Here is a 56,971-nt window from a genome sequence, read left to right as displayed (position 1 = left end):
TCCAACAACGCGCGGACGGCGGTGAGCCCGCGCGGTGTGGCCACAGGATCGGCCCAGCCCTGCAGGTACAGATTGGTGATCGGGAGGCTGACGATCCCCACATCGCTGTCCTTCACCGCGCGGATCACCCGATCGAGCACGTCGGCTTGCACCATCCCAAGACTGACGCAGTGCCCGGCCGTCACCGGCATCGACTTCGGCCAGTCCCGCACCGAATGGGCGAGTTCCTCCAGCGTCAGCATCATCGGGTTGAGCTGTTCGTCGGTATGCATGTCGACACCGACGTTGCGGGATCGCGCAATCGCCAACAACCGCTGCAGGTTTCCGCTCGGATCCGGGGTCTGGTGCGGATGACCGCCGACCAGATCGGCGCCAAGGTCCAGGGCCGCGTGCACGGCCGCGTCCTCGGCGAAGTACGGCGCCATGGCGACGATCTGGATGTCCATGACCGAGGCGAGGTCCGCTCGGACGTCGACCAGCGCACGGATGCCGCGCAGCGGATCGTCTCCGCGCAGCAGGTTGACGTGCGAGCGCACCGCGGTGGTGCCGTTGCCGAGCAACAGCAGCGCAGCCCTGCGGGCACGCTCGGCAATCCCCTCGACGGTCAGGGTCGGGGTGTGGTTTTCCCACGCGGCGATCGCCGCACCCAGATCTCCCATGGGAGGCCGGATCTCGTCGAAGGACAGGGCCTTGTCCAGATGGGCGTGCGGCTCCGCCGGAGCGGTCAGCAGCAGATGTCCGGTGAGGTCGAGTTCATCTCCGACCGCCGGCCGTCCCGCTGCGGGGACCACCTCGCGCACTCTTCCCCGTTCGAGGTGCACGTCGACGACGCGGCCGTCCGGCAACGTGGCGTTGTGCAGTAGCGGGACGGCGCGCCCGTGGGCTACCGGGGATGCTTGTTCCATGACACTCCTAGCAGAAGTCACTCTTGCGAATCGCGCAGTGCACACCCTTGACGATGTCGACTACCTGGGTGACCGAAAAGTCGCCGGCCGCACTGAGATAGAGGTAGGCCTCACTGGGCATCATCCCGGTGTGCGACGAGAGGAAGTCGACCGAAAGCTGAGCACACTGACGCATCGCCTCGTCGAGGCTTTCGTCCATTCCGAGAATGATCCAGTGATCGTCGGTGTCGACGAACGGCATCGGTGCGCGGGCCGGGGTCAGCGTGGTCACAACCGTAAGGCGTGCCGTGATCCGCAACGACCCTTCGAGTGCGGTCAGGGCGATCTCACCGTTGCCCTGCGCGAAGTGCGGATCCCCGAGGTAGAAACCCGCGCCGGGCACCTGGACCGGTAGGTACAGGGAGCTGCCGACCACGATGTCCCGCACATCCATGTTGCCCCCGAACGGACCCGGCGGGATGGTGCTACGTGCCTCCGGGCCCGCAGGGGTCACCCCGCACAGCCCCATGAACGGTCGGACCCCGATTGTGGCTCGGCCACTGCCGAATTCGAACACGGCACGAGTTCCGTTTCCGTCGAGCCGGCAGAACTTGCTGAACACCGCGGGGATGCTGCCGTCGGCTTCTCGCGGCAGCCGATCCGGCAGTGCACCGCGTTGATGCCGGCTGGAGACGACGCCGTAGGGGACGCGCGGTCGCAGATCCAGGAAATCGACACGTAGCCAGTCGCCCGGTCGGGCACCGCGAACGTGAACCGGCCCGAGCACGATATGCGGCGCCTTCGGCGGTACCGGCTTGCGCAGGTCGGACGCGGCCAGATCGATGGCGTCGGCGAGCACGTCGGTGCGCTCGACACCGTGGCGGCCGAAGTAGGCGACCGGGTCACGGCCCTGGTCCTCCATCAGCCCTTCCTGCGACACCGTGTCGAAGGTGACGGTCCGGCCGCTGTCCACGGTCAGCACCGGTGCCGTCTCGGAAGTGGGAAGCGTTCCCCAACTGATGGTTTCGCTGTTGCACCACAGATAGTGCTGGGCGGTTCCTGGGTCGATGCCGGCCTGCAGGATCGGCATCACCGCGATCCGGCGGGCTCGCCGAGGTGCTGTCGCCACCCACCGGGCGCGGTGATCTCACGCGCCAGGTCATCGTCGGCCGGCAACGATCGGCACACCATGCTCAGTGCACCGCGGCCGTCTTCGAGTTGAATCACCGAGAGCTCAAGCTCGGCGGGCTCGCGCGGCAACAGATTCTCGCGCAGTTCGGCATACGTCATCTCGTAGATTTCCCCGGGCACCGACCAGCCGCCGTCGCGCACCGGCGCCAGCCCGGGAAACACGTCGCCGAAGGAGAAGAACCGGTATGCCGGCGCGGTGCGCACCGGACCGACGAACCGGGCCGAGGCCAGGGCATCGTTGAGCGGCCCACCGGTCATGGCCTGGCCGTTGACGAACATCAGGACAGTCTCGTGTGACATGAAAACTCCATCAGGGAAGGTAGGTTCAGCTCAACGTGGTGTTGCCGTGGCCGCGTAGCGCGTGCACGCGCATGGCGGTGGCGGCCCGATCAAGGTCGCCACTGGCGAGGTCGTCGAGCAGGGTGCGGTGCTGGGAGATCGGCTCGTGGCCTGACTGCTGGACGTAATCGTCGGTCGGATACAGGAATGCCTGACGCTCCAGAAACGACGATGTGATCGGGCAGAAGGCGGCCCGGTTGATGGCCATGTGGAACTCCAGATGCGCCATCGCATACTGCGGGCTGACAACGCCGTACTCACGCAGCGCGGCCGCAAGCGGTTCCAGCCTGGCGTACAGCGAATCCCAGTCCACTTCAGCGCATTTGGCGGTGATCAGCTTGGCGGCGACCTGATCGAACGCCACCCGCAGTTCATGCAGTTCGGCGCGGGCGGCGGCGTCGACCTCAACCACGACGAGCTGACCGCGCCTGATCCGCTCGACGAGCCCCTCACTCGTCAAGCGCTGCAGCGCCTCACGTATCGGCGTGCGGCTGACCCCGAGATCCTCGGCGATCTCCTCCTCGGTCAGCCGGATCCCACCCGCGTATTCACCGGTGGTGATCTGCTGACGGAGGTAGCGGTACACCCGCTCACGCACGCTCAGCGGTTCGCCGGTCGTGGAATCGGCGAGGGCACTGTCCAAGGGGCTCATCTCATCCTCGCTCTCGACAATGCGGCGCGGCAGGCGTTCGTCGCGCGCTGCATGAAGGTGCCCGACATCACGTTCATACCCGCTTGCAGCGCCGATGTCTGCAAAGCGCTCACCCGGTTGTTCAGGTCGAAGAACTGGTTGCCGGGCGAGGTCAGCCGGCCGAGGTCGAAGGCGAACGGCGCGTCCTCCGAGGCGTCGGTCTCCCCCCAGGTCGTGGTGTTGACGAGCAGCGATGGCGACTCGTCTCCCAGCAGTTCGGCGAGCGCAGCCGGGCTGCTGTACTCGGCGCCGAATCGCCGCGCCCAGGTGGAGAGTGCCCCGGCGTTGCGTGCCGAACCGATCAACCGGGTCTGCGGCCATGCCCGCCTGCAGGCCAGCGCCACCGAGTTCGACGAGCCGCCCGAGCCCAGCACCAGAACCGACTCCGGAGTCCTGCCGCCCATCAGGGTTTCCATGGCTGCCTGGGACGCCCAGCTGTTGGTGTTGACTCCGACCGCGCCTCCGGCCCCGCGGACGATGGTGTCGACCACGCCGGTCTGGGCGGCCGACGGGGTCAAAGTCGGTATCGCAGGCGCGACCGCTTGTTTCCACGGGCTGAGCACCAGCGCCAGGGACCAGCGCGAATCGCCCAACAGTTCGACGGGACTGTCGAAATGAACGATGCCGGCCAGGTCGACCTTCTCGGCGAGCAGTGCGTCGTGCAGCAGCCTGCCCTTCAGCGCATGCGCGGCCGTGGTGCCGATTCCCGCGATCACGGCCGGATCCGGCCCCGCCGATCCGGATGACAATCCGGATGAAACGCTTCGCACCTCGTCGATGCACCGCACCACGGCGGCACGGATCGTCGCCGCGCCGTCGGCCTCCAGGAGCGTCGTCCGGGTCATCGCATGCCCTCCCGTACCGGCTTCACCTGTCGGCCGGCGGGCGCACCGACCACCTCGCCCTTCTCGTAGACCAATTGGCCGCGCAGATAAGTGGCGACCACACTGCCGGTCAGTTCCCACCCGTGATAGGGCGTGACGTTGTGTTTGGAGTGCAGGCTGGCCTGATCCAGGACCACCTCGGCGCCGGGATCGACGAGCACGAGGTCGGCGTCGAAACCCGGTGCGATCCGGCCCTTGTCGGCCATCGACCAGCGCCGTGCCGGGGTGTAGGAACACAATCGCACGATGTCCTCGACCGTCAGCCTGCCCTGGGCGGCGGCCGTCAGCATCAGTGGGAGCATCGTCTCGACGCCGATGAATCCGCCGTAGGCCTTCCACACGTCGGTCTCGGCCTGTTCGGTGACGGTGTGCGGAGCGTGGTCGGTCGCGACCACGTCGACGTCGCCCCGGTCGATGCCCGCCCACAGCGCGGCGACGTCGGCCGCCGGGCGGATCGGCGGGTTGAGCTTGATCAGGTTTCCGTAGGTGTCGTAGGCACTTTCGTCGAGGAACAGGTGTGAGACCAGGGCTTCGATGCTGACCCGGTGCCCCTGCGCCCGCATGTCCATCACGCGTTGCAGGCCCGCGGCGGTGGACAGGTGGTGGATGTGCAGCTTGGTCTTGGCCTCGGTGGCCATGGTGATGATCCGGGTGATCGCCTCGACCTCCACGAACGCCGGCCTGCCCTCCAGATGGGCACGGGGATCCCGCCGGCCCTCGGCTTGCAGCCGGTCCCCGAACATCCGCAGCAGGTGGTCGTTCTCGGCGTGGACACCGACAACCAGATCCGCAGCGGCGGCTGCTTCCAGACCACGGAATATCGCGGCGTCGTTGGGGCAGCGGTTGTCGCCCGTCGTCTGTCCCATGAAGAGCTTGAATCCCATGGCGCCCAACTCGGCCATACCCGCGATCTCGTCTGCGTTGTCGTGATCGAGCATTCCGTAGAGCCCGAAGTCCACGTATGCCTTGTTCCGCACCAGATCGAGCTTCTGCTGATAACGCTCCGCTGTGGCGACCGGCGGTTTCGTGTTGGGCATGTCCACGACGGTGGTCACCCCGCCAGCGGCCGCGGCCGACGTGCCGCTCGCGAAGTCTTCCTTCTCGGTCATGCCCGGTTCGCGGAGGTGCACGTGCACGTCGACCAGGCCGGGAAGCACCAGCAGCCCCGCCGCGTCGACGGTCGGAACCCCTTCCATCGCAAGGTCATCGCCGACGGCGATGACGCGTCCGTCGGCCACGGCGACGTCCTGGCGGCGGCGCCCATCGTGGGACACCACGGTGCCCCCGGTTACGACGAGGTCCGGGGTCAGTGGAGCGGTCATGTCACGACCTTTCTGTTCGGGCGGTCGATGCGTCGAGTGCGAGCTAGGTCAGAGCCAGGTCCGGGTTCTGTTCGTAGACTTCGCGAATGGGGCCGAGCTCGAACAGGTCGTCGACGGACAGGTTCAGCCCTCCCGCGGCGATGGCCTCGACGTTCGCGGCGGCGGTCTCGTCGGAGATCGCCACAATCTGCTGCGAAGGCTTGCCATTGCGGATCAGTTCGTTGCCCGCCAGGCAGCAGTCGTAGGTGGCCTCGGGGTTCAGATGCAGGTCCTTGCCGTACTCGTTGACCGTGAGGTCCGTTGCCATCTTTGGGTTGTCGAGGACATCGCGCCACCCGCGAATCTCGGCGTGCAGGAACGCCTTGAGTTTGTCCCGGTTCTTGTCGATGTTCTCCTGCGTGGTGATGTAGGTCTGCCCTACGAGCGGGAAACCGACGTCGGCCAGCAGCATGGTGTTGATGTCGAACCCCTTGTGCCGGAGGTCGACAACCTGGCTGTTGATGAAACCGAGGTAGCCGTCGATCTGGCCGGCGGTCATACCGATGGGATCTCCCTGGACGGGAACCGTGTTGATCCGGGAGGAGTCCAGCTTCAGAGCCGCCATGAAGTTGCGCCAGACAGGCTCGCTCGACGACGCACATCCGATTGTCTTGCCGTACAAATCCTCCGGACTCTTGATCGGCTTGTCCGCCATGGACATGATGCAGCCCGCATAGCGGCTGTAGACCGCACCGACGATCTTCAGCGGCGCTCCCTTGGCGACCGCCGATCCGACGATCGGCACCTGCGACACCCCGGCGAAGGTGCGCGACAGCACGTCCGATTCGATCGGTGGGGCCGTCGGTCCGCCGGAGACCAGGTCGGCGCCGCTGAAGCCGGCGTCGGTGTAGTAGCCCTTCTTGTCGGCGATGAAGCTGCCGGCGAACTGGGTGTTCTTGATCCAGGACAGCCGTTGGGAGGCCACACCGAATCCGTCTGCAGCTCCGCTTGATTCGCCCGAGACACAGGCGGCCAGCGCCGCCGGTGCGGCCAGCGCCAGGCCGCCGAATGCGAGGCCTCTGGTGAGGAACTGGCGTCGACCGAGATGATTGTTCATCAGATACGTCCGTTCAGGGTGAGTGGTGGCGTGCTCAGCGAGGAGCACTCATGCGGGCGGTGACAGCGGCCTCGACGACGCTGACGATCTGGTAGACGACGACACAGGCGACCGTGAGTACGACGACCGATGCCCACAGCCGCGCGAACTCGAATTCGTTGGCATCGCGGAGCATCTGACCGCCCAGCCCCTCGCCGGTGGCCAGCCATTCGGCCAGCAGCGCACCGACTACGGAGGTGGTCACCGCGACGCGCGCGGCTGCGAACCAGGTGGGAATCGCGTGGGGCAGGGCAACCTTGCGGAACGCCGACCAGTTGGAGCCGCCGTAGGCGACGATCATCTCGACGTCGGTCCGCGGTGTGCTGCGTATCCCGTGCAGCATGGTGAGCAACGCGGGTACCACGACGATGGCCGCTCCGATGACAGCGGTTCCGAGCGCACCGCGGTCGAAGATCAGCACGAGAATCGGAGCGATGGTCACCATCGGGATCGCATGCAGCGCCGTGACGGCCGGCAGGAACATGCTCTCGACGGTCCTGGAGAAGTAGAACAGCAGCGAAACACCCGCCGCCAGAACGAGCCCGAGGACGAATCCGTACGAGGCGTCGACAGCGGTCCTGGCAAGATTCGTCGCGATACCTGCCCGGTGGGCCGCAGCGTCAGCGTCAGCGAACAGGTAGTTCCAGACGTCGACCGGCGACTTGGCCACATAGGAGCTCACGTCGGCCAGACCGATGAACACCGTCCACACCGCGAGGATCGCGAGCACCGCGCCGCCCGAGGTCACCAGCGTACGTGCGGCGCTGCGGGCCATCGGCCTCTGCAGAGTCGTCATGCTCTTCCTCCTGCCATCCCGGCGGCCCACGGCGTGAGGACCTTCTCGACGGTGTTGACGAAAACGAACGCGAGGCCCGCGATGAGACTCGACACCAGGGTGATGCCCCAGGTCCGGACCACATCACTGGAGGATTGCGCGACCACGAGCGCAGCCCCGAGGCCACGCTCCTGCCCCATGAACTCACCGATGATCGCCCCCAGGATCGCCGCCGGGACAGCGACTTTCAACGCGGTCAGGATGCTCGGCAACGCGGAGAGCAACTCGACCTTGCGCAGCACCAGATACCTGCCGCCGCCGTAGGCGCGCACCAGATCCTTGCTGAGCGGATCCGCATGGCGCAGCCCGTTGATCGTTCCCACCAGCGTGGTGAAGAACACGGAGACGGCCGCCATGATGGCCGAGGTGACCATGCCGTCGAAACAGGCCGCCAGGATGGGAGCGATCGCGATCAGCGGGATGCACGCCGACGCGATCCCGGCCTGCAGCACCAACTTCTCCAGCGCGGGCACGGTGGTCACGAGGGCAGCGCAGCCGATCGCGGCGAGGTTGCCCCAGAAGTACCCCACGGACGCCGACGCCAGCGTGACAGGTATGTGGATGCCGTAGAAGGCAGCGCCGTCGGACATCACCCCTGCCAGGATCTTGGTCGGTGCCACGATGGCGGGTCCGAGAATGCCGGTCATGCCGACGAGTTGCCATACGGACAGCACGATGAGCGAGCCGGCCAGACCGGCAAAACGGTTGTGGTTCATCGGCCCACCGGCACACGTACCTCGGCTTCGTCAGAACGCGAGCCGAACAGGATCGAGGACAGCAGGTCGACGTACTCGTGAAACTCGCTGGTGCGCATCATCTCCGGCAGCCGGGGCCTGGGCAGGTCGATCTGAACCGACTTCACCACCCGGCCGGGCCGGGCGCTCATCACCACGACGGTGTCGGACAGGAACACCGCTTCGGCAATGCCGTGGGTGACCATCAGGGTGGTCGCGGGTCGTTCGGTCCAGATCCGAAGCAGTTCGACGTTGAGCGTCTGGCGGGTCATGTCGTCGAGGGCGCCGAACGGCTCGTCGAGCAGCAGCACCCGAGGTTTGACGACGAGGGCCCGCGCGATGGAGACCCGCTGACGCATACCGCCGGACAGTTGGGCGGGCCGGGCCGCCTCGAAGCCGGTCAGTCCGACCAGATCGATGAGTTCCTGGACGAACTCGTCGGACACGGACTGCTTGGACACCTCGAGCGGCAACCGGATGTTGGACCGGACGGATCGCCACGGCAACAGGGCCGAGTCCTGGAACGCGATGCCCAGATGGTGATGCCTGCGCATGTCCTGCGGGGTTTCGCCGTGGACCAGGGCGGTGCCCGCGTTCTGCACCTCAAGGCCGGCCAGGATCCGCAACACGGTGCTCTTACCGCATCCGGACGGCCCCAGGAGCGTGACGAACTCACCCTGGTCGGACTGGATGTCGACGCCGTCGAGTGCGGTGACGACAGATCGGCCCACCTTGAACTGCTTCGTCAGTCCCCCTATGTGAATCCCGGGTGCCGTCGGCGCGATCATGTGTTCTCCTCTGATGGGAAGCCGTTCATGTTCGGATCCAAGCTTGGATCCATAACCTAGGGACGTTTTGTTTCCGCTCGATGAACTCCGGACACGGCCGGGTTACAAGTGCGCTCGCCCCCGATTTTCGGTAGGCAAGGGGCCATGGACATCGAACAGACGGTTGCGGTCATCACCGGCGCCGGATCAGGTATCGGCCGGGCGCTGGCTGAATCCTTCGCGGCAGAAGGCGCCCGCGTGGTGGCTGCCGACATCGACGCGGAGTCGGCCGAACAGACCGCCGCTCAGATCCGGTCCGGCGGCGGGCAGGCGCTGGGAGTCCGGGCCGACGCCGGTGTCACCGCCGACATCGAGGCGCTGACCGCCACCGAGTTCGGCCCCGTCGACATCTACGTCGCCAACGCCGGAATCATCGGCGCACCGGGCCTCGGCACCGACGAGGACTGGGATTCGATCCTGGACGTCAACCTGCGCTCCCACGTCCGGGCGGCGCAAGTGCTTGTCCCGCAGTGGTTGTCGCGTGGCGGCGGCTACTTCGTTTCGGTCGCCTCGGCGGCCGGCCTGTTGTCCCAGATCGGCGCGGCCGGATATGCCGTCACCAAACACGCGGCGGTCGGATTCGCCGAATGGCTGGCCATCACGTACGGCGACGACGGCGTCGGGGTCAGCTGCGTGTGCCCGTTGGGGGTGAACACCCCGCTGCTCGACGCGGTGCGTTCTTCGGCGGATCCGGATTCGGCGGCCGGTGCGGCGTCGATCGTGCAGTCCGGCGAGGTGATCAGTGCGCAGGACGTCGCGGCGGCCACCGTCGCGGCCGTGCGGTCCGGCAGCTTTCTCGTGCTACCGCACCCCCAGGTGCTCGACATGTACCGCCACAAGGGCTCCGATTACGACCGCTGGATCGCCGGGATGCGCCGCTACCAACGGTCACTGCGCGCCGGCCGCTGAACGCCCGGCCGAGGGCAGCGTTTGCGGCGGGACGTACACGCCGAGCGAGATGCGGTTCCACCAGACGTGATCGCGGCGCAGTTCGGTCCAGGTGCTGAACTCGTAGCGGTATAGCCGGGCCCGGACGTAACGTGGCGGTTCGTCGGGGAATGGGTTGCACCGCAGCAGCTTCAGCGTGTCCCGGTCATTCTCCAGAAGCCGGGTCATCAGCATGCGCAGCCAGCCGTGGGCATAGGCCGGCGAGATGGCCGCGAACCACATGAGCCAGTCCAGCCGCAGATGGTAGGGCGCGAACTGGCGCGGCCACCGATGGACATCGCCTGGCTTGCCCTTGAATTCGTACTCTTTCCAGACGGTGTGATCACTCAACAGCGGGTCCGAGGTGCCCTCCAACACCACCTCATCGCGGGTACGGCCGACGGTGCCGAACGCCCCGTAGGAATTCACCAGGTGATAGTGGTTGTAGGAGGCGTTCATCCGCTGCCGTTTGGAGACGAGGTTGCGCGCGGGCCAGTAGCTCAGGCAGGCCACCGCCGCGGTGAACCCGAGCACGACGACGACGAACCACACCGGGGCCTGGCTGTATTCGTGCTCGGGTAACGGAAGCAGCACCGCGGCAGTGGAGTCCGAGAGCGCGCTGAACGCCAGGACGATGGTGATCCAGTTGAGCCAGGCGAAGTTCCCCGAAGCGACCAACCACAGTTGGGTGACGATCACGATGATTGCCGCCCCGCTTGCGACCGGCTGCGGGGCGAACAGGGCGAACGGCACGATGAGTTGGGCGAAGTGGTTGCCGGCCACCTCGATTCGGTGCAGTGGCTTGGGCAGGTGGTGGAAGAACCAGCTCAGCGGCCCGGGCATGGGCTGCGTCTCGTGGTGGTAGTACAGGCAGGTCAGGTTGCGCCAGCACGGGTCACCGCGCAGCTTGATCAGTCCCGCACCGAACTCGACGCGGAACAACAGCCAGCGGGCCAGCCACAGCACCAGCAGCGGGGGCCCGACGTCGTCGTTGCCCAGGAACATCACCAGGAACCCGGCTTCGAGCAGAAGGGATTCCCAGCCGAACGAGTACCACGTCTGGCCGACGTTGACGATCGACAGGTACAGCATCCACACCAACAACCAGGTCAGCATCGCGGCCCACAGCGGCACCAGGTCCCCGAAGCCCGCCAACAGGGCCGCGGAGATCACCGCCCCGGCGATACACACCGCGGCGAAAAAGCGGTCCGAGTAGTGGAACTGGAACAGGCTCGGGGCGCGCCGGAACGAGTTGACATCCAGGAACCGGGGTATCGGGAGCAGCCCCCGTTCACCGAGGAGCCCGCGGAACTGCCGGGCCGCCACGATGAACGCGATCAGGTAGATTGCGGCGGTCCCCCGCTGCAACACCTGTCTGGCCAACCAATATTCGTCTGCGATGAACCATTCCATGCGCGGACCTGCCGACGTTGCGGGTCTGTCCACGATGACGGTACCCCGATTCGGGGTGTTTCACGCCTCGTACGGCGAGCTAGCGCCGTCGCAGGCCCAGTCGGAAGTTGGACGGCATCATGGTGAGGCGCTCCTGTATCTGCAGCGTGTAGTCCGGATCGGCGGTCAGGTCATAGCGCCGGATCAGCACCGCCAGCATCAGGATTGCCTCGTGTAGGGCGAATTGCCTTCCGATACACGATCTTTCGCCGGTACCGAACGGCTTGTACAGGCCGGCGGGGCGGGCCCGCATCTGTTCTGGGGCGAACCGGTCCGGATCGAATGCCTCCGGGTCGGAGCCCCAGCGAGGGTCGCGGTGCGACGTCGACGTCAGCGCCAAGGCCCAGTCACCCTTACGCATCGGGTGGATTCCGGCGAGCACCGTGTCCTGGCGGGCAGCGCGGTAGTACGCAGGCACCGTCGGCTGCAACCGCAACGATTCGTCGAGAACCCGCCGGACATACCGCAGTTTTGCGATCTTCTCGAACTCGGGCCGCTGATCCTCGCCCCACACCTCGTCCACCTCGGCACGGGCGCGCGCGAACACCTCTGGATGTTGCGACAGGAAGTACAGCGCGAATGACAAGGCACCAGATGTGGTTTCGTGGCCGGCGATCAGAAAATTGATCAGCTGGTAGCGGATGTTCGCGGCATCGAGATCGGACTCCAGCATGATCTGCAGCAGGTCGTCGTGACCGCCCGATGGTTGCGCGCGGCGGCGGGCGACGATGTCGTCGGCCAGCTCGTGCAGATACCTCGCGTCGCCACGGGCCCGGCGCTCGTATCGCCGGTAGACGAAGGCGGGGAGGAAGGTCTCGCGGAGCACCCCGAGACGGTCGGATGCCAGGAGCGCGGACACCATGTGGGCGACGAAGGGGTGCAACGCGTCGTCCCGGAAGCACCCGAACGAATACCCGGCCGCGCACCGCCCGATCGTCTCCAGCGTCACCCTGGTGGTGTCACCCGAGACATCGACGGTGTCGCCCGCATCGGCGCGCCGATCCCAACGGTCGGTGAGCTCACCGGCGACGTCGAACATCACCCCGTGATAGCGGCGCATCGCGGCCTGGCTGAAGGCCGGCATCAACAGCTGGTGGGCCTTGAGCCAGTTGGGTTCGTCGTTGTACGCGGTGAACAACCCGTCGCCGCCGACGATCCGCAGTGCTTCGATGTCGGGTCCGACATGCTTGCAGAACCGGGTCTCGTCGTTGAGGTCGGCCACCGCGTCGGCACCGGTGGCGACGACGTAGCGGGCACCCAGGAACCGGAATTCGCAGATCGGCCCGAGTTCGGCCATGCCCATCGCGTTCTGCATCGACGAGTCGGGCTTCAATCCGAGCACGTCACCGAGCAACGGGACCCGTCGCGGCGGGTGGGGCAGTTTCGGATACTTCACATTCTCGGGTTGTGAGGTCCGTGCGTCCGCGACGGTCATGACACCAGGATTCCGGCCTTGTTGTACATGTGTCAAGTAAGGGGTGACGGTCCGTCACCCGCCGAGCCTCGCCGCGATGAACAGCCGTGAAGTTAAGCTGCTCACGTGGGTGCCGAGTCGAGACGCCGGCTTTCCCCCGCCGACAGACGCAACGAGCTGCTGGCGCTGGGAGCCGAGGTGTTCGGCCAACGACCGTACGACGAGGTCCGCATCGACGAGATCGCCGAACGCGCCGGGGTGTCGCGAGCCCTGATGTACCACTACTTCCCCGACAAGCGGGCCTTCTTCGCCGCCGTGGTCCAGGCCGAGGGCGAGCGCTTGTTCGAGGCCACCAGCACACCTCCCGAGCCTGGCCAGAGCCTGTTCGGCCAGCTGCGCGCCGGCGTGCTGGCCTACCTGCGCTACGACGAGGAGCATCCGCACGGGGCGTGGGCGGCGTACATGGGCCTGGGCCGCACCGACCCGGTGCTGCGCGGCGTCGACGACGTCGACAACGATCGGCAGGCGGACCGGATCATGGGCCGGATCGCCGACGCGGTATCCGAACCGCTGGACGCCAAGGTCGAACGTGATCTCCGGGCCACCGTCTACGGCTGGCTGGCCCTGACCTTCGAGATGTGCCGGCAAAGGCTCAAGGATCCGTCGATCGATGCGGGCTTTGTGGCCGACAGCTGTGCGCACGCCCTGCTAGACGCCGTCGGCCGGGTGCCCGGGCTACCGGCCGAACTGGTCTGCGCCGCCGCTCGCGAACACCGCTGACGCCTACTTGTCGGTGCTGCGCGGCAGTATGGGCTAGGTGGCCACCAAGCCGGTCGATCCGCTGGCCCGGTTCAGTGCACTGACCCGGGAGTGGTTCACGGCTGCCTTCCCAGCGCCGACGGCCGCGCAGGCGCAGGCCTGGGCCGCCATCGCCGAGGGGCACAACACCCTGGTCATCGCGCCGACCGGCTCGGGCAAGACCCTCGCGGCGTTCCTGTGGGCCATCGACGAGCTGGCCGGGGCGGGTGCGGAACCGCGTTCGGGCACGACGGTGCTCTACGTGTCGCCGCTCAAGGCATTGGCCGTCGACGTCGAGCGCAACCTGCGCACCCCGCTGACCGGGATCACCCGGGTCGCCGAGCGGCACGGGGTGGCCGCCCCGTCGATCAGCGTCGGGGTCCGGTCCGGGGACACCACGCCCAGTCAGCGCCGCGCGATGCTGAGCAAGCCGCCCGACATCCTGATCACCACCCCGGAGTCACTGTTCCTGATGCTGACCTCGGCGGCCCGCGAGACGCTCGCGTCGGTGCGGACCGTGATCGTCGACGAGGTTCACGCCGTGGCCGCCACCAAACGCGGTGCACACCTGGCACTCTCGCTCGAACGGCTGGATCAGCTTCTCGACAGGCCCGCCCAGCGGATCGGGCTGTCCGCGACGGTGCGTCCGCCCGAGGAGGTGGCCCGGTTCCTGTCCGGGCAGGCCCCCACCACCATCGTGGCCCCGCCTGCCGCCAAGACCTTCGACCTGTCGGTGCAGGTTCCGGTTCCGGACATGGCCAACCTCGACAACAACAGCATCTGGCCCGACGTCGAAGAACGCATCGTGGATCTGATCGAGGCGCACCAGTCCTCGATCGTGTTCGCCAACTCGCGCCGGCTGGCGGAGCGGCTGACCTCACGTCTCAACGAGATTCACGCCGAGCGGTCCGGCATCGAGTTGCCGTCCACGCACAATCCCCAGGTCGGCGGCGGTGCCCCCGCCCAGCTCATGGCGAGTGGTCAGGCCAACGGCGCGCTGCCGCTACTGGCGCGGGCCCACCACGGTTCGGTCAGCAAGGAACAGCGGGCCCAGGTTGAGGACGACCTCAAGAGCGGGCGGCTCCGCGCCGTGGTCGCCACCTCCAGCTTGGAGCTGGGCATCGACATGGGTGCCGTCGATCTGGTGATCCAGGTCGAGTCGCCGCCGTCGGTGGCCAGCGGACTGCAGCGCATCGGGCGTGCCGGGCATCAGGTCGGCGAGATCTCCCAGGGTGTGCTGTTCCCCAAGCACCGCACCGATCTGATCGGCTGCGCGGTGACGGTGCAACGCATGCGCTCCGGTGACATCGAGACCATGCACGTCCCGGCCAATCCGCTCGACGTGCTGGCCCAGCACACGGTGGCGGTGGCCGCCCTCGAACCGGTGGACGCCGATGCCTGGTTCGACGCGGTACGGCGCAGCGCGCCGTTCGCCACCTTGCCGCGCAGCGCCTTCGAGGCGACCCTCGACCTGCTGTCCGGGAAGTATCCGTCCACCGAGTTCGCCGAGCTGCGTCCCCGGCTGGTGTACGACCGCGACCACGGGACCCTGACCGCCCGCCCGGGCGCCCAGCGCCTTGCCGTCACCTCCGGCGGGGCCATCCCCGACCGCGGCCTGTTCACCGTCTACCTGGCCACCGATTCCGAAAAACCGTCCCGGGTAGGCGAACTCGACGAGGAGATGGTGTACGAGTCGCGCCCGGGCGACGTCATCTCCCTGGGTGCCACCAGTTGGCGGATCACCGAGATCACCCATGACCGGGTGCTGGTCATCCCGGCGCCGGGCCAGCCCGCCCGGTTGCCGTTCTGGCGCGGCGACAGTGTGGGCCGGCCCGCCGAGCTGGGTGAGGCGGTCGGGGCGTTCACCGGAGAACTGGCCGCACTCGGCCGCGCCGAGTTCGATGACCGCTGCCAGACAATGGGTTTCGCCGGCTTCGCCACCGACAACCTGTATCAGCTGTTGCACGATCAGCGGGAAGCCACGGGTGTGGTCCCCAGCGACAGCACCTTTGTGGTCGAGCGCTTCCGCGACGAGCTCGGTGACTGGCGGGTGATCCTGCATTCCCCGTACGGGCTGCGGGTCCACGGGCCGCTGGCCCTCGCGGTGGGCCGACGGCTGCGGGAGCGCTACGGCATCGACGAGAAGCCGACCGCCTCCGATGACGGCATCATCGTGCGGCTACCCGACAGCGGCGAAAACCCTCCGGGCGCAGACCTGTTCGTGTTCGACGCCGACGAGGTCGAGCCCATCGTCACCGCGGAGGTGGGCGGCTCCGCGTTGTTCGCCTCCCGGTTCCGTGAATGCGCCGCGCGTGCCCTGCTGCTGCCACGCAGGCACCCGGGCAAGCGGTCCCCGTTGTGGCATCAACGGCAGCGCGCCGCGCAACTGCTCGACATCGCCCGCAAGTACCCGGACTTCCCGATCGTGCTGGAAACGGTCCGGGAATGCCTGCAGGACGTCTACGACGTGCCCGCCCTGACCGACCTGATGCGGCGGGTGGCTCAGCGCCGGCTGCGGGTGGTCGAGGTCGAAACCGCCACCCCGTCACCGTTCGCGGCCTCGCTTCTGTTCGGCTATGTGGGCGCGTTCATGTACGAGGGCGACAGCCCGCTCGCCGAGCGACGGGCCGCGGCACTGGCGCTGGACACCGTGCTGCTGTCCGAATTGCTGGGCCGCATCGAACTGCGCGAGCTCTTGGATCCGGCGGTGGTGGCGTCAACCGCGGCACAGCTGCAACACCTCACCGAGGAGCGGGCCGCCCGGGACGCCGAGGCGGTGGCCGATCTGCTGCGGATGCTGGGCCCACTCACCGAGTCCGAAATCGCCGCACGCGCCACCACCGACACGATCGGCGGCTGGCTCGACGGGCTGCACGCCGCCAAGCGTGCGCTGCCGGTGACCTATGCCGGCCAGACCTGGTGGGCGGCGGTGGAAGACATCGGCTTGCTGCGCGACGGGGTCGGCGCACCGGTACCCGTCGGGGTGCCCGCGGCATTCACCGAATCCGTCGACGACCCGCTCGGAGATTTGATCGGCCGCTATGCCCGCACCCATGGGCCCTTCACCACCGCGGAGGTGGCCGCCCGGTTCGGGCTGGGTCTGCGGGTGACCGCAGATGTGTTGGGCCGCATGGCTGTCGACGGCCGGCTGGTTCGCGGTGAGTTCGTCGACGATCTCCCCGGCGATCAGTGGTGCGACGCCGAGGTTCTCAGGATCCTGCGCCGCCGTTCCCTGGCCGCGCTGCGCGCCCAGGTCGAACCGGTCAGCACTGCGGCCTACGGTCGCTTCCTGCCGGCCTGGCAACACGTCGGATCCACCCACAGCGCGGGAATCGACGGCCTGGCCGCGGTGATCGAGCAGTTGGCCGGTGTCCCCATTCCCGCGTCGGCGGTGGAGTCGCTCGTCTTCGGTCAACGGGTGCGCGATTACCAACCGGCCATGCTCGACGAGCTGCTGGCCTCGGGTGAGGTCATGTGGTCGGGCGCCGGGCAGATCGGCAGCAGCGACGGCTGGGTGACGTTCCATCTGGCCGAGACCGCGCCGCTGACGCTGCCCGTTCCCGCCGAGATCGAATTCACCGATACCCACCGGGCGATCATGGAGACACTGGGGCACGGCGGGGCGTACTTCTTCCGCCAGCTCACCGACGACACCGCCGAGTCCGAACTGAAAACCGCTCTGTGGGAGCTGATCTGGGCGGGATGGGTCACCGGGGACACGTTCGCCCCTGTGCGGGCGATGCTGTCCGGTCCGCGGCGATCGGGGAGCCCGGCGCACCGGCAGCGCCAACGGCCGCCCCGGCTCAGCCGCTACAGTGTGGCGCGTCCGCATGCCCGGGCGGCCGATCCAATGGTGTCCGGCCGATGGTCGGCATTGCCTGGCGCAGAACCGGATTCGACGGTGCGAGCCCACTTCCAGGCGGAGCTGCTGCTCAATCGGCACGGGGTGCTGACGAAGGGGGCGGCAGCAGCCGAGGGGGTGCCCGGCGGGTTCGCCACCCTGTACAAGGTGCTGAGCGCATTCGAGGACGCCGGCCGCTGCCAGCGGGGCTACTTCGTGGAATCGCTGGGCGGGGCACAGTTCGCGGCAGCCTCGACGGTCGACCGGTTGCGGTCCTACCTCGACGGGGTTGACCCTCAGCGCCCCGAGTACCACGCCGTCGTTCTCGCCGCGACCGATCCGGCCAACCCCTACGGGGCGGCCCTGGCCTGGCCCGATCGCGGCGGCGACGACACCCACCGACCCGGCCGGAAGGCCGGAGCCCTGGTCGCGCTGGTCGACGGGCAGTTGGTGTGGTTCCTGGAGCGCGGCGGCCGGACCCTGCTCAGCTTCACCTCGGACGCCGACACCCAGCGGGCCGCCGCGGGCGCTCTGGCCGAACTCGTGAGCACCGGGCGCATGCCGTCGCTCTTGGTCGAGCGGATCAACGGGGTCGCGGTGCTCGATCCCGGCGTCGACGCCGACCGTGCCGCCGTGCAGGATGCGCTGACCGGGGCGGGATTCTCCCGTACCCCGCGCGGCCTGCGGCTTCGGTAGCCGTAGGGAACAGTGCCCGGGCATGCGTTGTTGTTGACACGCATGACCGCTCCCATCACCACGCCCTTCGGCTTCGAATCGACCGCCTCGGAGGTGATCGCCGGAGTCGACCTGTCCGGACGCTCGGCCATCGTCACCGGCGCGGCCTCGGGCATCGGCACCGAAACGGCCCGAGCGCTTGCCGCCGCCGGCGCCGCCGTGACGTTGGCCGTCCGGGACGCCGCTGCGGGTGATCGCGTCGCCGCGGATCTGCGCGCGTCGACCGGAAACAACGAAATCACGGTCGCCACCCTCGACCTCACCGATCTCGGCAGCGTGCGGTCGTTCGCACGTGCCTGGTCCGGGCCGTTGCACATTCTGGTCAACAACGCCGGGGTGATGGCGGTACAGGAGCGCACGTTGTCGTCCACCGGTCACGAACTGCAGTTCGCGACCAATCATCTCGGCCATTTCACGCTCGCCACCGGGTTGCACCGGGCCCTTGCCGCGGCCGGGGGCGCCCGTGTGGTCTCGGTCAGCTCGTCCGGGCACCTGCGCTCCCCCGTCGTGTTCGACGACATCGACTATGCGTTCCGCGACTACGACCCGTTCGGGGCATACGGCCAGTCCAAGACCGCCAACGTGTTGTTCGCCGTGGAGGCGACCCGCCGCTGGGCCGGCGACGGCATCACCGCGAACTCCTTGATGCCCGGTGGCATTCTCACGGCATTGCAGCGCCACCTTGATCCGGCCTACGGCGCCCAGGCAGCTCAACGATTCGAGGAAGCGGGCAGCCGGCTCAAGACGGTGGAGCAGGGTGCCGCCACCTCGGTGCTGCTGGCGGCCTCACCACTGCTGGAAGGCATCAGCGGCCGGTACTTCGACGATTGCAACGAAGCGCGAGTCGTTGAGCGCCGCGATGAGTTCGGCATATCCGGTGTCGCCCGATATGCGCTGGACCCGTCCAACGCAGAACGACTCTGGGAGCATTCTCTGAAGCTGGTTGAATAGGGCATGCCCGAAGGCGACACCGTCTTCCACACCGCCACGGCGCTGCGTGACGTGCTGGCGGGCAAAACGTTGACCCGCTGCGACATCAGGGTGCCCCGGTATGCCACGGTCGATCTCACCGGGCAGGTGGTCGACGAGGTACTCAGCCGAGGCAAGCACCTCTTCATCCGGGTGGGCCCGGCCAGCATCCACTCGCATCTCAAGATGGAGGGCAGCTGGCGCATCGGGTGGGCGAAAGTCGCGCCGCACCGCATCCGCGCCGTGTTGGAGACCGCCGACAGCCGGGCCACCGGGATCGACCTCGGCGTTCTCGAAGTCCTGGACCGTGACACGGACATGGCGGCGGTCGAGCACCTCGGGCCGGACCTGCTCGGCCCCGACTGGGAGCCCCGCACCGCCGCGACCAACCTGACTGCCGATCCCGACCGTCCGCTGGCTCAGGCCCTGCTGGATCAGCGTGTGATGGCCGGCGTCGGCAATGTCTACTGCAATGAACTGTGTTTCGTCTTCGGCCGGCTGCCGACCTCACCCGTCAATGCCCTGACCGACCCGCTACGCGTCGTGCAACGCGCCCGGGACATGCTGTGGCTCAACAGGTCCCGATGGAATCGCACCACCACCGGGGACACGCGGAACGGCCGCCAGCTGTGGGTCTACGGCCGCTCCGGTGAACCCTGCCGCCGCTGCGGGACGCTCATCGAAACCGACGCCGGGAGCGAGCGGGTGACGTACTGGTGCCCGAGCTGCCAGACCTGATCCGATTACCGGTCGCGCCGGAGCGCCCCCTACGGCCTACGTGGGACGCCGGCAACCGCCGCAATGATGCGATCACTCAGTGCCGCGGGGATGTTTGTCATGATCGACGTCTGGAGCTTGCTCCCGAGACCGACCACGTAACGAGCTCGAGGGCGGCGCGCGGTCAGCGCCGTCTCGACCACCGCGACCACCTTGGAAGTCGGCACCGCCAACTTCTTCGACAGCGGGATGAACTTCTTCATCCCGGCAATGTGCTTGTCGTACAGGGCGTGATGCTCTGCGGACATCGAGGTTTCCAGCTCCACCACCATGTCGTCGGCGGTGCGCCACATGTCGGTATCGGTTTGCGCCGGCTCCACCACCGCCACCCGCACCCCCCACGGGCGTACCTCGATCCTGAGCGCGTCGGCTGCCGCTTCCAAGGCAAACTTGGACGCCGCATATGCCCCGAGCAGCGGCGCTGACAGTTGCCCGTTCACGCTGGAGATGAAGATGACACGGCCGCGGGAGTCCCGCAGCTTCGGCAGCACTGCCCGGGTCACCGCGAATTGGCCGATCACGTTGACGTCCAACTGTTTGCGCCAGTCCTCAGGGCTCAGGGTCTCGATCGGACCGGCCACCACGATGCCCGCGTTGTTCACCACCGCGTCGAGCCGTTCCGGGAGCGCAGCAGGCAACGAGGCGAGATGGTCCGCATTGGTGACGTCCAGAATCACCGCCGAGATGCGTTGCGGGTTGAGTTCCGTCACCGCGGCACCGTCGGAGTGCGATCTGACTCCGGCGATGACGTCCCACCCGGTGGCGGCCAGATGCTCGACGATGGCCTTACCGATACCGCGGGCGGCTCCGGTGACAAGAACTGAGGGCATGACGCGAGGGTACTTCCACCCACCGGGAGAAGACGACGCTAGTCGCGAATGGCCGACAGCGCCCGGATAACCTCCTGCGCCACGCGGACACCGGATTCGATCGCGCCTTCGATGTAGCCCGGGTGATCGGCCGCGGTTTCGGTTCCCGCCCAGTGGATGTCACCGACGGGATCGGAGGGCAACGGGAGGAGGCCCTCCAGGCAGCCCGCGACGGGCAGCGCCATATAGCCACCGCCGACGTATTCGTCGGTATGCCACGACTTCTCGTGCCAGCTGACCGGCCGGAGAACATCGGGCCCGATCTGGCTGACCAAGGGCTCCAGCACAGCCCGTCGCCGTTCGTCGGGAGTCAGACCATCGAGTTCACGGGCCGCAGGTCCACCGATGAGCACGCACAGGTGGCCCGGACCGTCCGGCGGGCTGGTGTCGAAGACACCGCTGCCCGGACCGTCGAGGACGATCAGCTCGCCGCCTCTACCCTGCCTCCAGAACGGCCGCTCGTACACCGCGATGGCCTTGTAGACCGAACCCATATAGGTGTCGTCCGCGAGCCGAGCCCGTTCCAACGGCAGCGGTGGTTGGTGAGCGATGGAGCCGGCCATGGGCGCCGGAACCGTGACGATGACCTTGGCTGCCCGGAAGTCCCCCGCCGTCGTCTGCACCGTCACCCCAGAGTTGTCGCGACCGATCGATACGACCTTGTGCCCCAAGCGGATCCGGGAACCCAGGTCGGCAGCCAAACCGTCGGCGAGTCCTCTCATACCTTCGACGAGCAGGGAGTCCTGCGCGCCCCCTTTGGTCGACAGCATGGTGCGCACCCCGCCCTGCAGGCGGATCATCCGCGCCATCGCGTACACCGAATGCCGGTCCAGATCTGCCGTCCAGGACACCTCGGCAATCACTTCCAGCAGCCGGCGAGCGGTGCGGCCCGGTACCCGGCGCAGCCACGACTCCACGGTCCCGCCACTCCATCGCTGCGGGACGCCGGTGCGAGACAACACCTCGACACCCACCAGGGCCGCTACGGCGGTGAGTACCGCGGGCGAGACCACCGACAACCGGCGTGAGCGGTCGATCAGTCCCGGCATCGGCCCCGTGTGCATCTGATACCGGGTCAGGTCGAGCTCGTCGGCCAACGCCATGAGTCGGTGGTGATCGTGGCCGATCCACTGACCGCCGAGGTCAACCGTCGATCCCAGTGCGGTGGTCTCGCTCATCGTCCGGCCGCCGAGCCGGTCGGCCGCTTCCAGCACCACCACGTCGACGCCGCGGCGATGAAGCTCACGGGCTGCGGTCAGCCCGGATATTCCAGCGCCGACCACAACCACCGTGGCGTCCGTCGCACTGCCTGGTGCCGTCATCGGATCTCCGTTTCTAAGTCGGTCAACCGTCCGACTTTTATAGCACGGAACCGCCACGGACGACAGCCCGCGCCGGAGCCGATCCGGGGAAGCTAGCCGCGCGGACCCGCCACCGGCTGGGGATCTGCCAGCGTCACCAGCATCTGGATCCCACGGTCGAGATCACGGCGCGCGCGCTGACCGTCCCGGCTGGCCACGTACTGGATGATCAAGCCGTCGAGCATCGCGAGCCCGAGCCGCCCCAGGGTGGCGAAGTCCACGGCGCAGCGCTCACCGGCGGCGTTCGCCGCTTGTTCGCAGAACTCCGTGACCAGCGCGGTGTATCGGTCGTACTGCAGCCGCGCCAGTCCCCCCGATCCCTCGCTGCGCACGGAGTACATCGCCAGTTCGTACTGCATGACCTGCACACCGACGTCGCCTTCGACCAGGGCGTCCCAGAACGTCGTGACGCCGTGGCTCAGTGCGTGCGCCAGACCCTGGTCGAGTTGCAGGCTGTCATGCACGGTGGCGACGACATCGTCGATGACCGCGGCGATGACGGCGCGCAGCATCTGGTCCTTGGACGGGAACACGTAGTGCAACGTGCCCAGCGGGATACCCGCTTCGGCCGCGACGGCGCGCAGCGTCGTTCCCGGCACGCCGACGTCGCTGAGCACCCGGATCGCCGCCTCGACGATCTGCTCGTGACGCTCGGCTGCCTTGACGTAGGCCATCGGAATCCCTTCCTCAACTGAGCGACAGCTTAGGAGAAAGTCAGACAACCGACCGGGTAGACGCCCCTTAGGGTGAAAACATGACCAACGCCGTCGTCCGCCCGACGTCACCGGATGACCTCGACGCGATCAGCGTCATCTACGCCCACCATGTCGAGACCGGGGTAGCCACGTTCGAGCTGATCCCGCCGCATCGCGAGGAGTGGGAGCATCGGCTCGCAACGGCCCGCGAACGTGAATTGCCTTTCCTCACCGCGACACTCGACGACGAGATCGTGGGCTACGCCTACTGCTCACCGTGGAAGTTGCGCCCGGCCTATCGGCACACTGTGGAGAACTCGATCTACCTCACGCCGCAGTGCGCCGGTCGCGGCTTCGGAGCCCTGCTGCTGCAAGGACTTCTGGAGGGCTGCACCGCAGCAGGCATCCGTGAGGTCATCGCCGTGGTGGCCGACACCGACGAGGCGGCGGCATCCCTTGCCCTGCACCGCAAGCACGGTTTCACCGAGGCCGGGCGACTGCGTGCGGTCGGCTACAAGCACGGACGATGGCTGGACACGGTGCTGCTGCAGTGCAGCCTGACGGTCAGCAGTTGACGAGTTCCGGCTCGCAGATCGGCTGCGAAGCCGGTTCCTGTGCAGGCTCTTCGGCGACCGGCTCGGGATCCTTGGGCTTGCCGCCCCACGGGAACGCCAGCCGCACGATCTTGCGCACCACCGAGGCGAACTGCTTGTGGATCGGGCCGGTGTTGTAGGGCAGGCCGTAGCGCTGGCAGATCTCCTTGACCTCTTCGGAGATCTCGGCGTAGCGGTGCGCCGGGATGTCCGGGAACAGGTGGTGTTCGATCTGGAACGACAGGTTGCCGCTGAAGATGTGGAACCACTTGCCGCCGGACAGGTTTGCCGAACCCAGCAGCTGGCGGAAGTACCACTGGCCGCGCGTCTCGTTCTGGGTCTCCTCGATGGTGAACTCGTGGGTGCCCTCCGGGAAGTGTCCGCAGAAGATGATCGTGTACGACCACACGTTGCGCATCAGATTGGCAGTCATGTTGCCCGCGAACACGAATGGCGCGAACGGGCCGGCCAGTAGCGGGAAGGCCACGTAGTCCTTGACGGTCTGCTTGCGGACCTTTTCCCACATCTCACGCAGCATGTCCTTCTTGTCACGCAGCTTGATCTCACCGGTGCGGATCCGCTCGGTCTCCAGCTCGTGCAGGGCCACGCCGTACTGGAAGAACACCATCAGCAGGAAGGCGTACAGCGGGTTGCCCAGGTAGTACGGGCTCCACTTCTGGTCCTCGCTCATCCGCAGGACGCCGTAGCCGATGTCGCGGTCCATGTCGACGATGTTGGTGTAGGTGTGGTGCATGTAGTTGTGGGAGTGCCGCCACTGATTGGACGGGCAGGCCGAATCCCATTCGAAGTTCTGGCCGCGCAGCGCCGGATCGCCCATCCAGTCGTACTGCCCGTGCATGACGTTGTGGCCGATCTCCATGTTGTCGAGGATCTTCGACAGTCCGAGCATCACGGTGCCGACCGGCCAGGCAGGCGGCAGGAACAGCAGCGCCCGACCACCGATCTCGAGCTTGCGCTGCATCTTGATGATGTCGCGGATGTAGGTGGCGTCGCGCTCACCGAGATCGGCAACCGCCTTTTCACGGATGGCGTCGAGCTCGGCGCCGAAGGTTTCGAACTGCTCGGGGGTGAGGGTGTAGTGAGTCATGGCTGCGCCTTTCGGGTCTACAGGTCTATGACGACGTCACCGACGGGTGCGGTGACGCAAATTTCGATGTCTTCGCAGTCGGCGGTGGAGATCGCGCCGGTGATCAGGTTGCGGACGGCGCCGCTGGTCTTGAAACGGGTGCAGGTGTGGCAGATGCCCATCCGGCAACCGCTTTCCGGTGTGAGGCCGGCGGCCTCGGCCTGCACCAGCAGCGGTTGACCGTCGTCGGTCACCTCCACGTCGCTGTCGGCGAACCGAACGGTGCCTCCGGTGGATCCGGTCGGAGCGGCGAACACGGGTGGGACGAAGCTCTCCGATTGCGCGTCGGGACGCGACTCCCGCACCGCATCGACCAGCGCCTGTGGGCCACAGACGAACACGGCGTCCGGCTGGGCGCCGGGAAAGGCAGCGGCCAGGTGTGCGGGACCGAAGTACCCGTCCAGATCACCGACGGCCCCGTCGCGGGTGTAGCCGTGCAGGACCCGCACCCGGGCCGAACGCATGGCCGCCAGCTCAGAGCGGTAACAGGCCTCGTCGGCGCCGCGTGCGTAGTGCAGGAACGCGACCTCCCCGGTGAACCCCTGTGCACGCAAGGTGCGCAGCATGGACAGCACCGGGGTGATGCCGCTGCCGCCCGAGACGAAGAGGATGCGCTGCGGCAGCGCCTCGGGCAGGACGAAATCTCCGCCGACCGAGTCGAGCCCCAGCACCATGCCCGGGTACGCGTGGTCACACAGGTAGGTCGAGACCAAGCCACCGTCGTGGCGGCCGACGGTCAACTCGAGGTGGCCCGCCCCTTCGGCGTTGGCCGGCGAGTAGCACCGGGTGCGGCGCCGACCGTTGATCTCGACGGAGAGGTTGATGTGCTGACCCGCCCGAAATCCGGCGAAGGCCGCATTCGGTTCCAGGGTCAGCGTGACGCTGCGCGGCGTCTGGCGCCGCACTGCCACCACCTTGGCCCGGGCGTCGCCGCGGGTCCAAGTCGGCTCGACCAGCTCGGTGTAGCGGTCGACTCCGTGGGGGCCGGTAAGCAGGTTCGCGAGAGCACTCATTCGCGGGCCGGACAGTAGCCGCCGGCCAACACCTTCAGCCAATGTTTGAGTGAACATGTGTACACAGTGCGCGTGCACACCCGACTCTGTCAACGATAAAAACCCTGCAAGTGGTAGGGTTCACACCAGTGAACAAACGTACGCCCAATTCACGAACATCCACGTCACGAACGCGACGGACCGAATCGTCGTCGCGGTCGCGGGACACGCTGTCCCGGGAAGAACGCAAAGAGGCCACCCGGCGCGCGATCATCACCGCGGCGCTGACCCTGCTGGAAGACCGCAGCTTCAGCGCACTGTCCCTGCGGGAGGTCACCCGGGAGGCGGGCATCGTGCCCGCCGCGTTCTACCGGCACTTCGACTCGATGGATGCGCTCGGCCTGGTCCTCATCGACGAGTCGTTCCGATCCCTGCGGGACATGCTGCGCGGTGCACGGGCCGGCAAGCTCGACCCGCATCACGTCATCGAATCCTCCGCCGAGATTCTGATCGGCAGTTTCAACGACCGGCGCGAGCACTGGCGGTTCATCGCCCGCGAACGTTCCAGCGGTGTGTCGGTGCTGCGTTACGCGATTCGCACCGAGATCCGGTTGATCACCTCCGAGCTGGCGATCGACCTGGCCCGCTTCCCCGGCCTCAAGGACTGGAGCAGCGAGGATCTCAACATCCTGGCCAACCTCTTCGTCAACGCGATGATCTCGATAGCCGAGAGCCTCGAAGATGCCGGGGACGCGGCGGCGGTCGAGGCGATCCACCGCACCGCGGTCAAACAACTACGGATGATCGCCGTTGGCGTCAATGGGTGGCGCAGCACCGGCTAGGGTCCGCTCATGCCCCCTGCACAGCCACTCGATGTTGCCTATCCGCGGCCCGAAATCGCCGTCATCACGCTCAATCGCCCCGAGAAACTCAACGCGCTGTCCTACGAACTGGTCGAGGCCCTGCACGCCACCCTGGACGCGATCGCGGCGAACAACGAGTGCCGCGTCGTGGTGCTCACCGGCGCTGGTCGCGGCTTCTGCTCGGGACTGGATCTGAGCGATCCCAATCCGCCCGAGGCCGGCGGCGGCACCGAATTTCCCCGTTCGGGCATGCGGTGGCAGGAACGCATCGCGAACCTGACGGTCAAACTGCACCGGCTCCGCCAACCTGTCATTGCCGCAGTCAACGGCGCGGCATACGGCGGCGGCTTCGCCCTGGCGGCGGCCAGCGACATCCGCATCGCCGGCCCGTCGGCGAAGTTCTGCACGCAGTTCATCAAGCTGGGCATCGGCGGTTGTGACATCGGGGTGAGCTACACCCTGCCCCGGATCATCGGTGCGGGCCCGGCGTTCGACCTGATCCTCACCGCGCGTGCGGTCGAGGCGCCGGAGGCGCTGCGGCTCGGGCTGGTCACCCGCATCGTCGACGACACCGCGAACCTGCTCGACGCGGCCCTCGAAATCGCTGAAACCCTCTGCGGCTACGGGAAATTCGGGCTGGAATCGACCAAGCAGGTGCTCTGGGCGAACCTCGACGCCGGCTGCTTGGAAACAGCGCTGCACGTGGAGAACCGCAGTCAGATCCTGTCCGTCGGCACCGGGAGCCTGGCCGAGGTCAGCGAGGTGTCCCGCCACCGTCGACGATGACCACCTGCCCGGTCATGTAACTGCCGGCGTCCGAACACATGAGCAGGGCCGCGCCGACCATCTCGTCGGGCGTGGCCAGCCGCTTCATCAGGGTCCCGCCCTTCATGAGATCGATGGCCTCCTGCGGGTTGTTGCGCATCATGTCGGTGTCGACCGGTCCTGGGGCCATCGCGTTCACCCGGATGCCCAGCGGCGCGAACTCGGCCGCCATCGACCGGGTCACCGACATCAGCGCGGCCTTGCCCGAGGCGTAGATGGACAGTGCGGGCGCGAAGTTGAACGCCCCGACCGACACCATGTTCAGCACCGCGGCCTTCGGGCTGGCCTTCAGGTGCGGCAATGCGTGCTGCACCAGGAACACCGGCCCACGCAGGTTCACCTCATAGGACTTGGCCCAGGCCTCCGGCGTCATCTCACCCAGCGGTTGGGCCAGCGCGTTGGCCGCATTGTTGACCACCACATCGATCCCGCCGAACTCGGCGACCGTGCGCTCCACCAGTGCGCCGAGGTCGTCGATGTTGCCGCTGTGGGTGGGCACCCCGATCGCCTGTCCGCCGAGTTCACGCAGATGCTCGGCGGCCCGCTCGCAGGCCTCGGGTTTGCGGCTGGCAACCACCACGCGCGCACCGGCCAGCGTAAAACCCTCGGCGAGAGCCAATCCGATGCCACGGGTGCCACCGGTGACGATCACGGTCCGGTCGGTCATGTCGAACAGATGGTCAAAAGTCTCACGGTTCACCCCGTCAGTAGAACATCACCGCGGTCCGATCACGCAAGGCTTCGGCCCACTACGCGGGCACTGACGAACTCGCGGTCCTCTCCTGTGGTCGGGTCGGTGAACGCCAGGCGCTGGGCCAGCAATTGCAGCGGATTGCCGAAATCATGGGGCGCGACGTCGATCACGTTGGGATACAAGGAGTCACCGATGATCGGCAGCCCGATCGAGGCCATGTGCACGCGCAACTGATGCGTCTGCCCGGTGCGGGGCGACAGCCGGTAGAGCCCGCTCCCCATGTCCTCGACATAGGTCTCGGCGTTGGGTTCACCGGGTTCCTCGAAAGCCTGTAACCGACCGCGCTGCTTGATGATCCGGCTGCGCAGCGTGGCAGGTAACGACACCGTGGCCACCCCGTCAGCACGGGCCAGATACGTCTTGCGAACCCCACCCTCGGCGAACAGCCGCTGGTACTGGCCCCGGACCTCGCGGCGCACGGTGAACAGCAGCACGCCCGCGGTCAGCCGGTCCAGCCGATGCGCGGGGCTCAGGTCCGGTAGGTCCAGTTCGCGACGCAGCCGCACGAGCGCGGTCTGCGCGACGTGGCCACCCCGGGGCATGGTGGCCAGGAAGTGTGGCTTGTCGACCACGACGATGTCGTCGTCGCGGTAGAGGACGGGGATGTCGAACGGCACCTCCACCTCGTCGACCAGGTCCCGGTAGAAGTAGACGTGCGCACCCGCGGGCAGTGTCGTCGTCGCATCGACCGGCGTCCCGTCCGGCAGAACCACTTCTCCGGCAAGCACTTTCGCGCCGATGCCGAACCGCGTCTGCAACTCGTCGTACACATTGCCGCCCAACAACCGCAGCCGCGCCGGGCCGAGTCCGTCACGCACCGGCAGCGGCGGCGATGACCGCCTGCGCGAAGAGCGTTGGGAACCGGGCTTTCTCAATTCAACGGCACAGGCTCAAGAATCTCGGCGCGGGCCTCGGGCGCGGCCTGGCGCAGGGCATCGGCGGACTCATCGTCGGGCTGGGTCTGCGAAAGCACCTCGGCCTCCACCCGGGCGATGTAGGTGGCGACCTCGCGGTCGACGTCTTCGGCCGTCCATCCCAGCACGGGCGCAATCACTTCGGCGACCTCGCGGGCGCAATCGACGCCGCGGTGCGGGTATTCGATCGCGATCCGCATCCGGCGGGCCAGGATGTCCTCCAGATGCAGTGCCCCTTCGGCCGCGGCGGCATAGTAGGCCTCGACCTTGAGGTAGACCGGCGCATCGGTGATCGGGGCCAGCAGTTCGGGCTTGTCCTCCGCCATCTTGAGCACCTCGCCGATCAGCGAGCCGTAGCGGTCCAGCAGGTGCCGGACGCGGTACGGGTGCAGCCCGTAATGCTTCCCGACGAACTCGGTCTGGTTGATCAACGCGAAGTACCCGTCGGCCCCCATCAGCGGGACCTTCTCGGTGATCGACGGCGCCACCCGGGCCGGGATGTACTCTGCGGCAGCATCGATCGCGTCGGCCGCCATCACCCGGTAGGTGGTGTACTTCCCGCCCGCGATGGCCACCAACCCCGGTGAGGGCACCGCGACGGCGTGCTCACGCGAGAGCTTGGAGGTTTCCTCACTCTCCCCGGCCAGCAGCGGACGCAACCCGGCGTAGACGCCGTCGATGTCGTCATGGGTCAGCGGGGTGGCCAGCACGGTGTTGACATGCCCCAGGATGTAGTCGATGTCGGCCTTGGTCGCGGCGGGATGCGCCAGGTCCAGATTCCAGTCCGTGTCGGTGGTGCCGATGATCCAGTGCGTACCCCACGGGATCACGAACAGCACCGATTTCTCGGTGCGCAGGATGATCGCCACCTCGCTGACGATCCGGTCGCGCGGGACCACGATGTGCACGCCCTTGGAGGCGCGCACCCGGAACCGGCCGCGCTCCTTGGACAGGGCTTGGATCTCGTCGGTCCACACACCGGTGGCGTTGACCACGACATGGCCCCGCACTTCGGTGATGGCCCCGTCCTCGGAATCACGCAGCGTGACCCCCACGACGCGATCGCCCTCGCGCAACAACGCCACCACCTGGCTCGACGAGCGCACCACGGCGCCGTAGTGGGCGGCGGTGCGTGCCACGGTCATGGTGTGCCGGGCGTCGTCGACGACGGTGTCGTAGTAACGGATCCCGCCGATGAGCGAGCTGCGCTTGAGCCCCGGAGCCAATCGGAGCGCCCCGGATTTGGTCAGATGCTTTTGCGCGGGAACGGATTTCGCTCCGCCGAGCTGGTCGTAGAGGAAGATGCCGGCCGCCACATAGGGCCGCTCCCACCACCGGTTGGTCAACGGGAACAGGAACGGAAGCGGTTTGACCAGGTGCGGTGCGAGCGTGGTCAGGCTCAGTTCACGCTCGTACAGGGCCTCACGCACCAGCCCGAACTCCAACTGCTCGAGGTAGCGCAGGCCGCCGTGGAACATCTTGGAGCTGCGGCTGGAGGTGCCGGACGCGAAGTCACGGGCCTCGACCAGGGCGACCTTGAGGCCGCGTGTCGCCGCGTCGAGCGCCGCGCCGGCGCCCACGACACCGCCGCCGATCACCACCACGTCGAATTGTTCACTGCCGAGTCGTTGCCAGGCTTGCGCCCTTTGCTGCGGTCCGAGGAAGGTTTGCCCGTCGCCCGGTGCTGAGATCGGGTCAGTCACGATTCCCAGGCTACGTGGACGACGTGGGATCCGCCCGATTCTCTAGTCCAGGTCGTCGTGTTTCATCAATTGACGCGCCGCCTCGGTGATCGAACCGGACAACGACGGGTACACCGAGAACGTCTGGGCCAGCTCGTCGACCGGAATGCCGTTCTGCACGGCCAGCGCGATCGGCAGGATCAGCTCGGAGGCGATCGGCGCCACCACCACACCGCCGATCACCACACCGGTGGCGGGACGACAGAAGATCTTGACGAAGCCGCGGCGCAGGCTGGACATCTTGGCCCGGGCGTTGGTGTTGAGCGGCAGCGTCAGGGTGCGGGCCGGCACGGACCCATCGTCGATCGCGGCCTGCGGAACGCCGACGGCGGCGATCTCCGGGCGGGTGAACACCGCCGCGGCGACGGTTCGCAGCCGGATCGGGGCCACTGCCTCGCCCAGGGCGTGATACATCGCGATACGTCCCTGCATGGCCGCCACCGAGGCCAGCGGTAGTAGACCGGTGCAGTCCCCCGCCGCGTAGATACCGGGCACCGGGGTCCGCGACACGCGGTCGACGTTGAGGTAGTTGCCAGGCCCGAGTTCGATGCCGACACGCTCAAGCCCGAGACCACTTGTGTTGGGCACCGAACCAACCGTCATCAGGGCATGGCTGCCGTCGACGGTGCGGCCGTCGGCCATGGTGACCCGGACCCCGCTGTCGGTGCGGGTCACCGACTCGGCACGGGCGTTCTTGACGAGCGTGACACCGCGTTCGGAGAACACTTCCTCCAGCACCGCGGCGGCGTCGGAGTCCTCGTGCGGCAGGATCTGGTCGCGGCTGGCCACGACCGTCACGGTGACTCCGAGCTCGGTGTAGGCGTTGACGAACTCGGCACCGGTGACACCCGACCCCACCACCACGAGGTGTTCGGGCAGCGCTTCCAGGTCGTAGAGCTGGCGCCAGTTGAGGATGCGTTCCCCGTCGGGCGCGGCGTTGGGCAGCACCCGCGGGCTGGCTCCCGTGGAGATCAACACCACATCGGCGGTCAGCTGGCTGACCACGCCGTCCGGGCCGGTGACTTTCACCCGGTGCTGGGCCATGCCCGGGACGTCGTCAATCAGTTCGCCACGGCCCGCGATCAACTCGATGCCCTCGCTGCGCAAGCGCTCGGCGATGTCGTCGGACTGCGCCGTGGCCAGGTTCTTCACGCGCTCGTTGATCTGCGGCAGCGAGATCTTGGACTGCTCGAAATCCAGCGAATAGCCCAGGTTGGGAGCCCGCCGAAGCTCGGTGCGCACACCCGTGGAGGCGATGAACGTCTTGGACGGCACGCAATCCCACAGCACGCACGCGCCGCCGATGCCGTCGCAGTCGACGATGGTGACGTGGGCGACCTCCGGGCCGCGGGCAGCGGCGACAAGCGCCGCCTCATAGCCGGCGGGTCCGCCGCCGATGATCACGATGCGGGTAGCCACGGGACTAACCTAACCAACTTCGCCGATTAAGCTGTCTTACCGTGCCGCTGTACGCCGCGTATGGATCAAATATGCACCCGGAGCAAATGCAGGAGCGGGCTCCGCACTCGCCGATGGCGGGTACCGGGTGGCTGCATGGCTGGCGGTTGACATTCGGCGGTGAGGACATCGGCTGGGAAGGCGCTCTGGCGACCGTCGTCGAAGACCCGCTGTCGAAGGTGTTCGTCGTGCTCTACGACATGACGTCAGCCGACGAGCAGAGCCTGGACCACTGGGAAGGTTCCGAGCTCGGGTTCCACAAGAAGATCCGTTGCCGGGTGGACCGGCTGTCGTCGGACACCACCACCGACCCGGTGCTGGCCTGGCTGTACGTGGTCGACGCCTGGGAGGGCGGTCTGCCCTCGGCCCGCTACCTCGGGGTGATGGCCGACGCCGCGGAGATCGCCGGGGCACCGGACACATATGTGCACGATCTGCGCACCCGACCCGCCCGCAACATCGGTCCGTAGCTCTTCTTTTTGCCCCGCGAGCGACCGTGTCTGTACGGCGACACGCCGCATTTTGCGTACCGCAACGGTCGCTCACGCGGCTTGGGCAACGCGCAGCTGCCGGCTGATACGCGCCACCATCTCCCCTCGGCGATACCGAACGTCCTCGAACACGATCGCGATGACGCTCCAGCCGACATCCATCAGTGCCGCGGTGCGTCGACGGTCCTTCCGCAATGCGTCGGGACTGCCATGCCAGTCCACACCGTCGTACTCGACAGCCAATTGCTGCTCGGGCCAGGCGAAGTCGAGGCGGCGTACCTGGCCGTTGCCGTCGATGACCTCGTACTGCACTTCGGGCACCGGAAGACCGCCGTCGATCATGCCCAGCCGCGCCTCACTTTCCATCGGCGACTCGGCACGTCCGTCGGCCAACGCGATCAGATTGCGAACAGCGACGATGCCGCGACGGCCGGCCTGATCAAGGGCTGCGCGCCAAAGATCGGACCGGGCGCAGGTCCCGCTTCGTAACGCCGCGTCCAGTGTTGCCAGGGCGCGCGGACGCCGCAGCGTGCGGGCGACCTCGATCGCGGTCCAACTCGCGGTCGTCACCAGCCGCTCCTGCACGATGTTGAGCGGAGCGCCGTCACGCCGGTGCACCACCAATCCGTCGCAGGAGCGCAATCGCGTTCCAATCGGTTCCAATACATGCAGGTCGGCAGGCTGCTCGATGTCGAACCCGTGGATTGCCGCGGCAGTTCCCAGGCATACGGGGACCCGGGCGCCGCAAGACAGGTCCAGGCCACGCAGACGTGTCAGCAAGTCGGGCGCGCCGAGGCAGTAGATGCCCTGCCACACTCGTTCCAGCACACCGCAATTCACTGCCGACTGGAGTTGACGTCGTGAGATGCGGGACAGGATCTGAGCATTGGTCGCGACGCCGCCCTGTGCCTGGAAGATCGTTTGCAGCTGCTGATCCATGCCCACGATCGTGGGCATTCGTCATGGCCGAGCGATAGTCAAAGTTTCTGAAGCTGTGGATAAGTGGCTTCGCCACTGCGCGAGCGACCGGTGCGGTACACAAAATGCGGCGTGTCGCCGTACAGACACGGTCGCTCGCGGTGCAGGGGAACTCGCGGTGCAGGGAAACAGCTAGGCAGACGCGGCGATGATGTTGACCATCGTGCGCACGCCGACACCGAGTGCACGCTCGTCGATGTCGAACGTGGGTTGGTGCAGATCCAACTGTGGGCCTTGCCCACTCCACACGCCGAGTCGTCCCATCGCACCGGGCACGTCTTCGAGGTACCAGGAGAAGTCCTCGCCACCGCCGGACTGATGGGTGTCGGCCAGCACGTCGGGGCCGATCGCCTCGATGGCGTGGGTGAGGATGCGGGTGGACACCTCTTCGTTGACCACCGGCGGCACCCCGCGCCGGTAGTTGAGGCTGTGGGAAATGTTGAGCGGCGCCAGCAGGGCCGAAACCGTGTCTTCCACAATCGATTCCAGGGTCAGCCAGGTGTCCCGGCTGGCGGTGCGGATCGTCCCGGCCAGGGTGCCGATCTGCGGGATGGCGTTGGCGGCCACCCCGGCGTTGACCGCACCCCACACCATGACGGTGTCGTGGCGCGGGTCGATGCGACGGGACAGCACGCCGGGCAACCCGGTGATCAGCGTGCCCAGCCCGTAGACCAGATCGCCGGTCAAGTGCGGCCGGGAGGTGTGCCCACCCGGTGAGTGCAGGGTGATCTCGATGGAATCGGCGGCCGAAGTGATCGGCCCGGGCTTCGTGGCCACCTGCCCCACGGCCAGCCGAGGATCGCAGTGCAGGGCGAAGATCCGGCTCACGCCGTTCAGGACACCCGCGTTGATCGCGTCGATCGCGCCGCCGGGCATCAGCTCCTCGGCCGCCTGGAACAGCAGCCGCACCCCGACCGGCAACTCCGGCACCGACGACAAGGCCATCGCGGCGCCCAGCAGTATCGCGGTGTGCGCGTCGTGCCCGCAGGCATGCGCGACATTGGGCACCGTCGAGGCATAGGGCGCGCCGGTCCGGTCGACCATCGGCAGCGCGTCCATGTCGGCGCGCAGCGCGATCCGCGGACCTTCCTCCGGCCCGAAATCACAGGTCAATCCGGTACCACCGGGCAGCACCTTGGGGTTCAGTCCGGCCTCGGCAAGAACGCGCGCGACGAACTCGGTGGTGGCGAACTCCTGGCGCCCCAGCTCGGGATGGGCGTGCAGGTGCCGCCGCCACGACACCATCTCGTCGTAGTTGGCCGACAACCAGCGGGCAGCGGCATGCTGCAACACGCTCATGCGGCCGCCCTCCGGTGCAGCGCTTCCAACACTCGATCTCGCTCCGCCGGGGCTTCGGCCAACCGAACCACGGTGCGGGCCAACATGATTGCACCCTCCAACACGGCTTTGTCGGCACTCGGGCCCGCCGCCGCGGCGGTGAACGCCGGCTGGTGGATCGCGGCCCCACCCGAGTCGATCCCGATCACCGGATGAATGCCGGGCATCACCTGACTGATGTTGCCCATGTCGGTACTGCCCAGCGGCACACTCGCCTCCACGTTCTCGGGCAACGGGTTACGGCCCAGTCGCAACATCTCGGCACGGATGGTCTCCGAGAGCCACGGGTCGGGCGCCAGCTCGGCGTAGGCCGGGGCGATCTCGGTGACCTGGTGCTCGCAACCCGTCGCCAGTGCCCCGGCCGAAAAGCACCCGGCCATCCGGTCTTCCAGCTCACGCAGCGCGGACATGTCGGTGGCCCGCATGGTGTAACGCATCTCGGCCCGGCCGGGGATCACGTTGGTGGCCTGCCCGCCGTGGGTGACGATGCCGTGCACCATCTGTCCCGGCATGAGCTGCTGACGCAACAGGCCGATGGCCACCTGCGCGACGGTGACCGCATCGCCGGCGTTGACCCCCAGATAGGGCGCCACGGCCGCGTGCGACTCCCGGCCCGTGTAATTGACCGTCACCTCGGACAGCGCCAGCGACCGGGCCGCGGCGATGTCCACCGGCCCGGGGTGCAGCATGACCGTTGCCGCGATGTCGTCGAAGACTCCGGCGTCGAGCAGCAACACTTTTCCGCCGCCGAGTTCCTCGGCCGGGGTGCCGACGAGCACCACGGTCAGGCCGAGGACGTCGGCCACGTCGGCCAGGGCCAGCGCGGTGCCGACCGCCGAGGCGGCGATGATGTTGTGTCCGCAGGCATGCCCGATCTCGGGAAGGGCGTCGTACTCGGCACAGATCCCGACGACGAGCGGGCCGCTGCCGTAGGAGGCCCGGAACGCGGTGTCCAGCCCGCCGGCCGCCTTGGTGATCTCGAATCCGTAATCGGCCACCAGCGCCTGGGTCTTGGCGCAGCTGCGATGCTCGGCGAAGGCCAGCTCGGGCTCGGCATGGATCGAATGAGAGAGCTCGATGAGGTCGCCACGATGCCGGTTGACGGCTTCCTCGACGCTCAGCGAGGCGGTGGCAGACGGCATCCTCGCAGTATCTCACTGCGTGTTCATCGCCGTTAAGCTCGCCTATCGTGACCGATTCCCAGGCAGCTGTGCCAGATCCGCTCCTCGCGTGCGCAGCAGCCATCGCAGAACGCACCGGCGTCGAACGCCACGATGTCGCGGTGGTGCTCGGCTCGGGTTGGGCGCCCGCGGTGGCCGAACTCGGTGACCCGGTCGCATCGGTGCCGATGGCCGAGGTCCCGGGCTTCACGCCGCCGAGCGCGGAGGGGCACGGCGGCCAGGTGCACTCGGTGCGCGTCGGCGACCGTCGGGTCCTGGTGCTGGCCGGGCGCATCCATGCCTATGAGGGCCATGACCTGCAGCATGTGGTTCATCCGGTGCGGACCGCCGCGGCCGCGGGCGTGTCCACGGTCGTGCTCACCAACGCCGCGGGCGGCCTGCGTGCCGACTACCAGGTCGGCCAGCCGGTCCTGATCAGCGACCACCTCAACCTCACCGCACGGTCGCCGCTGGTCGGGGCGCAGTTCATCGACCTGGTCGACGCCTACTCCCCCAGGCTGCGGGCTCTGGCGCGGGAGATCGACCCGTCCCTGGCCGAGGGCGTCTACGCCGGGTTGCCGGGCCCGCACTACGAGACCCCGGCCGAGATCCGCATGCTGCGCACCCTGGGCGCCGACCTGGTCGGCATGTCGACGGTGCACGAGACGATCGCCGCCCGGGCGGCGGGCCTGCAGGTATTGGGAATCTCGATGGTGACCAACCTGGCCGCCGGGATGACGGGTGAGCCGCTCAGCCACGCCGAGGTGCTCGAGGCCGGGCGTCAGTCCGCGACCCGGATGGGTTCCCTGCTGGCTTCGGTTATCGCACGCCTCTGACCTGCCATCCGGGCCATGACCCTGGCCATCAGCGGCGCCGCGAACAGCATCAGCAGGACCCGCAGCACCTGGGCGGCGATGATGAAGGTGACGTTGGAACCGGTTTCGACCGCGGTGGCCAACACCGCGTAAACCCCGCCGGGACTGGTCGCGAGGTAGCCCTCGAGTTGGGTCATTCCCGTGACATTGGCCAGCACGACGCCGAGGCCCGCGGTGGCCGCGCCGAGCACCACGATCAGCGTGAGTGCCAGCGGAAGAATCCGCCCGATCGCGCGTAGCGATTCGCGGGTGAAGGCGATGCCGGCCTGCCAGCCGATCACCATGTAGGCCGCCTGCACCAACAGCACCGGGACCGTCAGCCCGAAGGACAGACCGCTGAGTTGCAGTGCCACCGTCAGGGCCAGCGGGCCCAGGAGTCCGGCGCCGGGCAGCTTGGCCCAGCGCCCGCCGACGATGCCGACAGCGACGATGGCGGCCAACATCAGCAGGCTGAGATACCAAGGTGCCGAATCGGTTTGATCCGGAGACCCGGCCGGGTTGGCTGCCGGATGCGACCGATCGGCGTGAAACACCAGGGTCACCACGAGCGGAATGGTCGCGGTGACGAGTGCCACCCGCAGGTACTGGACGACGGAGACGACGCGATCGTCACCGCCGAGTTCGCGGGCGATGGCCACCAGGCCCGACGCGCCACCGGCGACCAGCGCCAGTGACCCGGTCAGCGGGCTGACATCGCGGTGCAGGCCGAGCAATCCACCGGCGAAGACGCTGAGCAGCAACGTGGCCACGGAGATCACGAGCACGATCAGCCAGTCCGAGCGGAGCGCGCCGACGGCGTCCTGACGGACCATCGTTCCGATGTAGACACCCAGCACGCCTTGGGCGATCACCCCGGCAGGGGGCGGCATCCGGTCCGGGGCCAGCGAGGCCAAGGCCAGCGCGACGCCCACCAGGAGCCCAGCGAACAGGGCGGCCGACGGAACGCCGACGAGGTTGAGCGGAACGGTGACGGCGACAGTCGCGATGACCAGCAGCACCCACCGCAGAATCCGCGTCATCCCCGTCTCGCACCTCCTATCGAAATAGTAAGGGATTCCTTTGCACTTTACGCGTCCGGGACGGCAGCTAATGCTCCGATAAGCGGCAATGCCAAGGTATAACTTGTCTATGTCTGCAACATCAGCGACTGAACTGCGTGAGTCGATGATGGCGGTGACCCGCCAGATGCGGCGACACCGTCCCGATCACGGCCTGACCTTGAGCCAGCTGGAGCTGCTCGGCGAGGCCAGTCGCAGCGGAACCACCACTCCGGCCGAGATGGGCGCCCGGTTGCACGTGCGGGCGCAGTCGCTGACCGACAGCATCAACGAACTCGTCCGCCGTGACCTGATCGCCCGGCGTCCCGACGACAACGACCGTCGCCGCCAGCTCATCGAGATCACCCCAGAAGGCACGGCGTTGCTGCAGGCCGACCGCGCCGAACGCGACGCCTGGCTGCACGCGACCATGCGGGAGAACCTGACGGATCTGGAGTTCGACCTGCTGATGCTGGTGGCACCGGTCCTGCGCAAGCTGGCGTACGCGGACGCCGCTGCGGGCACACTTGGACCATGACCTCCATCGCGACCGCCGCCGCCGATTGGATCGCACATGACCCCGACCCGCGAACCGCGGCCGAACTGTCCGCCTGCAGTCCCGATGAGCTCGACCGCCGATTCAGCCATCCGCTGACCTTCGGCACCGCCGGGTTGCGCGGCCCCTTGCGGGGTGGGCCCGATGCGATGAACCTGGCCGTCGTCATGCGCACCACGTGGGCGCTGGCCCAGGTCCTCAAGGACAGGTGCCTGGGCGGGTCCCACGTGGTGGTCGGCCGCGACGCTCGGCACCAGTCCGACGAATTCGCCCTCGCCGCCGCCGAAGTGCTTGCCGCCGAGGGTTTCGACGTCCTGCTCATGATGGCGTCGGTCCCGACGCCGGTGGTCGCGTACACCGTGCGGCACCTGCCCGCGGCGGCAGGCATCCAGATCACGGCATCGCACAATCCCCCGACGGACAACGGCTACAAGGTCTTTCTCGACGGCGGTATGCAGATCATCTCCCCCGCCGACCGCGAGATCGAGGCCGCAGTGGCCCGGGCTCCGCACGCCGACGAGATCCGCAGGGCCGCAGTGGAAACCAGCGGCCGCAAGCAGATCTACGGCTATCTGGAACGGGCCGCGCGGGTGCGCCGCAGCACCGGCTCCGTGCGGGTCGCGCTGACCCCGCTACATGGCGTCGGTGGCGAATACGCCCTTGACGCACTGGCCCTGGCCGGTTTCGACGACGTGCATGTGGTCGAGGAACAGTTCAACCCCGACCCGGACTTCCCCACCGTCAGCTTCCCCAACCCGGAGGAGCCCGGGGCGGTCGACGCACTGCTGGCCCTGGCCGACGACGTCGACGCCGAGATCGCGATCGCACTGGATCCCGATGCCGACCGGTGCGCCGTCGGGGTGCCGGGACCGGACGGGTGGCGCATGCTCACCGGTGACGAAACCGGCTGGCTGTTGGGCGATTACATCTTGTCCCAGCTCGAGCCCGGCCCGGTCAGCGAAGCCGCGCTGGTGGCGAGCACGGTGGTGTCATCCCGGATGCTGGCCTCCATCGCCGCGTCGCACGGAGCCCGGCACGCCGAAACCCTCACCGGATTCAAATGGCTGGCCCGCGCCCAGACGCCCGGCACCACCCTGGTCTACGCCTACGAAGAGGCGATCGGGCATTGTGTCGACCCCGCCTCGGTCCGCGACAAGGACGGGATCACAGCGGCGATCCTGGCCTGCGATCTGGTGGCCGCACTGCGCGATCAGGGCCGCACGATGCTCGATGCCCTCGACTCCCTGGCCAAGGTGCACGGCGTGCACGTCACCGGTGCGGTCAGCCGCCACGTCGACGACGCCGAGACGGCGATGGCGCGCTTGCGCTCCGGCCCGCCGACCGAGCTGGCCGGCATCGCCGTCACCGTCGACGATCTCCTGGAGCGGCGCGGCCAGCAACGTACCGACGCGCTGATCTTCACCGGCAGCGACGCGGGCACGTCGGTCCGGGTGGTGGTGCGCCCTTCGGGGACCGAGCCGAAACTCAAGTCCTACACCGAAGTCCGCTGCGCACCGACCGATGATCTGAATACCGCCCGGGCCCATGCCCAGAAGCTCAGTCAGGACCTCGCCGACGCCGCGGCGCGCTGGTAGCGGCGAATCTTCAGTCCGGCCTCAGCGCGGGCCGAACTGGCGGTCCCCGGCGTCGCCGAGTCCCGGGACGATATAGGCGGCTTCGTTGAGGCCTTCGTCGATGGTGGCGGTGATCAGCCGCATTTCGGGGGCGACCTTCTCTATCGCGGCGATCCCCTGCGGCGCGCACACCACACAGACCGCGGTGATGTCGACGGCGTTGCGTTCCCGCAGCAGATCGATCGTGTAGGCCATCGACCCACCGGTCGCCAGCATCGGGTCGAGCACGAACACCGACCGGGTGCTCAGGTCTTCGGGCAGCGAGGCCAGGTACGGCGTCGGCTGATGCGTCGTCTCGTCGCGCGCCATCCCGACGAATCCCACCTGCGCTTCGGGGATCAGGGCGTGCGCCTGGTCGACCATCCCCAGCCCGGCCCGTAGCACCGGGACCAGCAGCGGTGGATTGGCCAATCGCGAACCGGTGGTGTCGGTCACCGGGGTGCGCACCGCGATCTGCTCGGATGCCGCGTCACGAGTTGCCTCGTACACCAGCATGAGGGTCAGGTCGCGCAGTGCCGAACGGAACCCCGCGTTGTCGGTCCGCTCATCCCGCAGGGTGGTCAGCCTCGCGGCTGCCAGGGGGTGGTCGACGACGCGTACATCCATGCGCTGACCTTAACGGTCGGTGCCGCTGCCGTGCAGGTGGATCCGGGCACGGTTCCACGGACCACGGACTACGGGTTTTCAAGGGTCCGCCATGGAGTTCTGCGAACCAGTCTGAGGTGACGCTCAATTTTTGTCCCCGACTCTGGAGATCCGATCATGACGAAAGTCGCTGCCGCCCCGTCGACCGATGTCACACCCGTCCGATGACCCTGACCATCGGCGCCGGAGACCTCAGCGCCGAGTCTGACGCGCAACTGGCAGCCAGGTTCGTCCGGGAAGCCATGCCGTTCCACACCGTCCTGTTGCGCAGTGCGCGGCGACTGACGCACAGCCAGGCCGATGCCGAGGATCTGGTTCAGGACACACTGATGAACGCCTACACCGGTTTCCGACGGTTCGAGCCGGGTACCAATCTGCGGGCCTGGCTGTTCCGCATCATGCACAACCGGTGGATCAGCGCGCACCGGATGAAGCAGCGCCGTCCGGATACCTTCGCGGTCGCCGACATCACCGACAGCGACATGTTCGGCAATGCACTCCACTCCACGACCGCCGAGCGCTCCGCCGAGGACCGGGCGCTCGACGTGTTCTGCGACGACAGGATCCGGGATGCGGTACTGACGCTGCCCGAGGGTTTCCGAACGGTCTTGTACTACGCCGACATCGAGGGCTTCACCTACGCCGAAACCGCCGCACTCATGGAGATCCCGGTGGGAACGGTGATGTCGCGCATCGCTCGCAGCCGCGAACGGCTGAGGGCGGCTTTGAGCGACGAAGACGACGACACCCGACGTGTCGCATGACAGAACAACGGAAGGACGCCATGGAATCCGGAGCGGAACTCACGGGATATCGCGCGCTGGTCACCGGAGGCACTGCCGGCATCGGATTGGCCTGCGCCGACCTGCTGGCCCGGGCGGGCGCCACGGTGACCATCACCGGAAGGGACGAACAGCGGGGACGTGACGCCGCGGCCGCACTCGGCGGCGACGTCCGGTTCATCGGTGCCGACCTCGCCGACCTGGATTCGGTGCAATCGCTTGCCCGGCAATGTGATCAGCTGGACATCCTGGTCAACAACGCAGCCGCCTTTCCCGGCGCACTCACCGTCGACCAGGACGTCGCCTCGTTCGAGCAGACCTTCGACACCAATGTGCGCGGCACCTACTTCCTGGTGGCCCAACTGGTGGGCGGCATGCTCGACCGCGGTCGCGGCAGCATCGTCAACGTCACCTCGATGGTCGCGTCGAAAGGGGTGCCCGGCGCCTCGGCCTACAGCGCCTCCAAAGCGGCCGTCGAATCGCTGACCCGCACCTGGGCCGCCGAATTCGGTTCCGGCGGTGTGCGGGTCAACAGTGTGGCACCGGGGCCGACCCGCACCGAAGGCGTCGAGGCCCAATGGGGCGACACCAACGAGGAACTCGGCCGCGCCCTGCCGTTGGGCCGCACCGCCACCCCCGAAGAGATCGCCCACGCGGTGCTGTTCCTGTCCTCACCGCGGGCAGCGTTCATCACCGGCTCGACGCTGCATGCAGACGGTGGCGGCACCGCGATCTGAAGCCAGATCAGGGGAACCGATCGGGGCCGGCGGGCGTCCTAACCACATGCCCGCCGAAATCCTGCGCGCCGACATGGCGGCCATCCGCACCCTTGGCGATGCCCTCGACGCGCACGCCGCCGATCTCAGCGCCGTGGTCGCTGCCCTGCGGTCGATTCCGTCACCAGGGGCTGCTCTCGGTCCGATAGGCGATCGGTTCGCGGCCGCCTTCGCCGACGCCGTCGACGCCCACAGTGATGCGGTCGCGGCGCTGGGTTCGTGTACCGGCGCCGGGGCCGTCAGCGCCGGGAACACCGCCGCCGGCTTCGACGCTGCCGGTCAGCGGGCCGCTCAGCTGTTGCCGCGGGTGTAGCCGTGCCCGCGTCCGCCATCGCGCTGGCCGCGCCGCTCTACGAGCTGAGGGCTCTGGTCGGCGACGGCTGGCCGGCCCACAACCCCGCCGCGACCGCACTGGACGGGGCGCAGGCCGCCCTGTCGAATATCGCGGTCGCGCTCACGCGGTCGTGGGAGCGCACCGCGGGCGATTGGTCGGGGACGTCGGCGACGGCGGCGGCGTACTTCGCCTCGGACACCGCGGCGGAAGCCACAAGCCTGGCCTTGCGTGCGCAGGCTTTGAGCGTCGCGGCCAGGGACGCGGGTTCGGCTGTGGCCCAGGCCCGGTCCCGGCTGCAGACGATCATCGCGCACTTCGAGGAACGTGCCGCGGCACTGACCCCCCACCTCGATGAACCGGGGGTGGCGCAGGAGTTGCAGGCCGAGGCGCGACGCGCGGTGTCCGAGGCCTCGTCCGTCGTCGAAGAACTGCGTGCCGAACTGGACCGTCAGGCGGGCGCGGTTGCCGCCCCGGCCTCGGGCTCGTCGCCGGCGGCCGGAATGCGCCCGGCCTCAGCGGGGTTCTCGGCAGGCTCGGGCGGTATCGCGCCGGCCTCGGCTGGGCGGTCTTGGGGTGCAGCGGCAGATCTCCCGGCAGCTTCAATCGGTGATCGCGCCGAAGCCGCAGTCGGGCTACGCGACCCGGGCATGTTCGGCGACGGCGTGGCGGTGCGGCTGCCCGACGGCAGCACGTCCGTGGCACCCAATGCCGTGGCGGCCAGCGCGGTACGGCACGCGCTCACCCAGTTGGGCGTGCCCTACCGTTGGGGCGGCACCACACCGGGCGTCGGCCTGGACTGCAGCGGGCTCACCCAGTGGGCCTATCACGAAGCCGGATTGGACATTCCGCGGCTTGCACAGGAGCAGGACATCGGCAAGGCGGTGTCACCCGGAACGCTACGGCCGGGCGACCTGGCGGTATGGGACGGGCACGTCGCGATGATCGTCGGCGCGAACACGATGATCGAAGCCGGCGATCCGGTGAAGTTGTCACCCGTCCGAACCACGAACGCCGGTCAGGGCTTTCAGGGATTCTGGCGGCCCACGGTGTGAGTGAGCATCACGGCATCGCCGCCGCGAGCGCGATGTGCCCTTCGAAATCCAGCTCGGCGGCCATCGCGTGATAGCGCTCCCGATAGTCGACGTAGGTGGCCTCGTCGCCGCGCGCCCTGGCCAACAGTGCCCGCACCCGCAACAGCCAGATGTCGCGCACCACCAGTGCGTCGTCGGCCGGCGCGGCGGCCAACCGATCGATCACGGCTTCGGCAGCGGCGAGATCGCCCTCGGCCGCGCGATCGATCAGTGCCTCGGCGACAACAGCTGTGGTGGGGGTGCCCCACGCGAGCAGTTGCCCCTCGCGGGCCATCTGGTCGAGGGCAGCACACATCTGCGGTATCGCCTGGTCATGGTCTCCATTGCGGACCCGTTCGCGCGCCAGGTACACGTTGACCAGTGGTAGTTCCCCGAGGTTGTGCCGCTGGCGTTCCAACACCTCGCTGACCTCGGCCAGGAGGACCTGCCCGCGATCACGCTCCGCGGCCGGCCCGCGATGCACCAGCGCGATACCGAGGGCGAACCGCGCGAAGGCCAGCGCCATGTCATTGCCGGATCGTTCGGCAATCCGTAACGCATCCTCGCTCTCCCGCACCGCGCGGTCATCGGCGTACAACACGCCATTGGATATCCCCGGGAAGTAACCCACCGCGACAACCGCGGCGTAGGTCAGCGGGTCGGCGGTGTGGGCCATGGCGATGCCATGGCGCAGGTCGTCCCGCCAATCAGGAAGCCCCAGGCAGTAGCGGGCTGTCGCCCGCGATGTCAGCGCAAGCGCCAACGGGGACCCGAAGATGAAATTGCCCTTGAACGGATCGCCGCCGGCCAGGTCGATCATTCTCTGCGACCACCTCAATACGTCGGCGTACTCCCCACTTTCGACCTTGGCGAAGACCGCCGGGTAGGACAGACCTACCGTCAAGGTCTCGTCAGCGACCGACTCGATGAGGGCCATGGCTTCCGATGCCAACTGCGATGCCTGACGAATCTGGCCCTGATACGCGTGGTCCATCACCAGCCCGGCCATGGCGATCGCCAGAGACGGCTTGTCCCCGGCTCCCGTACACAACGTGCGCAATTCGGCGAAGCGGGCACCGGCGCCATGTGCACGCAATCGATAGGCGGTCGCGCACAGCATGGCGCGCGGGGCGATGCGCATCGCCGCGCGGTCCTGATCGCCGGTGGGCAACGCGTCGGCGATCGTTCGGGCCCGCTCCCAGCTGAGTCGTGCTGCGGTGATGTCGCGGCCCCTGGCCCACGTCGCGGCGCGCATGTGCCAGCCGTACGCGGCGTGCAGATCGCCTGCGGCCTCGAGATGCTCGGCGATCAGGGCGGCGTTCTCATCGATCGACGCGGGTTCACGCCGTTCGAGTGCGGCCGCCACCCGCCGGTGCATCTCGGCGCGATCGGATCTGAGTTGCGACTCGTAGGCCACGGCGCGAATGAGCGGATGGTGGAAGACGTACTCGGGTTGTCGGGTGAACCCGACCTGGTCGATGAGCTGGGCCGTCACGAGGTTGTCGACCTCCGGCTCGACGCCCAACGTCATCAGCAGATCACCGCCGAATCGTGAACCGACCACCGCCGCCGCGGTCAGCGCGCGTTTGGATTTCGCGTCGAGCCTGTCGATGCGCGCACCGATGATCGCCTGCAAGGTCGCGGGCACCGTCACCTCGGCGACCGCTGCCGTCGACCGGTATGCGCCGACCTCACCGCGCAGCACCCCGCGCTCGGCCAGGTCCCGCACCATCTCCTCGGCGAAAAATGGAGTGCCCGCGGCCCTTTCGATGATCATCTGATTAATGGCTGCCACCGAGGGATCCGAACCGAGCAGCTGCGACACCAGCGCGGCAGTCTCCCCGTCGCTCAACGGCTCCAACGCGAGCGTCGACGCGCCGGGCACCCGGGTGAGCGCTCCCCCGTACTCGGGGCGGTACGTCACGACGACCAACGAGGGCGTCTGCGCGATCACCGTGAGGAACTCGGCCAGCATCGACTCGCTGACCTCGTCGATCCAGTGGGCATCCTCGATGAGGTACAGCGCCGGGCTCTCCCGTGCCATCGCCGCGGCGTGCACCAGTGCGGTCAATCGCCGCCGCCGTGCGTCCGGATCTATCCGGGGCAACGGCTCATCGGGATCGGCGAAGCCCAGCAGGTCGGCAAGGAGGACCAGGTCCTCGGGATCTGCCCCAGAGAAGCTGTCGTGCAATCGATCACGAGCAGTCTGCCCATCGCACCCGGCCGTTCCCGTGGCCGCGCGCAAGAAACCAGCGACGACGTGAAACGGGATCTGGCCGGCGTGGGACTCGCAGAAGGTCGTGAAGACTCCGACACCGCGCGCGAGCGCGGTGGCCGAAAGCTCGCGCACCAAGCGGCTTTCCCGATGCCCGGCTGCCCCACGACGCCGACCACCGCGCCATCGCCGGCAATGGCACGGTCCAACAGCACGTCAACGGCGCTCATCTCCGACCGTCGACCGACGAGGGTCGACTCGGCCCGCTTGATGATCCGATCCTGCCGCATGCCGATCAGCCGGCAAGCCGGCACCGGATGGTCGGCACCCTTTATCCGCACCCACTCGGGCTCACCAAGAATCGCGTTGCCCTCGACCAGTCGCGCGGTGGACGCGCTCAGCATCACGCCACCGGGCGGCGCGACCGATTCCATCCGCTGTGCCATCCCGACCTGCTCGCCGATGGCGGTGTAGCCGAGTGAACCCGAACGAATCTCTCCCGCGATCACCTCACCGGAGTTCAGGCCCACCCGGAGCAACAGCTCCACACCGTCGTGCCGGTGAATCTCGACCGCAAGCCGTTCCGCTTCGTCCTGAATACCCAACGCCGCCAGACAGGCGTGGACGGCGTGATGCTCCAACGCCAGCGGCGCGCCGAACACCGCCATGATTCCGTCGCCGGTGAAACTGCCGACGGTGCCGCCGTAGCGGCTCACCACCGCGGCTGACCGCGTCACCAGGTCGGTCATGATCTCGCGCAGCCGTTCGGCACCCACCGCTGCGGCGATGTCCATCGAGTGCACGACGTCGGCGAACAGCACGGTGACCTGTTTGTACTCCGCCAGCTGCGCCGTGCGTGCGATCGGCGCACCGCACTGACTGCAGAACTTGGCGGTCGCACCTACCTGAGCGCCGCATGCCCCGCAGGAGAGATCGGCGGCTGCCGGTTCGCGGTCCCCGACCTCGGCCACGCCGATATTGTTTCACCGCAGGTCAGCCGTGTCCGCCGATTCGTTGCCGGCCCGGTACCGCCGAACCGCGCCCCGAAGGGGAGACAACCTGACTGGCGTCCAGGGCACCCCATTAGGCTGTGCCGCATGGCTGCTGACATCGTGCCGGTCCGGCTCGGGCTGACCAAGGGCGACCTTTACACACTGTGGGCTCCGCGTTGGCGGGATGCCGGCGACGAGTGGGAGGCCTTCTTGGGCGAGGGTGACGCCCTCTACGCGTTCGAATCGGTCGCCGACCTGGCGGCGTTCGTCCGCACCAACAGCGACAACGACCTGGCCGACCACCCGGCGTGGGGCAAGCTGACCGCAGCCAATGCGCACAAGCTGCAGCCGTCGGAGGATCGCGAGTACGACGTCGTCGGCGTGCCCGACCTGGTCGCCGACAAGCCGACCGAGGAGTCCGTCGCGAGCCTGCACCGCACTCTGGTGGTGGTGTCGTCGCTCGGCTCGGTGTGCGAACTGGCGGCCATCAGCAAGTTCTTCAACGGCAACCCCATCCTCGGCACCGTGGGTGGCGGGCTGGAAGGCTTCACCGGTCGCTCCGGACGCAAGCGCTGGGCCGAGATCGAAGCCGTGGTCGCCCGCGGCTGGGACGGCGTGCTCGACGCCATCGACGAGATCGTCACCATTCCCGAGGAAATCGACGCCGACGCGGTCAAGAAGGCCGAGGCCGAGCTCGAGGAACCGGCGCCGGAGGAGGACGAGGACGACCTCGCGGTGGACACCGACGACGCAGAGGGCGACGAGGACGAGACCGCGGACGCAGTCGAGCCTGTGCGCAGCGCTGCCGACACCGCCGTCCTCGGTGGCGACGAGGACTTCTGGCAGAAGGTCGGTATCGACCCGGTGCGCATCATGACCGGCTCGGGCACCGTCTACACCCTGCGCTGCTACCTCGACGACGATCCGGTCTTCCTCGGCCGCAACGGTCGCATCAGCGTGTTCAGCTCCGAGCGCGCACTGGCCCGCTACCTGGCCGACGAACACGACCACGACCTGTCGGACCTGGCCACCTACGACGACATCAGGACCGCCGCCACCGACGGCTCGCTGCGGGTGGACGTCGCCGAGGAGAACATCTACGTCCTCAGCGGCATCTCCGACGACATCGCCGACGGACCCGACGCGGTCGACCACGACCAGTTGGAGTTGGCCGTCGAGCTGCTGCGCGACGTCAGCGACTACTCCGAGGACAAGACCGTCGACGAGACCCTGGCGGGCACCAAGGCGCTCGGCAAGTTCGTGAACTACGTCCTCGGCGACGAGAACGCCCGCCAGCCCGAGGCCCCGTACGCCGAGGCCGTCGAGCAGTGGGACGCGCTGGAGCGTTTCGTGGAGTCGCGCCTGCGGGCGGAGTAGCCGTTGCGGCGATGAGTTCTGGCCGCGTCAGCGGTCAGAACCCTCATGACCGCATCGACCAGCCTCTCCACTCACACCGTCACGGTTCCCGGCGCCCGTCTGCACTATGAGGTCCGTGGGACCGGCCCGTTGTTGCTGATCCTCGGCGCCCCGATGGCGGCCGCCGAGTTCGCGCCGCTGGCCCACGCGCTGGCGGGTGACCACACCGTGGTGACCGCCGACCCGCGCGGCGTGGCCGGCAGTCCTCTCGACGATCCCGAGCAGGATTCGACGCCGGAACTGCGGGCCGCTGACGTCGTGGCGATCCTCGATGTCCTGAACGCTCCCTCAGCCGATGTGTTCGGCTCGTCCGGCGGCGCGGTGACAGGGCTGGACTTGGTCGCCCGGCACCCCGACCGGGTGGGCATTCTCGTGGCGCACGAGCCTCCGCTGCTCGAGTTGTTGCCCGACGCCGCCGAGCAGCGGGCCGCCACCGACGACATCATCGCCACGTTCTCCCGCGACGGGATGTTCGCGGCGTGGGCGAAGTTCATGGCCAACGCCGGCTTCGACATGCCGAGCGGTGGGCCGGAGATGCCCGCACCGAGCGAGCAGGAGCTGCGCGACGCGGCGCACTTCTTCAACCACGAACTGCGGCCCACCACCCGCTACCTGCCCGACCTCGAGGCGCTGAAGAACGCGCGGGTGCTGCTCGGGCTCGGCGAGGAATCGGGGCACCTGTTGACCCGGCGGACGACGACGGCGCTCGCCGATCTGTTGGGTACGCGTCCGGTGATGTTCCCGGGTGACCATGGTGGATTCATGGGCGCCCCAGGGGCTTTCGCCGACACGCTACGTGCGGCGCTGACCGGCGAGCCGGTCTAGCAGGGGTCGCCGGGCGGGGTGAAGTAGGGCACGCCCTCGACGGTGTAGCACGGGACCTCGCCGGGCACGTACGGCACGTGTGCCGCCGCGACCGCAGCGCCGGTGGCGACATCGCCAGCGACGTTCGTGCATCCACCGGCGGAGAAGTGGCGACCGTCGGCCCCGGCGCACACGTCGGCACCCGCCGGGGCAGCCACGACGACCGGCAGGAACACCGCGGCGCAAGCCAGAACTGCACCGGACAACACGGTTGTGATGGGTCTGGCCATGGCTACTCCTCGTGGACCACCGCTGTTACCACTACATCCTGAGCCAATGCCCGCCCCGGCGCGGCGATTCGGCCAACGCGGTGACTCAGCCGACGAGCACCGCGTACCGGGGTTTGATCACCTCGTCGATCAGTGCGAGGCGCTCGTCGAACGGGATGAAGGCGGACTTCATCGCGTTGATGGTGAACCGCTCCAGGTCGCTCCAGCCGTAGCCGAAGGCCTCGACCAACCGCAGCATCTCCTGGCTCATGGTGGTGTCGCTCATCAGCCGGTTGTCGGTGTTGACCGTCACGCGGAACCGTAGCCGTGCCAGCCGGTCGAACGGGTGCTCGGCGATGCTGGGCGCCGCCCCGGTCTGCACGTTGCTGCTGGGACACATCTCCAGCGGAATTCGCTTGTCGCGCAATATGGATGCCAGCCGGCCCAGCTGCTGCGTCCCGTCGTCGAGTTCGGTGATGTCGTCGACGATGCGCACCCCGTGCCCGAGCCGGTCCGCCCCGCAGAACGCGATGGCCTCGTGGATCGACGGCAGGCCGAACGCCTCACCGGCGTGAATCGTGAAGCGCGCGTTGTTTCCTCGCATGTACTCGAACGCGTCGAGGTGACGCGTGGGCGGGTATCCGGCCTCGGCCCCGGCGATGTCGAAGCCGACAACGCCCTTGTCCCGGAACCGGATTGCCAGCTCGGCGATCTCACGGGAGCGGGCGGCATGGCGCATGGCGGTGACCAGGCAGCGCACCGTGATGGTGCGCCCCTCGGCCGAGGCCGCCTTCTCGCCGTCGGCGAAGCCGGCCAGCACGGCGTCGACTACGTCGTCCAGCGACAGTCCACGATCGATGTGCAGCTCGGGAGCGAACCGGACCTCCGCATAGACGACGTTGTCCGCGGCCAGATCCTCGACGCACTCGAACGCGACGCGGTGCAGGGCCTCGGGGGTCTGCATGACTCCGACGGTGTGGGCGAACGGCTCCAGGTAGCGCACCAACGAGCCGCTGTGGGCGGCCGTGCGGAAGAACGTGGCCAGCTCGTCGACCTCGGTGGCCGGCAGATCGTCATAGCCCAGCTGACCGGCCAGGTCGAGCACGGTGGACGGTCGGAGTCCGCCGTCCAGGTGGTCGTGCAGCAGGGCCTTGGGAGCGTGCTGGATCTTGTCCAGACTCAGCGGCGTACTCATCACTCCATCATGCGCACAGCGGGCGGTCGGCACCGATCATTCAGGCTGCGACCCGCTCAATAATCGGTGACGAAACAGGTCGAGCACCTGGTCGAGCGCCGCTCGGGTGGGTTGCCCGGGCTCATCGATGAGGTGTTCGGTGAGCACCGAATGCGGCGGCATCGTCGCGGCGGGGTTGGCGTCGGCATCGTCGAGTTCGACCGCCACGAATGCGTCGCCGAGCTGCTCGCGCAAGAAGCCGAAGCGGTCCTGCGGCACCAACCGATCCCCGGTGAAGCGCAGACCCAACACCGTCAGGCCGCGGGCGCAGCGTTGCTTGACCACGGCCAGGTCGTCCGCAGAGATGTCGATCGACCCACGTTGACCGGCCGTCAGCCCGATCGGCATCGACGGCTGCGACAGCACCGGGGCGAGCAAGACTTCGTCGGTCGCCATTGCCAGGGCGTAGCCACCGGTGAAGCACATGCCGACGGCGCCGACACCGGGCCCGCCGCACCGCTCGTGTTCGTGCCTGGCCAGCGCACGCAGCCAGTCGATGACCGGAGAGGTCCGGCCGGTCGCCAGCGTGACGAATTCCCGGCTGATGCAGGCTGGCACGAGGGTGCCGACCGCATTCGCCAAGAAGGCGACCCGGCCATGTGCGTCCGGGTCGGGATCCCGCCCCGGCACTCCGAACAGGTGCGGAAGGACTGCGGTGCAACCGATCCCGCTGACCTGGCGGGCGAAGTCGAGGACTTTGGGGGTGATACCGGGCATTTCGGCGATGACGATGACCGCCGGGCCGTCGCCACGCCGAAAGATGGTGCGGGTCTTGGATTGGTGGGTGAACTCTGACCGTTGGAAATCCGAGAGATCGTCGTCGGGCACCATCTGTGCCTAGCAGTTGGGCACCCGATTGGCCAGAGCGGCGACGGCGAGATTCACCGAAAGTTGTGGATACCTACATGCGGTCGATGATCAATGGCCGCCGGGTGGGCGCGGCATCGCCGATCGTCCAGGCGCCGTCGAGTTCGGCGAGCGCCGCGGGCAGCCGCTCAGCGGTCTCGGTGTACAGGGTGAACAGCGCCTCTCCGGCGGCCACCGGCTCCCCCGGTGTGCGGTGGATCCGCACGCCCGCGCCGAACTGCACCGGTTCACCCGGCTGAGCACGTCCGGCGCCCAACCTCCAGGCCGCCAGCGCCACGCCCATGGCATCGAGATCGCCCATGAAGCCGCCGTGCGGGGCCGTCACGGTCTCGCTGGCCGCCCCGATGGGCAGCTCGCGGCTCAGGTCCCCGCCCTGGGCCTCCACCAGCGCACGGAAGCAATCCAGCGCGCTGCCGTCCCGCAGGGTCTCGGCCGGGTCGGCGCCGTCGATGCCGGCCGCGTCGAGCATCTCCGTCGCCAGCGCCAGCGTCAGTGCGACGACGTCGGGCGGCCCGCCGCCGGCCAGCACCTCCAGCGATTCGGCGACCTCCACCGAGTTGCCGACGGTCCGGCCGAGTGGGCAGTTCATGTCGGTCAGCAGGGCCCGGGTGGGGACTCCGTTGGCATTGCCCAGGCCGACCATGGTGGATGCCAGCTCGCGCGACTCGGCCTCGGTCTTGAGGAACGCGCCGCGGCCGACCTTGACGTCCAGGACCAGGGATCGCGCGCCCTCGGCCAGTTTCTTGCTCATCACCGAACTCGCGATCAGCGGCAGCGACTCGGTGGTGCCGGTGACGTCGCGTAGCGCGTAGATCTTGCGGTCGGCCGGCGCCAGCTCGCCTGCCGCGAAGACTGCGGCACCGATATCCCGAAGTTGTTGCCGGATCTGGGCTTTCGACAGCTCCGCGGTGAATCCCGGGATCGCCTCCAGCTTGTCGAGCGTTCCCCCGGTGTGCCCGAGCCCACGCCCGGCCGCCTGCGGAACGGCGGCACCGCAGGCCATCACGACCGGCAGCAGCGGAATGGTGATCTTGTCCCCCACCCCACCGGTGGAGTGCTTGTCCACCAGGGCAAGCGGCTTGCCGTCACGACGAAGATCGGTGAAGTCGAACCGCACTCCGGAGTCGACCATGGCCGCCGTCCACCGGGCGATCTCGGCCGGTGCCATGCCTTTCAGGAAGATCGCCATCAGCAGCGCCGACATCTGCTCGTCGGCGACCCGGCCGTGGGTGTAGCCGTCGATCACCCAGTCGATTGCGGCGTCGGACAGCACACCGCCGTCACGCTTGGTCCGGATGACGGTCGGCGCGTCGAGATGAGGCATGGCCGTCAACCTACTCGCCGGTAACTAACCGGGCCCCGGAGTTGTTGGACCACTTGGCCTTACCTGCGCATCAGATCATCGGGCCCGAAGGCGTCGGGCAGCAGCTCGCGCAGCGGTCGCGCGCCGCCCGGGTGGTCGATGAGCAGCTCCGGCCCACCGTGTTCGAGCAACACCTGCCGGCAGCGCCCACAGGGCATCAGCAGACCCCCGTCCGGGCCCACACACACCAGCGCGACGAGCCTTCCGCCACCCCCGGAATGCAGGGCGCAGGCCACAGCGCACTCGGCACAGAGACCTAGGCCATATGAGACATTCTCCACATTGCATCCGGCCACGATCCGGCCGTCGTCGACCAGAGCCGCCGCCCCCACCGGAAAGCCCGAATAAGGCGCGTAGGCGCGGGTTGAAACTTCGATTGCCTTGTTACGCAATAGTTTCCAGTCGATTTCGATCGTCATGCGACAACCCCGGACGTAGGCTCTGAATGCATTCCGAAACCTCAATTCCTGACCCGCACATTAAGATAGGTAAGCCTAACTTTTGCGTGTTTAGCGGGTCGAACTGCTCAACCGTAATTCGTTCGCCACTACAAATGGGTTTAGAGTCGCCCCGAGGTTTGGGGCTAATTAACAGGCAGTCCCAGACGTCCCACCGATGGCGTTGGAGGGCCCGATGAGTACTCAGACGGAGGTACCGGCTCCGCAACCCAGGAAAGCACGACGGCGCACCCTTTATCGCGGTGATCCGGGAATGTGGTCCTGGGTGCTGCACCGTATTACCGGTGCCACGATCTTCTTCTTCCTGTTCGTACACGTCCTTGATACCGCGTTGGTCCGGGTGAGCCCGCAGGCCTACAACGAGGTTATCGAGACGTACAAGACCCCCATCGTCGGATTGATGGAGATGGGCTTGGTCGCCGCAGTGCTATTCCATGCACTGAACGGCATCCGTGTCATCCTCATCGACTTCTGGCAGCAGGGTCCCCGCTACCAGCGGCAGATGCTCGCGGTCGCCGTCGGCGTCTTTGCCGTGGTCCTCATCGCAGCACTAGGAGTTCTCGGTATGCACATGGCGGAGCGGTTCCTGTGAGCGCGCCAGGAGCGGGCGAGTCGCGGTTGGGCCGTCCGGCACCGGTGATGGAACGTGAGCACGACCGGCCGGCCGCGCTGGACCACCCGCGCGCGCCCCGTCGTCCCCGCGGTATCCCCTACTTCGAGAAGTACGCCTGGCTGTTCATGCGGTTCTCGGGTCTCGCGCTCGTCTTTCTGGCGCTGGGCCACCTGTTCATCATGCTGATGTGGCAGGACGGCGTGTACCGCATCGACTTCAACTACGTCGCACAGCGCTGGGCCTCCCCGTTCTGGCAGATCTGGGACATGGCCCTGCTGTGGCTCGCGATGATCCACGGGGCCAACGGCCTGCGCACCATCATCGGCGACTACGCCCGTAAGAACGTCACGAAGTTCTACCTGAATTCGCTGCTTCTGCTGGCGACAGGGTTCACGTTGGTTCTGGGCACCTACGTCCTGGTCACCTTCGACCCGAATATTGGGGGCTAACCAATGATTCAGGAACACCGCTACGACGTCGTCATCGTCGGTGCCGGCGGCGCCGGCATGCGCGCAGCCGTCGAGGCCGGTCCGCGCGTCCGTACCGCCGTGCTGACCAAGCTGTACCCGACGCGATCCCACACCGGCGCAGCCCAGGGCGGCATGTGCGCCGCGCTGGCCAACGTCGAAGAGGACAACTGGGAGTGGCACACCTTCGACACCGTCAAGGGTGGCGACTACCTCGCTGACCAGGACGCCGTCGAGATCATGGCCAAGGAGGCCATCGACGCGGTGCTGGACCTCGAGAAGATGGGCATGCCGTTCAACCGGACGCCCGAGGGCCGCATCGACCAGCGCCGGTTCGGCGGGCACACCCGCGACCACGGCAAGGCCCCGGTGCGCCGGGCCTGTTACGCCGCCGACCGCACCGGCCACATGATCCTGCAGACGCTGTACCAAAACTGCGTCAAGCACGACGTCGAATTCTTCAACGAGTTCTACGCACTGGACATCGCGCTGACCGACACCCCGACGGGCCCGGTGGCCACCGGCGTCATCGCCTACGAGCTGGCGACCGGCGACATCCACATCTTCCACGCCAAGGCGGTCGTCTTCGCCACCGGCGGTTCCGGCCGGATGTACAAGACCACCTCCAACGCCCACACGCTGACCGGCGACGGGCTGGGCATCATCTTCCGCAAGGGACTTCCCTTGGAAGACATGGAGTTCCACCAGTTCCACCCGACAGGCCTGGCCGGCCTGGGCATCCTGATCTCCGAAGCCGTGCGCGGCGAGGGCGGGCGTCTGCTCAACGGTGAAGGTGAGCGCTTCATGGAGCGCTACGCCCCCACCATCGTCGACCTCGCGCCGCGTGACATCGTCGCCCGCTCGATGGTGCTCGAAGTGCTCGAAGGCCGCGGTGCCGGACCGAACAAGGACTACGTCTACATCGACGTGCGTCACCTCGGCGAGGACGTGCTGGAAGCCAAGCTGCCCGACATCACCGAGTTCGCCCGCACCTACCTGGGTGTGGACCCGGTGACCGAACTGGTGCCGGTCTACCCGACCTGCCACTACGTCATGGGCGGCATCCCGACCACGATCCACGGCCAGGTGCTGCGCGACAACACCAACGTCATCCCGGGCCTGTACGCCGCCGGTGAATGTGCGTGTGTGTCGGTGCACGGCGCCAACCGCCTGGGCACCAACTCGCTGCTGGACATCAACGTGTTCGGCCGCCGCGCCGGTATCGCCGCCGCGGAGTACGCCGCCAACCACAATCACGTCGACCTGCCGGAGAACCCGGCCGACATGGTCGTGGGCTGGGTCGGTGACATCCTGTCCGAGCACGGCCACGAGCGCGTCGCCGACATCCGCACCGCCCTGCAGCAGTCGATGGACAACAACGCCGCAGTGTTCCGCACCGAGGAAACGCTCAAGCAGGCGCTGACCGACATCCACGCACTCAAGGAGCGGTACAGCCGAATCACGGTGCACGACAAGGGCAAGCGCTACAACAGCGACCTGCTCGAAGCCATCGAGCTGGGCTTCCTGCTGGAGCTGGCCGAGGTGACGGTGGTCGGTGCGCTCAACCGCAAGGAGTCCCGCGGCGGGCACGCGCGTGAGGACTACCCCGACCGCGACGACACCAACTACATGCGGCACACCATGGCGTACAAGGAGGGCAACGACCTGCTCTCCGATATCCGGCTGGATTACAAGCCCGTGGTCCAGACCCGCTACGAGCCGATGGAGCGGAAGTACTGATGAGCGCCCCAGTCATCGACAAGCCCGAAGCCGGCGACCCGGAACTGCCGCCCGTCCCCGATGGCGCGGTCATGGTCACCCTCAAGATCGCCCGGTTCAACCCCGAGGACCCCGACGCCGCAGGCTGGCAGAGCTTCCGGGTTCCCTGCCTGCCTTCGGACCGGCTGCTGAACCTGCTGCTCTACGTAAAGGGCTACCTGGACGGCACGCTGACCTTCCGGCGCTCCTGCGCCCACGGTGTGTGCGGGTCGGACGCCATGCGGATCAACGGCGTGAACCGGCTGGCCTGCAAGGTGCTCATGCGGGACCTGCTGCCCAAGAAGGCGGGCAAGCAGCTCACCATCACCATCGAGCCGATCCGCGGCCTGCCCGTGGAGAAGGACCTCGTGGTGGACATGGAGCCGTTCTTCGACGCCTACCGCGCGGTGAAGCCGTACCTGATCACCAGCGGCAACCCGCCCACCAAGGAGCGCATCCAGAGCGCCACCGACCGGGCCCGCTACGACGACACCACCAAGTGCATCCTGTGTGCGTGCTGCACCACCAGCTGCCCGGTGTACTGGAGCGAGGGGTCGTACTTCGGGCCGGCTGCGATCGTCAACGCGCACCGGTTCATCTTCGATTCGCGTGACGAGGCGGCCGCCGAGCGGTTGGACATCCTCAACGAGGTCGACGGTGTGTGGCGCTGCCGCACCACGTTCAACTGCACCGAGGCCTGCCCCCGTGGCATCCAGGTGACGCAGGCGATCCAGGAGGTCAAGCGCGCGCTGATGTTCGCGCGCTGATTCTCTGGGCGTCGACTCTGCTTGGCGGGCGTCGACTCTGCGCTCAGATCGTGTTTTCGAGGGGAATCACGATCTGAGCGCAGAGTCGGCGCCCGTTTTGCACT

Annotated in this window: 53 protein-coding genes and 1 pseudogene (1 of these 54 running past the window's edge); 22 read left to right on the top strand and 32 right to left on the bottom strand. The window is 67.7% G+C overall.

From position 1 onward, the window contains the following. The 10 genes in view from TX88_RS10410 to TX88_RS10365 are tightly spaced (at most 43 nt apart) and all read right to left on the bottom strand, a layout consistent with a single transcriptional unit that may run on beyond the window. A protein-coding gene (locus TX88_RS10410) for an amidohydrolase family protein (RefSeq protein ID WP_044516567.1) crosses the window boundary here: on the bottom strand, positions 1–905 show its 5' portion. The gene continues 334 nt to the left of window position 1, outside the view; only the first 905 of its 1,239 coding nucleotides appear in the window; the start codon lies at positions 903–905; the stop codon falls past the left edge of the window. A 7-nt stretch (positions 906–912) separates the two neighbouring features. Then, positions 913–1,974, bottom strand: a complete 1,062-nt coding sequence (locus TX88_RS10405; protein ID WP_044516566.1) for an acetamidase/formamidase family protein — start codon at positions 1,972–1,974, stop codon at positions 913–915. Further along, positions 1,974–2,375, bottom strand: coding sequence for an allophanate hydrolase-related protein (locus tag TX88_RS10400; protein ID WP_044516564.1), 402 nt, complete (start codon positions 2,373–2,375; stop codon positions 1,974–1,976). Before TX88_RS10400 ends, TX88_RS10405 begins: the two co-directional genes overlap by 1 nt. A 25-nt stretch (positions 2,376–2,400) precedes the next feature. Then, positions 2,401–3,066, bottom strand: coding sequence for a GntR family transcriptional regulator (locus TX88_RS10395; RefSeq protein ID WP_044516563.1), 666 nt, complete (start codon positions 3,064–3,066; stop codon positions 2,401–2,403). Then, positions 3,063–3,950 (bottom strand): hypothetical protein, encoded by an 888-nt coding sequence (locus tag TX88_RS32770; protein WP_049924890.1) that lies wholly within the window; start codon positions 3,948–3,950, stop codon positions 3,063–3,065. Before TX88_RS32770 ends, TX88_RS10395 begins: the two co-directional genes overlap by 4 nt. Then, positions 3,947–5,311 carry an allantoinase AllB gene (gene allB, locus TX88_RS10385; RefSeq protein WP_044516561.1) on the bottom strand — a complete coding sequence of 455 codons (1,365 nt, stop codon included), beginning with the start codon at positions 5,309–5,311 and terminating at the stop codon, positions 3,947–3,949. The genes TX88_RS32770 and allB overlap by 4 nt, the downstream gene beginning before the upstream one ends. A gap of 43 nt (positions 5,312–5,354) precedes the next feature. Continuing rightward, complete coding sequence (locus tag TX88_RS10380) at positions 5,355–6,407, bottom strand: ABC transporter substrate-binding protein (protein WP_044519278.1); 1,053 nt, start codon at positions 6,405–6,407, stop codon at positions 5,355–5,357. Between the two features lie 34 nt (positions 6,408–6,441). Beyond that, positions 6,442–7,242 carry an ABC transporter permease gene (locus TX88_RS10375; protein WP_084621856.1) on the bottom strand — a complete coding sequence of 267 codons (801 nt, stop codon included), beginning with the start codon at positions 7,240–7,242 and terminating at the stop codon, positions 6,442–6,444. Further along, entirely contained in the window at positions 7,239–7,997 is a 759-nt protein-coding gene (locus TX88_RS10370) for an ABC transporter permease (RefSeq protein WP_044516558.1), read from the bottom strand. Before TX88_RS10370 ends, TX88_RS10375 begins: the two co-directional genes overlap by 4 nt. Further along, positions 7,994–8,803, bottom strand: coding sequence for an ABC transporter ATP-binding protein (locus TX88_RS10365; RefSeq protein WP_044516557.1), 810 nt, complete (start codon positions 8,801–8,803; stop codon positions 7,994–7,996). Before TX88_RS10365 ends, TX88_RS10370 begins: the two co-directional genes overlap by 4 nt. Before the next feature lie 144 nt (positions 8,804–8,947). On the opposite strand from TX88_RS10365, the gene TX88_RS10360 reads away from it, so the two are divergent. Further along, the gene (locus tag TX88_RS10360; RefSeq protein ID WP_044516555.1) at positions 8,948–9,751 is read left to right on the top strand and encodes an SDR family NAD(P)-dependent oxidoreductase; all 804 of its coding nucleotides are present in this window, start codon (positions 8,948–8,950) and stop codon (positions 9,749–9,751) included. Here TX88_RS10360 and TX88_RS10355 read toward each other — a convergent pair. Both TX88_RS10355 and TX88_RS10350 read right to left on the bottom strand, forming a co-directional pair. Then, complete coding sequence (locus TX88_RS10355; RefSeq protein ID WP_044516554.1) at positions 9,731–11,182, bottom strand: lipase maturation factor family protein; 1,452 nt, start codon at positions 11,180–11,182, stop codon at positions 9,731–9,733. The two genes, TX88_RS10360 and TX88_RS10355, sit on opposite strands and share 21 nt — an antisense overlap. A gap of 79 nt (positions 11,183–11,261) precedes the next feature. Next, on the bottom strand, positions 11,262–12,656 hold the full coding sequence (locus TX88_RS10350; protein ID WP_044516552.1) for a cytochrome P450: 1,395 nt from the start codon (positions 12,654–12,656) through the stop codon (positions 11,262–11,264). 105 nt (positions 12,657–12,761) lie between these two features. Here TX88_RS10350 and TX88_RS10345 point away from each other — a divergent pair, with 105 nt between their 5' ends. From TX88_RS10345 to nei2, 4 genes are read left to right on the top strand one after another with little or no spacing between them, the layout of a single operon-like run. Beyond that, positions 12,762–13,415 carry a TetR/AcrR family transcriptional regulator gene (locus TX88_RS10345; RefSeq protein WP_044516551.1) on the top strand — a complete coding sequence of 218 codons (654 nt, stop codon included), beginning with the start codon at positions 12,762–12,764 and terminating at the stop codon, positions 13,413–13,415. A gap of 37 nt (positions 13,416–13,452) precedes the next feature. Beyond that, positions 13,453–17,970 (top strand): ATP-dependent helicase, encoded by a 4,518-nt coding sequence (locus tag TX88_RS10340; RefSeq protein ID WP_044516549.1) that lies wholly within the window; start codon positions 13,453–13,455, stop codon positions 17,968–17,970. A 42-nt stretch (positions 17,971–18,012) separates the two neighbouring features. Beyond that, entirely contained in the window at positions 18,013–18,960 is a 948-nt protein-coding gene (locus TX88_RS10335; protein ID WP_044516548.1) for an SDR family NAD(P)-dependent oxidoreductase, read from the top strand. Positions 18,961–18,963: 3 nt separating this feature from the next. Continuing rightward, positions 18,964–19,716, top strand: coding sequence for an endonuclease VIII Nei2 (gene nei2, locus TX88_RS10330; protein WP_044516546.1), 753 nt, complete (start codon positions 18,964–18,966; stop codon positions 19,714–19,716). A 29-nt stretch (positions 19,717–19,745) separates the two neighbouring features. On the opposite strand, the gene TX88_RS10325 is transcribed toward nei2, so the two are convergent. From TX88_RS10325 to TX88_RS10315, 3 genes are all read right to left on the bottom strand, one after another. Next, on the bottom strand, positions 19,746–20,585 hold the full coding sequence (locus TX88_RS10325) for an SDR family NAD(P)-dependent oxidoreductase (RefSeq protein WP_044516545.1): 840 nt from the start codon (positions 20,583–20,585) through the stop codon (positions 19,746–19,748). Between the two features lie 38 nt (positions 20,586–20,623). Continuing rightward, positions 20,624–21,946 carry a flavin monoamine oxidase family protein gene (locus tag TX88_RS10320; RefSeq protein WP_044516543.1) on the bottom strand — a complete coding sequence of 441 codons (1,323 nt, stop codon included), beginning with the start codon at positions 21,944–21,946 and terminating at the stop codon, positions 20,624–20,626. Between the two features lie 92 nt (positions 21,947–22,038). Next, entirely contained in the window at positions 22,039–22,659 is a 621-nt protein-coding gene (locus tag TX88_RS10315) for a TetR/AcrR family transcriptional regulator (RefSeq protein ID WP_044516542.1), read from the bottom strand. A gap of 80 nt (positions 22,660–22,739) precedes the next feature. Between TX88_RS10315 and TX88_RS10310 the strand changes: the two genes are divergently transcribed. After that, positions 22,740–23,255 (top strand): GNAT family N-acetyltransferase, encoded by a 516-nt coding sequence (locus TX88_RS10310; protein ID WP_044516541.1) that lies wholly within the window; start codon positions 22,740–22,742, stop codon positions 23,253–23,255. Here TX88_RS10310 and TX88_RS10305 read toward each other — a convergent pair. Next, positions 23,245–24,381, bottom strand: coding sequence for a fatty acid desaturase family protein (locus TX88_RS10305; RefSeq protein ID WP_044516539.1), 1,137 nt, complete (start codon positions 24,379–24,381; stop codon positions 23,245–23,247). The two genes, TX88_RS10310 and TX88_RS10305, sit on opposite strands and share 11 nt — an antisense overlap. A 17-nt stretch (positions 24,382–24,398) precedes the next feature. Continuing rightward, a complete protein-coding gene (locus tag TX88_RS10300; protein ID WP_044516537.1) occupies positions 24,399–25,490 on the bottom strand; it encodes a ferredoxin reductase in 1,092 nt (363 codons plus the stop codon). Positions 25,491–25,561: 71 nt separating this feature from the next. Here TX88_RS10300 and TX88_RS10295 point away from each other — a divergent pair, with 71 nt between their 5' ends. Next, entirely contained in the window at positions 25,562–26,254 is a 693-nt protein-coding gene (locus TX88_RS10295) for a TetR family transcriptional regulator (protein ID WP_044516535.1), read from the top strand. A gap of 9 nt (positions 26,255–26,263) precedes the next feature. Continuing rightward, positions 26,264–27,061 carry an enoyl-CoA hydratase/isomerase family protein gene (locus tag TX88_RS10290; RefSeq protein WP_044516534.1) on the top strand — a complete coding sequence of 266 codons (798 nt, stop codon included), beginning with the start codon at positions 26,264–26,266 and terminating at the stop codon, positions 27,059–27,061. Here TX88_RS10290 and TX88_RS10285 read toward each other — a convergent pair. The 4 genes from TX88_RS10285 to TX88_RS10270 are packed head-to-tail and all read right to left on the bottom strand — an operon-like array spanning position 27,030 to position 31,929. Continuing rightward, positions 27,030–27,800: an SDR family NAD(P)-dependent oxidoreductase gene (locus tag TX88_RS10285; RefSeq protein ID WP_044516532.1), complete on the bottom strand. Its 771-nt coding sequence runs from the start codon at positions 27,798–27,800 to the stop codon at positions 27,030–27,032. The genes TX88_RS10290 and TX88_RS10285 overlap by 32 nt on opposite strands. Before the next feature lie 29 nt (positions 27,801–27,829). Continuing rightward, the gene (locus TX88_RS10280) at positions 27,830–28,672 is read right to left on the bottom strand and encodes a pseudouridine synthase (protein WP_110917919.1); all 843 of its coding nucleotides are present in this window, start codon (positions 28,670–28,672) and stop codon (positions 27,830–27,832) included. A gap of 53 nt (positions 28,673–28,725) precedes the next feature. Then, positions 28,726–30,471, bottom strand: coding sequence for a glycerol-3-phosphate dehydrogenase/oxidase (locus TX88_RS10275; RefSeq protein ID WP_044516529.1), 1,746 nt, complete (start codon positions 30,469–30,471; stop codon positions 28,726–28,728). Between the two features lie 42 nt (positions 30,472–30,513). Continuing rightward, positions 30,514–31,929, bottom strand: a complete 1,416-nt coding sequence (locus TX88_RS10270; protein WP_044516528.1) for an NAD(P)H-quinone dehydrogenase — start codon at positions 31,927–31,929, stop codon at positions 30,514–30,516. 41 nt (positions 31,930–31,970) lie between these two features. Between TX88_RS10270 and TX88_RS10265 the strand changes: the two genes are divergently transcribed. Next, a complete protein-coding gene (locus TX88_RS10265) occupies positions 31,971–32,438 on the top strand; it encodes a gamma-glutamylcyclotransferase family protein (RefSeq protein ID WP_044516526.1) in 468 nt (155 codons plus the stop codon). Positions 32,439–32,510: 72 nt separating this feature from the next. Here the strand turns inward: TX88_RS10265 and TX88_RS10260 are convergent, their stop codons facing one another. The 3 genes from TX88_RS10260 to TX88_RS10250 all read right to left on the bottom strand — a co-directional run bounded on the left by TX88_RS10260 (position 32,511) and on the right by TX88_RS10250 (position 35,917). After that, positions 32,511–33,398 (bottom strand): type IV toxin-antitoxin system AbiEi family antitoxin, encoded by an 888-nt coding sequence (locus tag TX88_RS10260; RefSeq protein ID WP_044519276.1) that lies wholly within the window; start codon positions 33,396–33,398, stop codon positions 32,511–32,513. Between the two features lie 171 nt (positions 33,399–33,569). Then, on the bottom strand, positions 33,570–34,736 hold the full coding sequence (locus TX88_RS10255; protein WP_044516524.1) for a M20 family metallopeptidase: 1,167 nt from the start codon (positions 34,734–34,736) through the stop codon (positions 33,570–33,572). Further along, complete coding sequence (locus tag TX88_RS10250) at positions 34,733–35,917, bottom strand: M20 family metallopeptidase (RefSeq protein WP_044516523.1); 1,185 nt, start codon at positions 35,915–35,917, stop codon at positions 34,733–34,735. The genes TX88_RS10255 and TX88_RS10250 overlap by 4 nt, the downstream gene beginning before the upstream one ends. Positions 35,918–35,964: 47 nt before the next feature. Between TX88_RS10250 and TX88_RS10245 the strand changes: the two genes are divergently transcribed. Next, complete coding sequence (locus TX88_RS10245; protein WP_244438401.1) at positions 35,965–36,771, top strand: purine-nucleoside phosphorylase; 807 nt, start codon at positions 35,965–35,967, stop codon at positions 36,769–36,771. Here TX88_RS10245 and TX88_RS10240 read toward each other — a convergent pair. Further along, positions 36,717–37,829, bottom strand: a complete 1,113-nt coding sequence (locus TX88_RS10240; RefSeq protein ID WP_044516521.1) for an AbrB family protein — start codon at positions 37,827–37,829, stop codon at positions 36,717–36,719. The two genes, TX88_RS10245 and TX88_RS10240, sit on opposite strands and share 55 nt — an antisense overlap. A 109-nt stretch (positions 37,830–37,938) precedes the next feature. Here TX88_RS10240 and TX88_RS10235 point away from each other — a divergent pair, with 109 nt between their 5' ends. Further along, positions 37,939–38,385 carry a MarR family winged helix-turn-helix transcriptional regulator gene (locus TX88_RS10235; protein ID WP_244438400.1) on the top strand — a complete coding sequence of 149 codons (447 nt, stop codon included), beginning with the start codon at positions 37,939–37,941 and terminating at the stop codon, positions 38,383–38,385. Beyond that, positions 38,382–39,998: a phospho-sugar mutase gene (locus TX88_RS10230; protein ID WP_044516518.1), complete on the top strand. Its 1,617-nt coding sequence runs from the start codon at positions 38,382–38,384 to the stop codon at positions 39,996–39,998. Before TX88_RS10235 ends, TX88_RS10230 begins: the two co-directional genes overlap by 4 nt. Positions 39,999–40,019: 21 nt before the next feature. On the opposite strand, the gene upp is transcribed toward TX88_RS10230, so the two are convergent. Then, the gene (gene upp / locus TX88_RS10225; RefSeq protein WP_044516517.1) at positions 40,020–40,643 is read right to left on the bottom strand and encodes a uracil phosphoribosyltransferase; all 624 of its coding nucleotides are present in this window, start codon (positions 40,641–40,643) and stop codon (positions 40,020–40,022) included. Between the two features lie 203 nt (positions 40,644–40,846). On the opposite strand from upp, the gene TX88_RS10220 reads away from it, so the two are divergent. The 4 genes from TX88_RS10220 to TX88_RS10205 are packed head-to-tail and all read left to right on the top strand — an operon-like array spanning position 40,847 to position 43,626. Then, the gene (locus TX88_RS10220) at positions 40,847–41,446 is read left to right on the top strand and encodes a sigma-70 family RNA polymerase sigma factor (RefSeq protein ID WP_044516515.1); all 600 of its coding nucleotides are present in this window, start codon (positions 40,847–40,849) and stop codon (positions 41,444–41,446) included. Beyond that, on the top strand, positions 41,443–42,201 hold the full coding sequence (locus TX88_RS10215) for an SDR family NAD(P)-dependent oxidoreductase (RefSeq protein ID WP_244438399.1): 759 nt from the start codon (positions 41,443–41,445) through the stop codon (positions 42,199–42,201). Before TX88_RS10220 ends, TX88_RS10215 begins: the two co-directional genes overlap by 4 nt. Before the next feature lie 46 nt (positions 42,202–42,247). Next, entirely contained in the window at positions 42,248–42,553 is a 306-nt protein-coding gene (locus TX88_RS10210; protein WP_244438398.1) for a hypothetical protein, read from the top strand. A 2-nt stretch (positions 42,554–42,555) separates the two neighbouring features. Then, positions 42,556–43,626, top strand: coding sequence for a C40 family peptidase (locus tag TX88_RS10205; RefSeq protein ID WP_044516513.1), 1,071 nt, complete (start codon positions 42,556–42,558; stop codon positions 43,624–43,626). A 7-nt stretch (positions 43,627–43,633) separates the two neighbouring features. On the opposite strand, the pseudogene TX88_RS10200 reads toward TX88_RS10205, so the two are convergent. Further along, positions 43,634–46,830 (bottom strand): annotated as a pseudogene (locus tag TX88_RS10200) (AAA family ATPase). Positions 46,831–46,956: 126 nt separating this feature from the next. On the opposite strand from TX88_RS10200, the gene satS reads away from it, so the two are divergent. After that, on the top strand, positions 46,957–48,228 hold the full coding sequence (satS, locus tag TX88_RS10195) for a protein export chaperone SatS (protein ID WP_044516512.1): 1,272 nt from the start codon (positions 46,957–46,959) through the stop codon (positions 48,226–48,228). Between the two features lie 45 nt (positions 48,229–48,273). Then, positions 48,274–49,092 (top strand): alpha/beta fold hydrolase, encoded by an 819-nt coding sequence (locus TX88_RS10190; protein ID WP_044516510.1) that lies wholly within the window; start codon positions 48,274–48,276, stop codon positions 49,090–49,092. Here TX88_RS10190 and TX88_RS10185 read toward each other — a convergent pair. From TX88_RS10185 to TX88_RS10165, 5 genes are all read right to left on the bottom strand, one after another. Beyond that, the gene (locus TX88_RS10185; RefSeq protein ID WP_044516509.1) at positions 49,089–49,361 is read right to left on the bottom strand and encodes a hypothetical protein; all 273 of its coding nucleotides are present in this window, start codon (positions 49,359–49,361) and stop codon (positions 49,089–49,091) included. The genes TX88_RS10190 and TX88_RS10185 overlap by 4 nt on opposite strands. Before the next feature lie 85 nt (positions 49,362–49,446). Further along, positions 49,447–50,535: an adenosine deaminase gene (locus TX88_RS10180; RefSeq protein WP_044516508.1), complete on the bottom strand. Its 1,089-nt coding sequence runs from the start codon at positions 50,533–50,535 to the stop codon at positions 49,447–49,449. 36 nt (positions 50,536–50,571) lie between these two features. Beyond that, positions 50,572–51,402 (bottom strand): dienelactone hydrolase family protein, encoded by an 831-nt coding sequence (locus TX88_RS10175; protein ID WP_044519271.1) that lies wholly within the window; start codon positions 51,400–51,402, stop codon positions 50,572–50,574. A gap of 73 nt (positions 51,403–51,475) precedes the next feature. Beyond that, positions 51,476–52,765, bottom strand: a complete 1,290-nt coding sequence (locus tag TX88_RS10170) for a thymidine phosphorylase (RefSeq protein ID WP_084621855.1) — start codon at positions 52,763–52,765, stop codon at positions 51,476–51,478. Positions 52,766–52,824: 59 nt separating this feature from the next. Continuing rightward, a complete protein-coding gene (locus tag TX88_RS10165) occupies positions 52,825–53,223 on the bottom strand; it encodes a cytidine deaminase (protein ID WP_044516506.1) in 399 nt (132 codons plus the stop codon). Positions 53,224–53,437: 214 nt separating this feature from the next. On the opposite strand from TX88_RS10165, the gene sdhC reads away from it, so the two are divergent. From sdhC to TX88_RS10145, 4 genes are read left to right on the top strand one after another with little or no spacing between them, the layout of a single operon-like run. Beyond that, positions 53,438–53,854: a succinate dehydrogenase, cytochrome b556 subunit gene (gene sdhC, locus TX88_RS10160; protein ID WP_084621995.1), complete on the top strand. Its 417-nt coding sequence runs from the start codon at positions 53,438–53,440 to the stop codon at positions 53,852–53,854. 47 nt (positions 53,855–53,901) lie between these two features. Further along, entirely contained in the window at positions 53,902–54,324 is a 423-nt protein-coding gene (locus tag TX88_RS10155; protein WP_003882378.1) for a succinate dehydrogenase hydrophobic membrane anchor subunit, read from the top strand. Between the two features lie 3 nt (positions 54,325–54,327). Further along, positions 54,328–56,082 (top strand): succinate dehydrogenase flavoprotein subunit, encoded by a 1,755-nt coding sequence (sdhA, locus tag TX88_RS10150; protein WP_044516502.1) that lies wholly within the window; start codon positions 54,328–54,330, stop codon positions 56,080–56,082. Then, positions 56,082–56,867, top strand: coding sequence for a succinate dehydrogenase iron-sulfur subunit (locus TX88_RS10145; RefSeq protein WP_044516500.1), 786 nt, complete (start codon positions 56,082–56,084; stop codon positions 56,865–56,867). Before sdhA ends, TX88_RS10145 begins: the two co-directional genes overlap by 1 nt. Positions 56,868–56,971 lie beyond the last annotated feature (104 nt).

It is taken from the genome of Mycolicibacterium septicum DSM 44393, assembly GCF_000455325.1.
Taxonomy (GTDB): Bacteria; Actinomycetota; Actinomycetes; order Mycobacteriales; family Mycobacteriaceae; genus Mycobacterium; species Mycobacterium septicum.
This window is presented reverse-complemented; position numbering and strand designations above follow the sequence as displayed.

Bases quoted from the DNA above. Each gene is read 5' to 3' on its own strand.
- TX88_RS10405 (WP_044516566.1), bottom strand. From the start codon at position 1,974: ATGCCGATCCTGCAGGCCGGCATCGACCCAGGAACCGCCCAGCACTAT.
- TX88_RS10400 (WP_044516564.1), bottom strand. From the start codon at position 2,375: ATGTCACACGAGACTGTCCTGATGTTCGTCAACGGCCAGGCCATGACC.
- TX88_RS10395 (WP_044516563.1), bottom strand. From the start codon at position 3,066: ATGAGCCCCTTGGACAGTGCCCTCGCCGATTCCACGACCGGCGAACCG.
- TX88_RS32770 (WP_049924890.1), bottom strand. From the start codon at position 3,950: ATGACCCGGACGACGCTCCTGGAGGCCGACGGCGCGGCGACGATCCGT.
- allB (WP_044516561.1), bottom strand. From the start codon at position 5,311: ATGACCGCTCCACTGACCCCGGACCTCGTCGTAACCGGGGGCACCGTG.
- TX88_RS10380 (WP_044519278.1), bottom strand. From the start codon at position 6,407: ATGAACAATCATCTCGGTCGACGCCAGTTCCTCACCAGAGGCCTCGCA.
- TX88_RS10375 (WP_084621856.1), bottom strand. From the start codon at position 7,242: ATGACGACTCTGCAGAGGCCGATGGCCCGCAGCGCCGCACGTACGCTG.
- TX88_RS10370 (WP_044516558.1), bottom strand. From the start codon at position 7,997: ATGAACCACAACCGTTTTGCCGGTCTGGCCGGCTCGCTCATCGTGCTG.
- TX88_RS10365 (WP_044516557.1), bottom strand. From the start codon at position 8,803: ATGATCGCGCCGACGGCACCCGGGATTCACATAGGGGGACTGACGAAG.
- TX88_RS10360 (WP_044516555.1), top strand. From the start codon at position 8,948: ATGGACATCGAACAGACGGTTGCGGTCATCACCGGCGCCGGATCAGGT.
- TX88_RS10355 (WP_044516554.1), bottom strand. From the start codon at position 11,182: ATGGAATGGTTCATCGCAGACGAATATTGGTTGGCCAGACAGGTGTTG.
- TX88_RS10350 (WP_044516552.1), bottom strand. From the start codon at position 12,656: ATGACCGTCGCGGACGCACGGACCTCACAACCCGAGAATGTGAAGTAT.
- TX88_RS10335 (WP_044516548.1), top strand. From the start codon at position 18,013: ATGACCGCTCCCATCACCACGCCCTTCGGCTTCGAATCGACCGCCTCG.
- nei2 (WP_044516546.1), top strand. From the start codon at position 18,964: ATGCCCGAAGGCGACACCGTCTTCCACACCGCCACGGCGCTGCGTGAC.
- TX88_RS10325 (WP_044516545.1), bottom strand. From the start codon at position 20,585: ATGCCCTCAGTTCTTGTCACCGGAGCCGCCCGCGGTATCGGTAAGGCC.
- TX88_RS10320 (WP_044516543.1), bottom strand. From the start codon at position 21,946: ATGACGGCACCAGGCAGTGCGACGGACGCCACGGTGGTTGTGGTCGGC.
- TX88_RS10315 (WP_044516542.1), bottom strand. From the start codon at position 22,659: ATGGCCTACGTCAAGGCAGCCGAGCGTCACGAGCAGATCGTCGAGGCG.
- TX88_RS10310 (WP_044516541.1), top strand. From the start codon at position 22,740: ATGACCAACGCCGTCGTCCGCCCGACGTCACCGGATGACCTCGACGCG.
- TX88_RS10305 (WP_044516539.1), bottom strand. From the start codon at position 24,381: ATGACTCACTACACCCTCACCCCCGAGCAGTTCGAAACCTTCGGCGCC.
- TX88_RS10300 (WP_044516537.1), bottom strand. From the start codon at position 25,490: ATGTTCACTCAAACATTGGCTGAAGGTGTTGGCCGGCGGCTACTGTCC.
- TX88_RS10290 (WP_044516534.1), top strand. From the start codon at position 26,264: ATGCCCCCTGCACAGCCACTCGATGTTGCCTATCCGCGGCCCGAAATC.
- TX88_RS10260 (WP_044519276.1), bottom strand. From the start codon at position 33,398: ATGGATCAGCAGCTGCAAACGATCTTCCAGGCACAGGGCGGCGTCGCG.
- TX88_RS10255 (WP_044516524.1), bottom strand. From the start codon at position 34,736: ATGAGCGTGTTGCAGCATGCCGCTGCCCGCTGGTTGTCGGCCAACTAC.
- TX88_RS10250 (WP_044516523.1), bottom strand. From the start codon at position 35,917: ATGCCGTCTGCCACCGCCTCGCTGAGCGTCGAGGAAGCCGTCAACCGG.
- TX88_RS10240 (WP_044516521.1), bottom strand. From the start codon at position 37,829: ATGACGCGGATTCTGCGGTGGGTGCTGCTGGTCATCGCGACTGTCGCC.
- TX88_RS10235 (WP_244438400.1), top strand. From the start codon at position 37,939: ATGTCTGCAACATCAGCGACTGAACTGCGTGAGTCGATGATGGCGGTG.
- TX88_RS10230 (WP_044516518.1), top strand. From the start codon at position 38,382: ATGACCTCCATCGCGACCGCCGCCGCCGATTGGATCGCACATGACCCC.
- upp (WP_044516517.1), bottom strand. From the start codon at position 40,643: ATGGATGTACGCGTCGTCGACCACCCCCTGGCAGCCGCGAGGCTGACC.
- TX88_RS10220 (WP_044516515.1), top strand. From the start codon at position 40,847: ATGACCCTGACCATCGGCGCCGGAGACCTCAGCGCCGAGTCTGACGCG.
- TX88_RS10215 (WP_244438399.1), top strand. From the start codon at position 41,443: ATGACAGAACAACGGAAGGACGCCATGGAATCCGGAGCGGAACTCACG.
- TX88_RS10210 (WP_244438398.1), top strand. From the start codon at position 42,248: ATGCCCGCCGAAATCCTGCGCGCCGACATGGCGGCCATCCGCACCCTT.
- satS (WP_044516512.1), top strand. From the start codon at position 46,957: ATGGCTGCTGACATCGTGCCGGTCCGGCTCGGGCTGACCAAGGGCGAC.
- TX88_RS10190 (WP_044516510.1), top strand. From the start codon at position 48,274: ATGACCGCATCGACCAGCCTCTCCACTCACACCGTCACGGTTCCCGGC.
- TX88_RS10185 (WP_044516509.1), bottom strand. From the start codon at position 49,361: ATGGCCAGACCCATCACAACCGTGTTGTCCGGTGCAGTTCTGGCTTGC.
- TX88_RS10180 (WP_044516508.1), bottom strand. From the start codon at position 50,535: ATGAGTACGCCGCTGAGTCTGGACAAGATCCAGCACGCTCCCAAGGCC.
- TX88_RS10170 (WP_084621855.1), bottom strand. From the start codon at position 52,765: ATGCCTCATCTCGACGCGCCGACCGTCATCCGGACCAAGCGTGACGGC.
- TX88_RS10165 (WP_044516506.1), bottom strand. From the start codon at position 53,223: ATGACGATCGAAATCGACTGGAAACTATTGCGTAACAAGGCAATCGAA.
- sdhC (WP_084621995.1), top strand. From the start codon at position 53,438: ATGAGTACTCAGACGGAGGTACCGGCTCCGCAACCCAGGAAAGCACGA.
- TX88_RS10155 (WP_003882378.1), top strand. From the start codon at position 53,902: ATGGAACGTGAGCACGACCGGCCGGCCGCGCTGGACCACCCGCGCGCG.
- sdhA (WP_044516502.1), top strand. From the start codon at position 54,328: ATGATTCAGGAACACCGCTACGACGTCGTCATCGTCGGTGCCGGCGGC.
- TX88_RS10145 (WP_044516500.1), top strand. From the start codon at position 56,082: ATGAGCGCCCCAGTCATCGACAAGCCCGAAGCCGGCGACCCGGAACTG.